This is a genomic window from Myxococcus sp. CA033, assembly GCF_013336625.1.
GTDB classification, from domain to species: Bacteria; Myxococcota; Myxococcia; order Myxococcales; family Myxococcaceae; genus Myxococcus; species Myxococcus llanfairpwllgwyngyllgogerychwyrndrobwllllantysiliogogogochensis.
This window is the reverse complement of record NZ_JABUMU010000031.1, coordinates 57,672-114,310: the sequence shown is the minus strand read 5'-3', so window position 1 is coordinate 114,310 and position 56,639 is coordinate 57,672. Positions and strand designations below refer to the sequence as shown.

Below are 56,639 nucleotides of genomic sequence, written 5' to 3'. Positions count from 1 at the left end.
GTCTCAAGCCCCTCACGTGTCCGATCAAGGGTCTTGATATACGCCATCCGCTCATCCAAGGTCGTCTGTTTGGGTGGGGGTGATTGACGCCCGAGGCGCTCAAGTTCGGCGACCTTCGTTGTGATTTCCTGGTGGACCTTGGCCCACTCGGTCTCGCGGACCTTGAGGTCCTTGAGAATCTTGTTGGCGACGTCGAGGCTTCCTTCTGGACGCTCAAGCACCGCATGGCTGTCCGCGTCCTTCTGGCAGATGATGCACAGCCCCTCGAAGTCGTCCCCGTACGCGAATCCCGTCCCACCATGTCCATTTGATATGAACGTGGTATTGAAGGAGTTGCCGTTGTGAAGGGTGACGTCGAGGTAGCGCACGACGCCCTTTCCCTCGATTTTCACGTCCACGCTGCCGCTTCCCCAAGCCATCTTCCCCTTGAGCTTGGAGGAGATGATGCCGCCCGCCGTGCCCGGCTCATCGCCCGAGCTGATGCTCAACTCGGAGTCGGTCAGTGCCACCGGGTGGCCATTGATGGTGACGCTCGTGCTTCCATGGATGAGCGTGGAGTCTTGAGCGGAGTTGACGAAGGGGGTGGGCACAGGGCCTCCCGGCGTCGGCACCTTGCAGACGTCGGGTGCGGCCGAGGTGTGCGTGTTACCGCTTCCCTTGTGCAGGATGGCGCGGCCGTTGGCGAAGACCTTGCTCATGCTTCCTCCTTGGCGTTTCGAATCATATCCATGACGCAGGCGCGAATGCGCCCACTGTCGGCACTGCCGTCGACGAGCGCCCTGAGCGCGTTGGTCTGACGCCTGTCAAGGACCGGAGAGGGTGTGAGCCATTCACATCCGAGGGAAGTTCACGGGTCCGATGATGACGGCCCGTGAATCGTTCCCGTCGCGCAGTTCGAGTGTGTAGGTGCCTTGCAGTTCGTCCGGGCTGGCCTCTGTCTCCAGGATGAGCAACACCTCGATGTCGCCAGCGGTCAGGGGCTTCGACTGCCAGGCCCGCAGCTCATGGGAGCGGCGACCCAGGGTGTCCCTGAGCGTGGCTCGGCTCGCGGTCCACGGGAGATGATGGCCGGCTGAAGCCAGCACGAGTGCCACCGCGACGCGGGAGATGCTCCTGAAGACCTGTGCCTCGGTTTCACGAGACAGAATGGACCGGGCCGTTGAGAGGTCCTGACCGAGTGTGTTTCCGAGAATGCCCTGCTCGTTCAGAAGCCCTGTGGCGAAAAGTCCTGTCAGGCCCGTTGGACCCTGCTCAGCTCGAAGCCTCGCGTTCTCCTCGCGCAGCCTCAGAAGCTCGCCCTCGAGCTGGGCGGTCTCGGTCCGGTTGTTGCGCGCTCTTGGTGGATCGCTCACGACCTCCACCTGGGCATCGAAGTGCCCCGGGGCCACGACGAGGAGAAAGTTCGCTTCCCTGGGAGTGGAGCCGTCCTCGAAGCGCAGGGTCAGACGCAGCCGCGTGCCTTCCTGGAGTTTGTCCGAGGGCAGGAGCATGAGGGTGTCCTCGCCCATCACCACCCGGTGAAAACGCTCCCGTCCCTCCAGCGTGACGGCGTCTCGTGCGAGAGAGGTGTCGAACAGGAGCGCGGTGGTGCCCCCGGGACGAATGAAGATCTCGGCAGGTGCTGGGCCCTGTCGTGTCCCCAGGTCGATGCGACGGACCTCCGAGGAAGACGATGACGTGTGAGACTGCGCCAGTGCGGGCCCGCTCCGCATGCTCATGGCGACGAGGCACATCATGAGCGGCAGGAGGCGTCGTGGACGGCTCGTGCTAATTCTTCTCGTCACCGGTCTCCTGGAAGCGACCCACGGCGCGCACGGCGAACTTGTTGGCCACGACGCCATGGTCATCGTCGCTGCCTGCCTTGGCGGGAATGCCATACACCCCCCTCTGATTGGGGTCGACATATGACATGCAGACAGGGTAGCTCTTGCCCTCGATTCGTGCCTCGACGACTCGGCCATAGACCCGGGTGGGGGTGACGTAGATGTTCGTGATGAGTTCCGCTCCTCGGCGGAGCGCTCCGAACGTCCGGTCCAGATGGGTCGAGATTCGAGACTCGCGGAGGGTGATGTCCGCATGGGCAAGTCCGGTGTGGTCCCTCTCCCCGATGGACGCGGAGACCTGAACGCCGATTCGGATGTTGAGCCGGGCCATGGCCTCCCGCGCTCCAGGAGGGCAGTCCTCGGCGGCAGGCACTGGCTGGTGTTTCACCACAGATGGCGAGCCGGCGCATGCGAGCCCCGTGCAAGCCAGGGCTACCTTGGACAGACGGGGCAGGGAGGGGGAGCGCTGCTTCACGGGAGCAGGGGGCGACGCGGACAGGGCGGGGGCCTTCTTCACGGGAGTGGGGTCCTGGAGTGACGGCGCCACGGGGGCGACGGTCGCGGGGGTGGGCTCCGCCATGGGCGAGATCGCGACTCCGCCACTGTGCGGCGACTCACGCGCGCTGGCCAGTTTCTGACCAGTGGGGGAGGTCATTTCATGGGTGACCTGTGGAGTTGTCTGTCTCCACCCGCCCATGAAACGGCTCCCAAACACGCCCAGGGCCACCACTCCCACCAGCGTCAACAGCAGGCGTCGATAGGGATGGGGATGCAGCCGCCGCGCCTGGCCCTCCACCGTGGCGTGTCTGGGCGAGGTCCATGGCGCGGGACTCGGTGGTGGCCGCAGGGTGCCCAGCACCGTGGCCCACAGTTGTTGCAACCGGGCCCGAGCCTTCGATGGAGGCTTGCGCAGATGTGAAGCCCACTCCGGACGGCGCACGCGGCGCAGCGCTTGCGACGGCTCGCCGTCCACCGCGACGAGCGGAGCCTCCGCCCAGTCGAAGAGGGGCTCATCCCAGGACTCGCCGGGTGTGCCTTCCAGGGTGGCGACCAGCGTCGATGCCAGCTCCGCGCCACTCTGGAAGCGGCGCGCGGGGTCCTTGTCCAGCATCCGCTGGAGGAGGGTGTCGAGCATGGGCGGCGCGCGGGGATTCACCGTGGAGGGCGCGGGCGGCTCCTGCGAGGTGATGGCGGCGCACAGCACGTCCGCCGGCCAGTCGGGGAGGAAGGGGTAGTGCCCCGTGGCGGCGCGGTACAGACAGACCCCCAACGCATAGAGGTCATCGGTGGCCACGGAGGTGTAGCGGGCATCCGGATGACGCCAGTGGCGCTGGTGGAAGCGGATGGCCTCCGGGCTGCGCAGGTAGAGCGTCCCCGGGGGCAGGGGACCCGTGGTCAACGTGGGCGCACCCGTGTACACGCCCGCGCCCAGGTCGATGAGCACGGGGTCTCCCTCGGGGGTCCGCAAGAGGATGTGCTCTGGCTTGAGGTCCCGGTGCAGCACGTCCCCCGCGTGCAGCGTGTCCAGCGCCAGGGCCACGCGACGGAGCGTCTCCAGGAGCTGTCGGAAGGTGGGGTTGTGGTGGTCCGCCCAGACGTGGAGCGGAGGCCCGGGCACCCAGTCCATGACGAAGTAGAAGTGGCCGGTGACGATGTCCGGCCAGCGGCCACAGGCATGGACCGCCACCACGTTCGGATGCACCGCGCGGTCCAGCAAGAGGGTGAGCTCGCGCAACGCACGGCCCTCGGACGCGTCGCGGGCCAGCTTGAGGGCGAAGTAGCGCCCCGGCGCGTCGGTGGGCTCCACGCGATAGACGACGCCATAGCCCCCCAAGCCCAGCCGCTCGATGACGCGCCATCCGCCCGTGATGACGAGGCCCGGAGGAAGGGCGTCCGGATTCATCGATGGGGTCCGCGTGCTCATGGTCGTCAGAGGTCTCCTGGAAGCCGCTGAACCTAGCAGGTCGAACCCTCCTCGTGTGACCCGCCATGGTGGGTGACCGGCGGACAACTCCCTGGGCAGGGCTCGACGTGCCCGCGCGACATGGGGCGGAAGCCTCCTGGAGCCCGGCACCAGGCGCTCGCCGACCCGCGGGCTCGCTCCCCTCCGGCCCTGGCGTCCCCGACCTCGGCCGGAGGGCCCCCAGGGGGCGTTGTTCTCCACTGGTCGCCCGGCCGCCCCTCACCCGGGGAGGCGGAAAGAAGCCGTGCGCCGAGCCGTGTCTAAGGGTATAGACAAGCCCTTCATGTGTCCCATGGTGAAGACCGAAGACCTCATCGACGCCCAGGGCGTGGCCGGGCTGCTCCAGCTGCGCCACTCCAACAGCGTCAGCACCTATCTGCGCCGCTACCCGGACATGCCCCGGCCCATCCTGGACCTGGGCACGGGACGTCCCCGGTTGTGGCTGCGTCCCCAGGTGATGCGCTGGCTGCGCGCCCGCAAGTCCGACACGGTCCACACCGGAGTTGAGTGATGACCACCGCCAGTCCCCGTACCCCTCCCGCCGTGCTGCCCGGTCCCAATGACGTCTGCTGGTGCGGCAGCGGCACCAAGTACAAGAAGTGTCACCGTGGCGCCGACGCCGTGGAGGCCCGCAAGAAGGGCCCCGAGGTGGCGCGCAATGGCATCCGGCCGGGCATCATCAGCCCCCGCCGCGATGTGCCCCTGAACATCCCTCGTCCGGACTACGCCGTGTCCGGGCGGCCGCTGCGTCGAGGCGGCGGGGACTCCGACATCAAGACGCCGGACGTCATCGCGCGCATGCGCCGCGCCTGCAAGGCCGCCGCGGAGGTGCTCCAGGAGGTGGCCAGCCACGTCCGCCCGGGCATCACCACCGACGAGCTGGATGCCATCACCCACGAGGCATACATCCGCCGGGGCGGCTATCCGAGCACGCTCAACTACCACGGCTTCCCCAAGTCGCTGTGCACCTCCGTCAACGAGGTCATCTGCCACGGCATCCCCGACAGCCGCGCGCTGGAGGACGGGGACATCGTCAACCTGGACATCACCATCTTCCTGGATGGGGTGCATGGGGACTGCTCGGCCACGTACTTCGTGGGCACTCCGCAGCCGGAGAGCGAGCGGCTGGTGCGCGTCACGCGCGAGTGCCTGGAGCTGGGCATCGCCGCCGTGAAGCCCGGCCGCCCCATCAGCGACATCGGCCGCGCGATTGAGACGCACGCCACGAAGAACGGCGTGAGCGTGGTGCGCGCCTACTGTGGCCACGGCATCGGCGAGACGTTCCACACGGCCCTCCAGATTCCGCACTACTACGAGCCGGAGGCCGACACCGTCATCCAGACGGGCATGATTTTCACCGTCGAGCCGATGATCAACCAGGGCGGCTGGGGCCACCGCACGTGGGACGACGGGTGGACCGCCGTCACCGCCGACGGCACCCGCAGCGCGCAGTTCGAGCACACGCTGCTCGTCACCGAGCAGGGCGCCGAAATCCTCACGGTGCCCTGAGCCGTCCTCCGCCGCACGAGGCCCCCTGCACGCCAGGGGGCCTCCTCGGGCACCTACGGTGTTCCCGCGTCGCCCCGCGGTCCGAGCCCGCCGTGTGAAGGCAGACAGTCTCCGGCTCGCGGACTTCCCGACACGAGGGCTTCATCCCTGTCGCGGAGTCGACGCCCCCGTCAAATGGCCTCCCAGCCTCGTCCGGACGGTGCGGTATCACCTGCGCCTGGCCGGGGCTCGACGTGTCTGGCTTTCGCGACGCGGAGCGCTCCGACGAGGGACTGTCCACGCGGTTGTGTCGCCGGAGGCGCGCCATGGCACTCGATATCGCTGTCGACCCCCAGTCGCTCAAGAGCGTCCAGGATGTCATCCAGACGCTGGAGGGGACCTTCCAGGTGGACTTCATCCCGGGCGTCCTGAAGAAGCTGGAGGAGAAGCTGCTCGTGGAGCGCGCGGCGTTCCGGGTGAATGAGTCGGCGCAGCGGTACGAGCTGGACCTCTACTTCGGACTGAAGGCCCCCGAGGTGGAGGACTCGCGGGAGCCTTTCTTGAAGGTGGGGATGAGCATCACCATCCAGCCGGAGGTCGTCTCCCGGGGGCGCAGGCCCGCGCGGTATGACGGCACGCTGGAGGTCCCGCTCTCCGGCGAGGCCGTCACCCACATGCCGTTCGCGCTCTATCTGAAGAGGAGCCTCCGATAGCGCTCCCGCTGTTTGAATAGCAACAGCAATCAGCCTGCCAGGGTGATTGTGAGTTTGATGCCACGCGGCAACAGTGCGCGTGGGCCCATCGTGGTGTGACTTCGCGTCATTCAGAGGGCCCATGAATCCCTTCAGTCCTGAAAGGAATCGTTCCCATGAAGAACTGGGTGACGTTGTGCCTTGTCTGCATCGCTTCCGGAGCCTTCGCCGCGGACAAGACTCCGCCGGCCAAGACGCCTCCTCCCTCCACCACGAAGCCGGCGCCGGAGTCCAAGGCCGCCGAGCCCAGGACGCTCACCATCGAGGAGGACAAGGCCGCGAAGCAGGAGCCGAAGAACAAGAAGGTGGACACCAAGGCCACCGAGACCGCCAGCAAGCCGCTGCTGTAGCCCTGACTCGAAACCCCACGGAGGGCAAACCCCATGAAGAAGATGATGGCGGGATTGTGTCTTGTCTGGCTGTGTCTGTCCCAGGGAACGGCGCAGGGTGCCGAGGACTGCATCAAGACGATGAATCAGGGCTCCGCCACGGTGAAGCTCGGATTGTATGAGCAGAGCTGTATGTCGATGTCCTGGACCGGAGGGGTGATTACGTCGGACGTCACCTACAACTGCTGTGGTCCCAGCGCGACCATTCGCATCAACGGGACGGACTGGAATCGGCTGCTCGCCGAGGGCAAGCTGGATGGCTTCCGCTACCAGAAGGCCGATACCAGCAGCAATGGCTCGACCACGCTCTACTTCCGGAAGGTCGTCGGGAAGGAACTCACGAACATCGCTCCCGAAGACTTCTTCAAGTAGCGGACGTGTGCCCACGGGTGGGGCGGCTCGCCCGCCCGTGGGACTTGCCGAGCGAGGCGTCGTGGACACCCACTTCCTGCACGGAATCAATCCCTTCCTGTTCCGCTTCTCGGAGACGCTCTCCCTTCGCTGGACGGGGGCGGCGTACCTCGTGGGCTTCCTGCTCGCGTTCGCGGTGCTCCGGCGTCAGGCGGCGCGAGGTGAAGGCCCTGTCGCGAAGCAGGAGGTGTCGGGCTTCGTGCTCTACGCCAGCCTCTTCGGGGTCATTCTGGGCGGACGGCTGGGGTACGTGCTGCTGCACCAGTGGGATGATTTCTCCCGCGACGGCTCCGTCTTCTTCCAGTTCCGACAGGGGGGCGCATCGGTGCTGGGGGCGGTGCTGGGAGTTGTCGCCTTTTCGGTGTACTTCGCGCGCCAGCAGCGACGCCCGTGGCTCCAGGTGACGGATGCGCTGGCGGTGCTCGCGCCGCTGGGGTTCTTGCTGGCGTACCTGGCGGTGTTCATGGAAGGCGCGCCGCTGGGGCAGGTGACCTCCGTGCCCTGGGCCGTGCGCTTTCCCGCCGAGGTGGGGATGCCGGGTTTCCAGCCCGTGGTGACGCCGTCGTTCGACGTGTCCACCCTGGCCTATGCCCCGGGGCATGAGGTGGCGGCGCTGGCGCGCGCGGATGCGACCTTCCTCGCGGAGCTGCACCGCATCCTCCCCGCGCGGCACCCCGTGTTGCTCTATCAGGCCCTGCTGGAGGGACTGCTGTTGGGCGGTGTCCTGCTGGCGGTGCGTGCGCTGTGGCGCTCGCGGCCCGTGGGGCTGCTGAGCGGGCTGTTCTTCGCGCTGCATGGAAGCCTGGCCCTGGTCGGTCTCCTGTTCCGCGAGGCCCAGCCGAACCTGTCCTTCGCCGCGCAGCTCGAGCAGGGGGTGCTCCCACCCGTGCTGATGCTGGGGGTGGGGGCGGCCTTCCTCCTGAGTGTGCTGGGCCAGCGTCCGGACGCGGTGGGTGTGCCCGCGCCCGTGAAGCTGGAGGGGTGAGGCTCACGAGGGACAGGGAGGCGGGTGCGCGCCCTTCGTCAGGCGGAAGCGCGCCGGCCTCAGGGCCTGCACCACGATGTGGCCTGCCTGCTCCAGGCGCAGCGTGGCGCCGGGCTCCAGCACGTAGTCCGTCGGGTCCGCGTCGAGCGTGAGCCAGAGCCGACCCTCGGTGCAGGTGAGCGTCAGGCCCTCGGTTCCTCGCACGCGCCGACTCCAGAGCGCGCCCTGGAACAGTCCGAAGCAGCCCGACTCCGCTTCCGGGTGTGCTTCCGGCTTCAAGTGACTCCACAGCGTGCTCCACCAGCTCCGCCGCGTCAGAGCGAACATCGACTCCATGGCTCCATGACCTCCTTGCGCGTCGCAACATGCGCCCTGTCGCGGGAACAGAACAGATGCAGCCGATTGTCATTGTGACCAGTACAGTCCCGGGGTGGGAAACTGTACCGGTCCGACATGCGGTCAGGTGTATCTGGGCAGCGGGCGTCGGGCCCGGTACCGATACAGGTCCCGGGACGGCATCTCGACGGAGGTGGCATGGGCGCGCTGGCACACAAACCGAAGCTGTACGAGCAGGTGGCCGAGCGACTGGAGGAGGCCATCGCCGCGGGGACGCTGCGAGCGGGGGACCGGCTTCCCTCGGTGCGCCAGCTCAGCCTGCGTGAGCGGGTGAGTGTCTCCACGGTGCTCCAGGCGTATCTGCACCTGGAGTCGGTGGGGCTCATCGAGACGCGGCCGCAGTCGGGCCACTACGTGCGTCGCCGCGAGCGCCCGCGTCTCGCCGAGCCGCAGGTGTCCCGGCCCGCGACGAGCGCCACGCCCGTCACCATCAGCGGGCTGGTGTCCCGCGTGTACCAGGCGATGAGGGACCCTCGCATCGTGCAGCTCGGTGGGGCGTGGCCCGCGCCGGAGCTGTTGCCCACGCGCAGGTTGTACCGGGAGCTGAACGCGCTCACGCGCGAGGCCGGTGACGTGGGGGTGCTGTACGACGCGCCGCCGGGGTGCCCGGAACTTCGGCAGCAGCTGGCGCGGCGCTCGCTCGACTGGGGTGGGGCGCTGGCACCCGAGGACTTCATCATCACCTGTGGCGCGGCGGAGGCGATTCACCTGTGCCTGCTCGCCGTGGCGCGCACGGGGGACACCATCGCGATTGAGTCTCCCGCGTACTACGGCACGTTGCAGGCCATCGAGTCGCTGGGGCTGAAGGCGCTGGAGATTCCGTGCTCGCCGCGACATGGGATGGAGCTGGATGCGTTGGAGGCGGCGCTGGAGCGGCGGCGCGTGGCGGCGGTGCTGGTGGTGCCGAGCTTCAGCAATCCGGTGGGCAGTTGCATGCCGGAGGCGCGGCGGCGTCGGTTGGTGGCGATGCTGGAGGCGCGGGGCGTTCCGCTCATCGAGGATGACTTGTATGGCGACCTGCACTTCGACGCGGAGCGCCCGCGCACGTGCAAGTCCTTCGACACGTCAGGGAACGTGCTGCTGTGTGGCTCGTTCTCGAAGACGCTCGCGCCGGGGTTCCGCGTCGGGTACGTGGCGCCGGGGCGGTTCCGCGAGCGGGTGGAGTTGCTGAAGTTCTCGCACACGATTGCCACGGCGTCGTTGCCTCCGCTCGCGATTGCGCGGTTCCTGGAAGAGGGCGGGTATGACCGGCACCTGCGCTCGCTGCGCCGCCATCTCATGTCCCAGGTGGAGAGCATGGCTGGGGGCGTGGCGGAGTATTTCCCGGAGGGGACGCGGGTGGCTCGGCCGTCGGGGGGCTCGTTGTTGTGGGTGGAGCTGCCGCCCAAGGTGGACTCACTGGCGTTGCATGAGCGCGCCATCGAGGCGGGCATCAGCATCGCGCCCGGGCCCATCTTCTCCGCGCGGCCGGACTCATATCGGAATTTCATCCGACTGAGCTGTGGTCAGCCGTGGACGCCGCGAGTCGAAGCGGCGGTGTCCACGCTGGGGAGCTTGGCGCGCAGCCTCGCGTGACGGGGCTTCAGCGAATGAAGAGGAGGCCCAGGCCCTGGCGGGAGGCCTTGTCCAGGGCGTGCGTGGCCGCGTCGAGCGCGCGCGCCGGGTCGCCGCGTCGCGCGAGGGACAGCTTGCGCTGAAACCAGGCGCGCAGGCGGGCGGAGCGGAGGAGGGGCTTGTAGTCGGGGGCACCGGCCAGGTGCTCGCGCAGGCCCTCGTGAAGCTGGCGGACCTCGGAGCCCGTCCAGAAGCCGAGGGCCGGGTACACGCGCTTGAAGCCACGGCCCATGGGGCCATCCTTTCCGGGCATACGGCCCGAGACGGTGAAGCGCCAGAGTCGCTGGATGGGCTCCGGACAGGATGTGCCGACGACGGCCTCCGCCGCCTGGAGGTCGTACTCGCTGGGATGGAGCTGCGTGGCCAGCTCCAGGGGCTCCCCTCGTGTGTCCTCGTCCAGGTGGACGAGTTCGTCGGCGAGCACGTCGAGCAGGTCCCAGACTCCGTCCTCGAGTCGCTCGGGAAGCCGGGTCACGGTGTCCGCGCCGTGCCGGGACAGGTGGTCCATCAGCTCCAGGAGCAGGACGTCGTCATCGTCCTCCTCGGGGTCCTCCAGGCCCTCGGCCACCGTGGCGCGCATGGCCGCGAGTCGCGTGGGAGTCAGCACACCGGCGAGTCCCTCGGGGGGAGTCAGGAAGAAGGAGACAGGGGCACGCATGGCCTCTGTGTACACCGCCTCACGGCGGGTCGCGCGGGGTTCAGTGGGAGGAGAGGGGCGCGGTGGCTGGGTCAATCCGCTTCAAGCGACGGTTCAAGCAGCGCGCGGACGAAGTGAAGACCGTCTGGGTGGACGCCGGCAAGGAGTACCAGAAGTTCCGTCGCAATCAGCAGCTACCGGCCGCATACCCTCCAGGACGCTGTGCTGCTCCTAAAGCGCTTCTGCTCGTGCTGGAGGACGAGGCCTTCCCTGCCGGCATCACCGAGCAGTGGTTCCATCCCGAAGGCAGACCGACCCGAGGGAAGATCAAGTTCCGGGACCGGGCGAGCGGTACGGTGGTCGCAGGTCCATTCGCGCATGGGAAGACGGTTCCGCCGTGCGGCACCTGTTGTGTCCTCCTCCCCATGATGATCTGCCCGGAAGTCCAGGAGAGGCAATGCCGACACACGAAGGAGTAGAGCCCCAACTGGAGAGCCTGCTGCTGCGGACCGTCCCTGGGCTCGCGGAGCAGTGGCGGGGCGCCAGTCCTTCCACGATTGAGAAGGTCGAGCGGATTGCCGGCCGTCCCCTGCCTCCGTTCTATCGCTGGTTCCTGGGTCACATGGGACAGAGCATGGGACCCCTGGCCTATCCCACCCTGGATTTCTCGGCCGAGCGCGTGCTGGCGTGCTACGCCCAGGCGCTGGTCAAGCCTGATCCCCGCTTTCTGCTCATCGCCTACGAGTCCGATGAGATGATGCCGCTGCATCTCTTCTACGACTTCAAGGCGCCTGTACGAAACGATGCCATGGTCACGTCGCGTCAAGCTCGCGGCAAGGAACTGACCGACGCATTCGAGACGCTGAGGGAGATGCTCGCGTGGGGAGCGCTCTCCTTGTTTCGCATCGACAGGGCACCGCACACCTGCAGCGGCAGCCTCAAGGGCGACACCCCAGACTTCTTGATGAACCTCGACCCCGTGATGAGCAGTCTTGGATTCGACCAACCAATTCCCACGGGCCCGTTCTGCAGGCTGTATGAGCGGCCTGACGCGGTCATGGTGTGCATGGGCACGCCGAGAGCAGGAACCGGGAACCGGCGGGCTTTCGACCTTGGCGGCAACAACCCCGGAAGCCTGCGGAGGATTCTGGGGGAGCTCGCATCAGCGCGCGTCGTGGAGATTCAGATGAAGAAACAGGCTTGAGGATTCCGCCTGGGTCGTGCCCGCGGAGGGTTGCTCCGCGGGCCGTCAGGTCTCCATCCGACTCACGGAGTTCAGCAGTTCAGGTTGATGCGGATGAAGTCCACCATGGACTCGTTCTGCATGCGGAACTGCAGCATGTCGCCCACCGAGGTGATGGGGAGCGGCATGCACAGGAAGGCGGTGTTGCCCGGGTTCCACGTCGGGGTCAGCGCGGGCGTCACGGCCGTGTTGGCGATGATGGGGAAGCTGTAGGTGCCAAAGTCCGTGTCGTGCACGGTGATGGTGTCGTTCTGAGGGGTCGTCGGAAGCGCCCGGGAATAGGCGCAGAGCGTCAGCGTGCAGAACGGTGTCTGGGTGAAACAGCTCCGAAGTCCGTGCCGCAGCGTGGCCACGGTATGACGGTTGGAGGTGGCGTCATCCAGCGTCTTGAGCTGGCTGGCCGGGATGCCGTTGGCCGCGAGGTAGGTGACGAACTCGGGCATCGCCGTGGGGGCGTAGGGCAACGGGTCCGGTCCTCCGCCGAAGTTGTCGGCCGTCCCGAAGGTGACGGACATGTTCGGGGTGCAGACGGTCTGCTCGGCCTCACCCAGGGCGTCGTCACCGAGGGTGGGCTCCTCGGCGGAACCACAGGCGGTCAGGGCGAAAGGCAGCAGTCCCAGGGCAAGCAGCGCGGAAGCGGAACGGGGCATGGAGGTCCTCCGGGTCGAGTGGGTACGGCGGTTGTGAAGCCGTGCAGGGCCGTCGGAGTGTCATATCCCGCACGGCCTGCGAGTGAAGCCTGCAATAACGCCAGGCGCGAGTCCACGACGTGGTGCATGGGCTGCTCTTCGGCTGCTCCATGCGGCAGGATGCCGACGTCGTCGCCATGTCCAAGGATTCCCGATGAAGCGTCTTCCCGTACGTCTCGCGCTGCTCCCTCTTCTGGCCACGCTGCTCGCGGGCGGTACCCAGGCGGCCGACCTGAAGGTGACGACGCTCACGGTCATCCCCAAGCCGGATGCGGAGCACCCCTATCCGCAGGACGTCATCCAGATGCCGTTCATCACCCACGACAAGCCGGAGGTGGCCTCCAATATCAATGACCGCCTGTTCATCGCCCGGTTCAAGGCGCTGGCGCCAGCCAAGGCGGAACCTCGACTGCCCGCTCAGGAACTCGACCTGGCGGGCCTGGCCGGTCAGGAGTTCGGAGTGAAGCGCAACGATGCGCGGCTGCTCACGATTGGATTCAAGGCCGAAGTCTGCGGCGCCTACTGCGAGACGGACCATGTCGCCTTCAGCTTCGACACACGGACCGGCCGCCTGCTCAATCCGCAGGAGTTGTTCACCCGTGCCGGAGTGCAGGCGCTGAGCAAACGCATGCAGAAAGAAAAACAGCGCGTCTACCGGGCGCAGATGGTGAAGCATGAGAAGGAGCTGAAGGCGTCACGCAAGCAGAAAGCTGATAGCGAGAAGCTTGACGACCTGGAGTCGCGCATCGCCCTCAATCGCGAGTGTCTGGCCAGCAATGCGCAGGATGCAGAGGAAGCGTCCGCCAGGACCTCCTTCGATGAGCGCTGGGAGTTCAAAGCGGAGGCAGCCGTTCTGACGGCGGAGCGCTGCAGCAACCACGCCTCGCGCGCGCTCGACGACGTAGGCGGTGTCAGCCTGTCACTGCCGTACGCCACCCTGCGTCCGCATCTGACGGCCTATGGCAAGAGCGTGCTGCTGGGTGAAGGCCAGGCGTTGTCAGGCGATGTCTTGGGTCAGGTGCTGCGCGGTCGTGTCGGCAAGCAGCCGATTGTCATGGTGCTGGAGAAGCAGTCCGCCGACTCGGTGTCCGGCGTGTACTTCTACGAGAAATATCGCAAGCGGATTGAGCTGAACGGCCAGGAAGAAGGCGGGAAGCTCGACCTGCAGGAGCAGGATGCGGACGGGACCCCGGTGGCGCAGCTGCGACTGGAGGTTGGCAACAACCACCTGCGAGGTGAATGGCTGGGGAAACAGTCCTCGCAGGTGGAGCTTCGCGCACCCTGAGTCGTGTGGAGTGGGGGACTCACGGGGGCGTGCGCCAGTCGAGGGCCGAGGGCCGGGGGCGCCGGGGACTGGCCAGCAGCCACTCCGGAATGTCCGGGGCAGTCAGGTGCTGGACTTGCATTCCCAATGAGCCTGCCAGCCGAAGGAGTGCGACTCCCTCGATGAAGACGTGAGCCTCCGTCCGGAGCATCTCTGGATCCGCGCGCGGGTTCCCACGCTCGCGCGCGAGTTCCCGCGAGCGCTCGTGCAGCAGGTCTGCCCAGGCCGTCTCGAGCTTTTGCTCGTCTCCGGTGAGCAGGGCCTCGCACAGCTTGAGTCGAGCGGGAGCTTGAGACCGGGCCAGCGCCTGCTCCAGCAGCCGGCCCAGGGTGAAGCGGATGTTCCTGTAATCATCTTCCAGGTCCGATGACATGCTCACCCCAGGGTGGATATTGGCTCAGAGCATGACGGGAGCGCCCAGTTCGAGCACATCCAGTCCCGTGACTCCCGCGGCAGTGAGCTTGTCGAGCAGATCCTCCCGGATGATGAAGGCCCGGGGGTATTCCTTGATGCGGAACAAGGAGCGCTGCTCGGGAATCTTGTCCTCGCGCAGGAGCAGGCGGCGGATGACGAGGAACTGCTCCGGCGAGAAGCTGGAGCGGTCGTACTCCGAGCGCTCGAGGTCCACGCAATCCACGGTTCCCAGCACGTGCGCGATGGAGTAGGGCGCGTCGACCACGCGGTCCTTCTTGTCGATGATGGAGATGGGAAGCCACTCGATATCGACCGGCGCGGTTTCCAGGAGCTTGCGCGCCTTCTCCGAGATGATGAGGCGCGAGAACTTGTTGGGGATGAAATCCGTGAGTTTCATCCCCCTGTGTTTCTTGGAGAGTGGATAGGAAGCCTGCTTGGGGAACTTGTCCCCCATGGGCTCGCCGTCTCCCAGTCGCCAGGCCTGGGCCACGCCCCGGGTCTCCTGCTCGAGGTAACCCAGTTCGTCGCGCGGAGGGACCCGCAGAATCTTGTAGTTCACTTGATGCGCCCCTGCTGTCGTCGAAGAACTCCTGGAAGAGCATGTCGTTGGCAATCAGGTGATGCCAATTGTGCTTGTATGGGTGATGGCCGCCCTCGCCATTGTCGTAGAGGGGGACGAAGTTGCCATGGTGGCCAATGTCCCAGATGTGAGGATCCACCGGCTGGTTGGCTTGTTGCTGCTTCGGAGTGATGAAGGCCCGGGTCGTCCCATCATGTCCCGGAGTATATGCAAAGCGGGAGTCGGCGAAGGGGGACGACGGAGAATCAATTCGCCCGCGGGAAAAGGACGCTCTGCCCGCTGTGATGATTGACTGGAAGCGAACGATGGGTGGTTGCCCGAACCTCACGAGCAGGTGCTCGCGAGGAAGGAGTTCTCCGCGCTTCGCAGTGCTGAATACGGCGGGCTGCCTGGAAGTCCTACCAGCGGGAGCTTGTTGAGCTGGGATTGGCGACGTGGGAGGCGGCGCGTGACGGCATTCGCCACCTGCGCATCTTTGATGGCTCCGCCTCCAGCGATGAAGGACTCCGAGGCGGAGGCCCCGCGCGAAGAGCGCCTTCTCGCGAGGTCCCCCGAGATGAGCCGCCCGGCTCAGAGGCTGGGATAGTCGATGTAGCCCTTGGCGCCGCCGCCGTAGAGCGTCGTCTTGTCGAGCCGGGCCAGGGGCGCGTTCTCACGCAACCGGCGCACGAGGTCCGGGTTGGAGATGTACAGGCGGCCGAAGGAGACGAGGTCCGCGCCCGCTTCGACGGCCTTGCTCGCGAGCTCCCCGTCGTAGCTGTTGTTGACCATCCACGCCGCCTTTCCGCCCGCGTCGCGATACGCCTTTTTCAGCGCTGCGTAGTCGAATGGACGGTCCGCCAGCTCACGCGCTCCCCCGGTGGCCCCCTCGATGATGTGGACGTAGGCGAGGCCGAGCTTCGCCAGCTCACGCACGACGGACTCGAAGAGCGGCTGCGGGTTGGCGTCGAACGCGTCGTTGGCGGTGGTGACGGGGGACAGGCGGATGCCCGTGCGTCCGGCCCCCACGGCGTCAATCACCGCGCGCGTGACCTCCAGCATCAGGCGGGCCCGGTTCTCGATGCTTCCGCCGTAGTCGTCCGTGCGCTGGTTGGAGCCCGTCTTGAGGAACTGGTCGAGCAGGTAGCCGTTGGCGCCATGAATCTCCACCCCATCGAAGCCCGCGACCTCCACGGCGTCGCGCGCGGCGCGCGCGTAATCACGAACGATGCCGGGGAGCTCCGCCACCTCCAGCGCGCGAGGAACGGAGGTCGGCTCGAACGTGGGGACTCCGTTCCTGAACAACACGGTCCGGGTGTTGGCGACGACGGCCGAGGGAGCCACGGGCGCTGCGTTGCCCGGCTGAAGCTCCGTGTGGGATACGCGCCCCACATGCCAGAGCTGGGTGACGATGCGGCCCCCGGCCTCGTGCACGGCGTGGGTGACTTTCTTCCACGCGGCGAGCTGCTCGGGGGCGTACAGGCCGGGCACGTCGGCGTAGCCCTGCGCCTGGTGGCTGATGGCGGTCGCCTCGCTGATGAGCAGCCCGGCGGAGGCGCGCTGGGCGTAGTAGGTGGCGGCGAGGTCCGGAGGGATGGCGCCGGGCGAGCGGTTGCGCGTCAGCGGCGCCATGACGATTCGGTTGGCGAGCCGCAGGTCGCCCACGGTGATGGGGTCGAAGAGAGTAGGCATGTTCGTGTCGTGAGGGGAGGAGGGGAGGCGCAGCGTAACGGCCTGCGTTTCCCGTCACCACACGAACCCCAACCTGGAGGTCTCCATTGACCTGGCGGTTGGATGCAACCGAGACACACGTGTCAGCCAGTCCCGAGACGTTTTTCACGCCCGTGAGGCCGTGAGAGACATTCGGGGTCTTGTTCTTTGTCCTCACGGGTGCTTGGTTCCCGAGCTGTTTTGAAAAGGGGGACTCACTCATGAATCGTGGCACGAGACGGATGTCTGGCATCGCGGCGTGGTGCGGGTTGCTGTGCGCGCTGTGGATGGGGGGATGCACAGGAAGTGCTCCGGAGGAGACGACACCCGAGCCCGCCTCCGCGCGCGCCGCGGAAGGCTTCTCTCGTCAGGGAACGGTGCTGGCGGGGCGCAACCACTCCCTGGCCCTGCGCTCGGATGGGACGGTGTGGTCCTGGGGTGGCAATACCTTCGGACAACTGGGCAATGGCACGACGCGCTCGCGTCCGTTCCCCGTGCGGGTGTGGCGCTTGTTCGACATCCGGGCGCTCGGCGCGGGTGAGCTGCATTCGCTGGCGCTGAAGTCGGATGGGACGGTGTGGGCGTGGGGCAACAACATGAGTGGACAGCTCGGGGATGGGAGTATGACTTCGCGGCACGTGCCCGTGCCCGTGCCTGGACTGACGAACGGCGTGGCCATCGCCGCGGGCTTCTCCCACTCCCTGGTCCTGAAGTCGGATGGAACGGTGTGGGCGTGGGGCAACAACGCGACAGGACAGCTGGGGGATGGGACGACGACGCGAAGGACGTCGCCCGTGCAGGTGCAGGGCCTGTCCGGGGTGATGGCCATCTCCGCGGGCAATGTCCATTCACTGGCGCTGACCGCGGATGGGCGCGTCTGGTCCTGGGGCGGCAACGCGGACGGACAGCTGGGAACCGGAGACCTCACGGGCCGCACCCTGCCCGCGGCGCTCCCGGGCCTGACGGGCCTGACGTCGGTATCGGGCGGAGGCTCGCACACGGTGGCGCTGAGAGTGGACGGCACGGTGTGGACCTGGGGCAAGAACGACGAAGGACAGCTCGGCCTGGGGTCGACTGGCGTGAGCCTCGTCCCCACGCAGGTTCCGGCGCTGAGCGGTGTCGAGGCGGTGGTGGGCGGCGGGCAGCACACCGTGGCGCTGAAGGGCGATGGGACGGTGTGGGCGTGGGGCAGCAACGCGAGGTCGCAGCTGGGTGATGGGACGATGCTCCAGCGGCTGTCGCCCGTGCAGGTGCCAGGCCTCACGCAGGTCCGGGGCGTGTCGGCGGGCGGCGGACAGCACTCGGTGGCGGTGAAGGCGAGCGGCGAAGTCTGGGCCTGGGGTTCGAACAGCGACGGGCAGGTGGGCGACGGGACGTATCTGATGAAGTCGGTGCCCATCGCGACGCGCGCGTGGCTGGAGCGAGTCGAGGCCTCGGGGGGGCAGAGTCATTCCCTGGCGTTGAAGGCGGACGGCACTGTCTGGTCCTGGGGCAGCAATCTGTATGGGCAGATGGGTGATGGGTCGACCGAGTCGCGCTGGGGGCCCATCAAGGTCACGCTCCCGGGGCTGCCCCTGGTGGGCTCGGTCGCCGCCGGAGGAGTGCATTCGGTGGTCCTCAGGGAAGACGGCACGGTGTGGTCCTGGGGTTACAACGGCTACGGCTCCGTCGGAGATGGGACGACGACCTGGCGAAAGCTCCCGGTCCAGGTCCCAGGCCCTCTGGTGGCCGTGGCCGTGGCCACCGGCATCCGTCATTCCCTGGCGTTGAAGGCGGACGGCACGGTGTGGTCCTGGGGTGCGAACTCCGCCGGACAGTTGGGCGATGGGACGGCACTCAACCGGACCCTGCCCACCTATGTCCCGGGGCTGTTGGGCATCGTTTCAATCGCCGCGGGTGAGGCGCATTCGTTGGCCGTGAAGTCCGACGGCACGGTCTGGACGTGGGGCTATAACAGCACGCTCCCGATGGAGCTGGACCCCGAGGAGCCGATTGGACCGGGTCTGGTGGCCCCGACGCAGGTGCAGGGGCTCGCGGACGTGGTGGCCGTGGGGGGCGGCAACAGCCACTCCGTGGCGCTGAAGGCGGATGGAACGGTCTGGGCCTGGGGCAACAACGATTCCGGGCAGCTGGGGGATGGCACCTTCGTGTCGCGGATGGCGCCGGCCCAGGTGGTGGGGCTGTCGGGGGTGGTCGCCGTGTCCGCGAATGGGGCGTTCTCCTCGGCGCTGAAGGCGGACGGGACGGTGTGGACGTGGGGCGGGAACTCGCTCGGGCAACTGGGCGGGGGCGTCTCCGCGTCGCGGCCGCTGCCCGCGCAGGTTCCGGGGGTGTCCAATGTCCGGTCCCTGATGGCGGGCGGGACGCATGCCCTGGTGATGAAGGACGACGGGACGCTGTGGTCCTGGGGGCACAACTATTACGGCCAGATTGGTGATGGGGTGACCGACAGGAAGGCGAGCCCTGTTCCCTCGTTGGTGCTTCGCTCGCGTGGGGTGGCCGCGGCCACTCAGGTCTCGATGGGATTGACTCCGGACGGCAAGGTCCAGACCTGGGGCGTGAACACGTGGGGGCAGTTGGGGGACGGAAGCAGATTCACCCGGCCGGAGCCCATCGAGGTGCCTGGGCTGACGGGGATGGTGGCTGTCTCCATGGCGTATTCCCATGCGCTGGCGTTGAAGTCAGACGGAACGGCGTGGGCCTGGGGGTCGAACTCGAGTGGAACCTTGGGAGACGGGACGCGGACCCAGCGCTTCAATCCCGTGCAGGTGATGCCCTCGACCCGGTTTCTGTCCATCTCCACGGGGTCCGCGCACAGCATGGCCCTGGCGGAAGATGGGACGGTGTGGGCCTGGGGGGGCAATGGATATGGAGAGCTGGGGGACGGGACGCAGACCCTGCGCTCCCAGCCGGTCCAGGTGCAGGGGCTGACGCAGGTGACTGCCATCGCGGCGGGGAACTCTTTTTCGGTGGCCTTGAGGGCGAACGGGACGGTGTGGACCTGGGGCGCCAACAGTCAGGGGCAGTTGGGGATCAACTCCACGGTGCCGCGTTCGCTGCCCGTCCAGGTGCCGGGGCTCACGGGCATCACCGCCGTGTCGGCGGGAAATAGCCATGTCCTGGCCTTGAAGTCCGACGGGACGGTGTGGGGGTGGGGCTCCAACTCCTACGGAGAGGTGGGGGAGGGCACCACGGTCGGCAAGCTCATCCCCGTCCAGACGAAGGTGCTGACTGGAGTGTTGTCCATCGCGGCGGGTGTGAATCACAACCTCGCCATCACGGTGGGAGGACTGGTCTGGTCCTGGGGACGCAATGAGCAGGGACAGCTGGGAGATGGCGTCCCGTCCACGTCGAAGCTCCTGCCCGCGCGAGTGAGCGCGCTCGGTACCGCCGTGGCGGTCGCCGCCGGAGGAGACCATTCCCACGCCATCCTCGCGGACCGGAGCCTCTGGTCCTGGGGCGGTAGCGCCAATGGACAGCTTGGCACCGGATTGTCACTCATCCGGGCCGCTCCCGTGCAGGTCTGGTGAGTCTTCACGCCGCGTCGCGCGTCATTGCAAGACGCGCGGCGCGGTGGTGCGGCTGGTGTGGCTCGCCGACTTGCTCTGGTCCCGATTGAAGCCTTGCTTGATTTCGCCTGGAGGGGACCTGGCTGCATTGCCCGTGGCGCGATGCCTTGCAAGGGAAGGTCGGAGGTCGTCTCGCTACTCCCGCAACACAGTGAGGCCCGCGTCGGTCAGGACGTAGAGCATGGCGGGTGCCACGGTGGGGTCGTACACGAGCTGGAGCACCTGCTTTCCATTCACGGAGTCCACGCGGGTGAGCGTCTCGCCGTCCTCTTCGATGCGCCACAGGCCCTCGTCATCGGTGCCCACGTAGACGATGCCCTCGTCGGTGGCCGCCAGCGCCGTCACGTTGTCGGAGGGCAGGGCGGTGATGCGCGTGTAGTTCGCACTGGAGCGGTCCGTCTGCTCCATGCGCCACAGGCCGAAGTCGCGACTGCCCACCCAGGTGGCACCCGCCTTCGTGCGAGCAACGGCGCGCCAGTGGTCGAACTCCTCCAGGCTGTTGAGCTGAGAGTTGTGTCCCTTGTAGCTCCAGGGCACCGGGCCCTCCCAGGTGCGCTCCTTGTCGAAGTCCTCCAGCACGCCATTGGGCTCGAGGATGCCCACCAGCCAGTCATTGGCCACCAGCACTTCACCGTCGGGGCCAAGTCCGAGCCCCCAGTTGAAGCCCGCCTGGAGCGACTGGGACACGCTGCCGTCCTCGCGCGGTGTCTCGCGATACCAGGCCGCGTGACGGTGGCTGTTGTAAGTGAGGCCGCGAATCAGCGTCACGCCGTGGTTGGTGCCGATGTAGACATCTCCCCGGTCCCTCCCGCGCATCACCCGCTGACAGGTGAGGACCGAGCGGTCCTCGTCGTAGTGGAAGTCATTGGTGTTGCGGAGGCCGAGCTGCTGCTTGCCGCCGGATACGCCCGCGCTGCGCCACAGGTGCTCCTCCAACTCCACCTTGCCGTCGGACCCCAGGCGCACCGCGTCCAGGTCACCCTTCTGGTACTCCGCGAAGCGCTCCGCGGAGTAGTGAGGCTCTCCCTCCAGGGGAATGTATGCGTGGGGCTTTTCCGGCACCTCGGGCTGAAGCTCGTAGGTGTGGTAGCCCACGTAGGCGCGCCCCGCCTCGCCACCGCAGATGACGGTGGCGCCGAGCGCCTTCTTGTCCCGACCGAAGCCCTCCGCTGCCTGTCCGACGCCGCGCGTCCACGTGGGGGCCGTGTCGCCGGGACGCAGCACGCCAATCTCCGCGCCCTTCAGCAGCCAGATGTTGTGCCCTTCGTCGACGCCGATGCTCTGGACACCGGCGCCAATGCCAAACGACGCCGCGTAGTCCTTCACCGCGTCCGTGGGCCAGGGGCCCGGGCCATCAGGCGAATCGATGTCGTCCGCGTCGGAGGAGTCACCGCATGCGCCGAGGAACACCGCCATGCCCACTGCCGTCGCCCATCGCCACCCACCGCGCATCCACCCTCCCAGGGCATCTCGCTGCCGCCAGATGCACAGCAAGGCGTATGCCCGACGGGGGTGGGAAAATGACTTCCCACCGTGGGGAATCCAGGAGGAGCCGGCGCAGTGCTGAGCGTGGCCGGACTGAAAGATGACAACCCGATGGTGAGCCGCTGTCGCCCGGGCTCGCACCTGATGGAACGATGTTTCCTCTCAGGTCGGCGCGGGGTCCACCTCGGCCCGCGGGGTGGAGAGCCTCGAGCCGTCAGGTCAGCGCCTCAGTCCGCGGACATCGCCACGCCGGGCGACACCTTCGAGGCCCGGCGCGCGGGCAGCCAACTGGCCAGCGCCACCACGGTGAGCAGGAGCACCGGCACCGCCAGGAAGGTCAGCGGGTCCGTCGCGCTCACGTCGTACAGCATGCCCTCCAGCACCTGGGACATCGCCAGCGCCAGCAGCAATCCCACACCCAGGCCCACCGCGCACATCCGCAGCGCCTGCTTCATCACCAGCCGCACCACGTCCGCCGGCATCGCTCCCAGCGCCAGCCGGATGCCCAGCTCCCGCCTGCGCTGCGCCACGCTGTACGCCATCAACCCGTAGATACCCAGCGACGCCAGCGCCACCGCCGACACCGCGAAGGCCAGGAGCAACACCCGCTGGAAGTTCCGGTCCGCCACCGAGCGCTCCAGGTTCGCCTCCAGCGTCGTGGGCTTGCGCATCGACAACTGCGAGTCGAGCTGCGCCATCTCCGCCTTCACCGCCGCCGCCACGCTCTCCATCGGCAGGCGGCTGCGCACCATCAGCGTCGTCCCCGGCCACGGCGTCTGCCCCAGCGGCGCGTAGAGCTCCGGCTCCGCCGGACTGTCCAGCGCCCGCCCTCGCACGTCTCCCACCACCCCCACCACCTCGCGCTCCACCTTGTCGCCGTAACCAATCATGACCCGCTTGCCGAGCACCTCCTCCCCAGGGAAGAAGCGCCGCGCGAAGGACTCGTTCACCACCACCACCGGCGGCGACGTCAACGTGTCCTGAGTCGTGAAGTCCCGGCCCCGCTTCAGCTGAATCCCCAGCGTCGCGAAGGCCCCGTCGCTCATCGCCCGGTAGCTCGTGTCCTGCTGCTCGCCCGGTGCCGTGGGCCGACCCGGGATGTCCATCGTCAGGCTGATGCCTCCGCCCGTCACCACGCCCGGCGTCACATGCGCCGCCGCCTCCACGCCCGCCTGCGCGCGCACCCGCTCCAGCAAGCGCGCGTAGAAGGTCGCCATCGTCTCGCCCGTGTAGCGCGCCGCCGGGAGGTTGTACCGCATCAGCGTCACGTTCTCGGACCGATAGCCCGGGTCCACCGCCGCCAGTCGCTGCGCGCTGCGCACCAACAACCCCGCCCCCACCAGCAACACCAACGCGAGCGCCACCTGCGTGGACACCAGCACGGCGCGCCAGCGCAACGCGGACTTGCTGGCGCTCGTGCCACGTGTGCTCTGGAGCAGACCGCCGAGGCTCGCCTTCACCGCCGTGCCCAGCGGCGCCAACCCGCACAACAACGCCACCGCGAGCACCAACCCCGCCGTATACACGAGCGCCAGTCCGTCCACGCTCACCGTCTGCACCTGCTGCACGGACTCGGGCAGGAGCGCGCTCAGCGCATCCGTGCCCCAGGTTCCCAACAGCAATCCCAACACTCCGCCCGTGACGGCCAGCAACGAGCCCTCCGCCAACAACTGCCGCGCCAACGCGAGCCGACCCGCTCCCAGCGCCGTGCGCACCGCGAACTCCTGCTGCCGAGCCAGCGCGCGCGCCAGCAGCAACTGCGCCACGTTGACGCAGGCGATGAGCAGCAACAACGACACCGCACCCAGAAGCAGCAGCGCGGGACGGCGCGTGTCCTGGGACAGCCGCGCCTGCAAGCCCATCACCGTCGCGCTCGTGCGCTGGTTGGAGTCCGGATACGCCTGCGTCAGCGCCGCCATCACCGAGCGAGCCTCCGCGTTCGCCTGCTCCACCGTCGCTCCGGGCGCCAGCCGCGCCATGCCCACGAGCAGGTGCGTGCCTCGGCTGTCCCAGTTGTCACGGATGAAGTCCTGCGAGGCCAGCGAGGCCCAGAGCCCCAGCGGCTCGCTGGCGCCCTCCCTCGGAAAGTCGAACCCCTGCGGCATCACCCCGACGACCTGGTAGGCGTTTCCCTCCATCTCCACCATGCGCTCCAGGACGCGCGGGTCCGCCCCGAAGCGGCGCTTCCACAGCCCGTGCGAAATCACCACCGCGCGTGCGCCGTTGGGCAGGAACTCCTCGTCGATGAGCACCCGACCGAGCAGGGGCTTCACCCCCGCCACGCGGAAGAAGTCCTCCGACACCGCCGCGGCCTCCACCCGCTCGGGCTCCAGGTTCGGACCGGTGAGCGTGACGCCATTGACGTCGAAGGCCACGAAGCCGTCGAAGGACTTCACCTTCTGCCGCAGGTCCTCCGCGTCGAGCCGCGACAGGCCCGTGTTCCGGTCCGTCCGCTGCGTATCCTGCCCCCACACCGACAGCAGCTTGTCCGCTCCAGGGAGGGGAAGCGGGCGCAGCAGGAGCGCGCTCACCACGCTGAAGAGCATGGTGTTCGCGCCGATGCCGAGCGCCAGCGCCAGCACCGTCGCCAGCGTGAAGCCGGGGCTGCGACGCAGTGAGCGGGCGCCGTGGCGCAGGTCCTGGATGAAAGAGGGCATGCCCCACCTCAAAGCCATTCGCGTGCCAACCCGACGCCCCGACTCAAGGGCGCGAAGTGACGACGTGCGTCGTCAGGGGAGCCTCATCCACTGTGCGCTTGTGGGACGGCCGCGTTCGGAGGTGGCACGTCCGCCTCCAGGGAAAACGGCCTAGACGCGCAGGGGTGGTTCGATGAGCGCGGGCGGCGTGGCCTTCGAGTCATCCGGCTCGTACGCGGGCGCATGGGGACCGGCGTGGACCTGCTTCCACTTGCGAGGCACCCGCTCGATTCCCACCGGGTACACCAGGAGGTGCCCCGCTTCGTTGATGTGCAGGCGCAGGAAGTTCTTCCAGTCCGGCAGCGCCAGCGAGATGAACGCCTCGTTCGAGTGCGCCCCGAAGACGTTGACGCTCAGCCACAGGTAGAGCCCCATGACGAAGGGGCCGACCAGGAAGCCGCCCAGGAACGTCAGCCCCGAGGACATCAGGAACTTGCCCGCCAGGTGTGCCCAGCCCGCCGTGCAGTTGAGTCCGTCGGGCGTCAGCTCCGGACAGATGCCCAGCCCGCTCACCGCGATGTACGTCCCACCCCAGGCCACGAAGAAGGCCGCGAGGATGTGCCCCAGTCCGTGCAGCGTGCCCGCCAACCACCGCCACTTCCCGAACGCCGCGTCGGCCAGCCCGATGAGCCCGCCGATGGTGCCCAGCCCCAGCACCATCGTCCAGGGACGGCTCACCATGCTGTTGGCCACCGCCATCACGACGTCGCCGAGCTGAGCCACGCCCAGCGAGCCCACCTCCGCGTACGCCGCCAGCGCGAGCAGCAGGTACAGCGCCCCGGTCATCAAGCCGAACAGCGGGCTGTAGCGGATGAGGAACAGATTCTTTCGCGCGAGCTTCCGCGAGGTGCGCTCGTCCGGGAAGCTCTTCTCCAGCTTGTACCCGTCGCGCAGCACGTGCGCCTTGGGCGCGTGCGTGGGGTGCAGGAACGCGCCGCCTCCGCCCGCCGTGATTTTCTGCCGGCCCGCGGCATCCTCGTGGCGCCGGTAGTGGTGCAGGTCTCCGGCGAGGAAGACGCTGATGCGCCGGCCGAGCACCTTCTCCTGGAGGTACTCCAGGTTGTTCTCCAGGTAGCTGCCCTTGCGTCGCTGCGTGGCCGCGAGAATCCACGCCGGCTCCGCGTTGCAGAGGATGACGCGGTCCTCCGGGCCCATGCTCTCCGCCACCTGCCGGAAGTACTCCACCTGCGGCACGTCGATGTCGCTGTTGAGCTGCACGTCCGTGCCGATGAGCCACCAGCGGTGCGGCAGCTTCAGCGCGAAGTAGCTGCGGCTCTGCCGCGTGCGCCGTCCGGCAATCCACCGGTTCGCGCAGAACAGCCGCATGAAGGAAGACAGGCCGTCGTACCAGTCGTGGTTGCCCGGGATGACGAACAGGTCCGGATTGGGTGCGACCGAGCGACGCATGGCCGCTTCGTACGGCTGTATCAGCCGCTCCTCGTAGGTCTCACGGCTGGCGCCGGGGTAGACGCCGTCGCCGCCAGAGACGAGCACGCGTCCACGCTTCGTGTCGTATTCGCCCGCCCTGGGTTGTCCTCGCACGGTCAGCTTCAGCTCCGGCAGGGCCAGCAGTCGCGCCACCGTGTACGTGGAGTCCCAGCCGTCTCCCGTGTCCGCGACGTAGTCGAGCCAGAAGTCGCCGTCGGGCAGCGTCTCCTGCGAGTAGTCGAAGTAGGGCTCCTGCGGACGCACCACCGCTTCGATGAGGCGATGGTCCGCGCGCGCGCCGAACACGGCCGCCACGAGCGCATCCAGGCCCGTGCGCAACAGCTGGGCCGGGTGCAGCCAACGCACCATGCCCGCGTGTCGCCGAGGCTTCGTCGCCGTGCCGCTGTCGGAGATGAGCGCGGCTTCGTTTCTCGACTCCACCAGGTGAGGACGCTCACCCGTCGTCACCTTCGCGGACTGTGTCGCGGGTGCCTCGCCGTCCTTGCGCGCCGCCGCCCCATCCCGCTCACTTGCCATGGGGGATGTTCTCCCTCGGGCCCTGGGTGAAGCGCTGCTCGGGTCCGGGGCCGGCGTAGACCTGCACGGCCTTGAAGGGCGCGCCTGGAGAGACGACGCGTGCCGAGTGCTTCGCTCCCGCGGGGATGTAGACCGCGTCGCCCTTGCTCACGCGCATCGTCTGCCCCGACACCGTCATGTCCGCGGCGCCTTCCTCGATGTAGAGAATCTCGACGCTCGTGTCGTGCGTGTGTTCGGGGACCTCGCCTCCGGGCTGGAGCTCCAGCAGCGTCAGCGAGGCGGCGGTGGCGCCCGTGCCCTCGTTGAGGAACAGCGTCGCGCGGCCCTTGCCTCCGGCGATGATGTGACGCGGGGCCTCGGCGGTGGTGACGCGGTGTCGCACGGGCTTCGCGCCCGGCGCGGCGGTGGGGCTCGAGGACTGAGCGCTTCGCGTGTCGGCGGGTGGCGTGGGCTTCGCGCCTGGCGCGGCGGTGGGGCTCGAGGCGTGAGCGCTTCGCGTGTCGGCGGGCGGCGTGGGCTTCGCGCCCGGCGCGGCGGTGGCTCGCGATGTGTCGACAGTCGGACGGGGCGAACTCACACCGGGCGATGTCTGGGGCGCGGGCTCGCCGGCCCAGGTTGGAGTGGCGATACCGAGCCCCATGAGGGCCAGCGCGGAGATCTGGAGTCGTGGACTCATCGTGTTGCTGGATTATCACGGCCACGGCCCCTGACTGGAGGGCAGGCAGGCGGTGTTCTTCGTTCCCTCATGGCCTCGACTGGGGCACCCTGCCCGACATGGCGGACCTCACCTCCCAGGACTTCCCCGTTGCCGTCCCCTTCACCCTGCACTGGAGTGAGATGGACGCGTTCGGCCACGCCAACAATGCTCGGACCTTCACGTGGTTCGAGTCCGCCCGCATCTCCTACCTGGTGCGCATCGGAATGACGGGCCCGTCGGGCACGGGAGAGACCCGGGCCCCGGGCGGCGTGGGCCCCATCCTCAAGGCCACCCAGGCCGAATACGTGCGCCCCGTCGTCTTCCCGGCGCGCCTCGTGGCCTGCGCGCGCGTCTCCCGCATCGGCACGACGTCCGTCACGCTGGAGCACGCCGTGTTCGGCGAGGAGGACGGTGTGCTCTACACGAAGGGCACCGCCGTCATCGTCACCCTGAATTACGTCACCAACGACACCGTGCCCGTGCCCTCGCACCTGCGCGCCGCCATCGAGGCCGTGGAGGGACGGTCGTTCGGGACATGAGACCTCCGGAGCGACTCACTCCAAGACGGGACTTGTGCTCACGGAGCCCGTGCGCATGAGTGACTCCGTGCTCGGGTTCTACGAGGGGCTGGCGGAGGAGTACCACCTGCTCTTCGTCAACTGGGCGCAGTCGGTGGAGCGGCAGGGCGCCGCGCTGGATGCGCTGCTGCGCCGCTGTGGAGAGCCTCCCCCTCGGCGCGTGCTGGACTGCGCGTGCGGCATCGGCACCCAGGCCCTGGGGCTCGCGGGCCGAGGCTACGTCGTCCATGCCACGGACTTGAGCCCCGCAGCCGTGGCTCGCGCCGAGCGCGAAGCGCGCGCCATGGGCATCACGCTGACCACGGGCGTCGCGGACATGCGGCATCTGGACACGCAGGTGTCAGGCACCTTCCACCTGGTGCTCGCCTTCGACAACGCCGTGCCGCACCTGCTCACCGACGAGGACCTGGATGCCGCGGCGCACGCGATGGCCTCCAAGCTGAAGCCGGGCGGCATGCTGGCGCTGAGCGTGCGCGACTACGACTTGTTGATGGCGCAGCAGCCGCGCTTCACCTCGGAGCGCGTGCTGGATGCCCCCGAGGGGCGCCGGATTCTGTTTCAGGTCTGGGACTGGGCCGCCGACGGCCGCACGTACAAGGTGCACCAGTTCATCCTCCGTCCCGAGGGCGCGGGCTGGCAGGCGACGGAGCACACCGGCGTCTACCGGGCCCTCCAGCGCGTGGAGGTGGAGCGCGCGCTGACCCGGGCGGGGTTGATGGATACACGCTGGTACTCGCCCGAGGAGACCGGCTTCCACCAGCCCATCCTCACCGCGCGCAGGCCGTGAGGTTCAGCCTCCGCCGCGCTTCACGTCCGCCGGAGCATTGGGGTGGCGCGTGAGCAACATGCGCAACTGAGGCTGGCGGCGCACCGCCTCCTGTTTCAACAGGTGCGCGATGAGGGGCGGTGGCGCCGCGCTCCAGCGGGCGATGTTCTGGATGAGCATCGGTGAGCGATACGTGCGCCCGCACAAGAGAGACGCCGTCTTGCCGTCCACGGACATGCCGATGAGCGACGCGAGTGCTCGGCCTTCCGTGTTGAGGATGAGCTCCACCTTCTCCTCGGCGGGGCCGGTGGTGAAGCGTTGACGGAGGACCTCGCGTGAAGAGCGCCGCGTTCCCTCTGGTACGTCGCGGTCGATGGTCACCTTGTACAGCTCCATCAGTCGCCGCGAGCTCCACAGGCGCCGGAAGAGTCCCGAGGGCAGCTGCGGATTGCGCACCAGCCACCGGCGCACGCCCGTGTCCCCCATGAAGGCCGCGCGGCCACAGAGCGCCTCCAGTCCCACGGGGTTGCGGTGGTTGCGCGCGATGAGCCGCGCATGCGCGAGCCCCACACGAGAGTTCTCCAGCACCGCCTTGACGACGGAAGGCAGCGGGTCGAAGCACAGCGCGGACAGCTCCGGGTCCTCACACGCGCGAGCCAGCGCCACGCGTTGATCCTCCGTTTGCGGATGCAACCGCGTCTCGAAGAGCTGGCGGAAGTTGCCCAGCGCGACTTCAGGCACGTCCTCCGTGTCCTCTTCCGGAGCCTCGCCGTCATGGGCTCCGGACTCCGAGGAGTCGGGCTCCTCCGCCTCCTGGGGCAGCAGGTCGAGCATCGGCAGCTCCTCGTCGTCCGGCGACGAGGCTTCCGTGGCGGGTGCGGCGAGCGGCTCGTAGCCCGGGCTCACCGTGGAGGGCGAGGCGGTGCGCGGTGCGGGCGCCGAGCCGCCGGAGGAGGCCGTGACAACAGGGCCTCCCGCAGAGGCTCCACCTGGGGGCATCGTGGTCAGGGGCCTCGAGGTGCCGGGGAGGGGCGGCGTGGGGCTCGCGGTGGGACTCCTCGCGGCGGCGGGCGCTGGTTGCTGCGCGGCGGGGAGCAGCGCGCCTTGCGAAACCAGTCGCGTGAGGATGCCCTGGAGTCGTTCGGGCGGCAGACCGGTGAGGGCGGGCAGATTCCGCGCGGCGGTCGCTCCATCCAGCCGCGAGAGCACGAAGCCTTCTTCCGCGCTGAGCACCAGGGAGCGCAGGTCCACCTGGGGGTTCGGCTTGGGAATCCAATCCGTCATCAGCTCCGAGTCTCCCACGACCCGTGTACGAGGTGGAGAGGGCCCGTCTCGCGATGCATGACGAGCGGAAAACTGTGGAGCGACGGCATGCGCCAGGGGCGACGAGGGGGGCGAGAAGCCGTCCCAAGAGGCCGCGAGCCCTCATACCAGAGGTACTGGTTTTCCTGCTTTTTCTAGTGCTGTCCCTGGCGCTAGAACTTCAGGAGAACGCCCGGACGTCCACGGCGGCACCCTCTGGTGGGCGGGGCACCAGGAGCACGACATGTCGAGATTCGCGGGAGTGCTGTTCGTCGCCGTCATCGCCATCTGTCCGTTGCGGGCACGGGCCCAGCAATGTCCCGAGGTGGCGGGGGCCACCATGTCCACCACGCTGGCGCTCTTCAAGACGATTCAAGAGGACCGGGCGAAGGTGTGCGCCGTCGTCGGTGAGAAGCCGCTCCCGGAGCGCTTCCTCAAGGAGGCGTCGGCCTGCTTCGACAAGCACCTGATGCCGTGTGCCCAGTCGACGGTGAAGGGGTTCCTGCCGCTCCTCGACAAGTGCATCCAGGGCCAGAACCTCTTCAGCGACACGGGCATGTGCTCGCGCTGGGACGCGGCGATGACGTGCATGGATACGGAGATCCGCGACAGGAGCAGCTCCGCCACGATGGCGATGATGAAGCACCTGGGCCTGGTCCAGAGCAAGACCCAGAAGTTCGAGGCGTGCTTCCGCGCCGCCGCGAAGAAGGTGAAGAAGTAGCCCCGGGCTCGGAGTCCGGTCGTCCCCGGCGGGGGAGGGGGCCCACCTGTCGGGAAATGCGCACCAGGGGGCCGCTTGCCCGCTCGCTGGCCATGCCCTCGGGGGCCGTCGAGGGCCCTGATTTCACGCTCCGACCTGGAGCGGGTTGACGGGATGCCCCTGCCTGGACACAACTTCACTCCATGCCCAAGCCCCTCCAGACCTATGGCGAGTTCTGGCCGTTCTACTTGCGCGAGCACTCACTGCCCGTGACTCGACGGTTCCACTTCGTGGGCACCAGTCTGGGACTGGCCACGGGCGTGGCGGCCATCGTCACCGGACGCGGGGCCCTGGTGCCGGCCGCCCTGGTCGCCGCCTACGGCTTCGCGTGGTTCAGCCACTTCTTCATCGAGCGCAACAAGCCCGCGAGCTTCAAGTACCCGCTCTGGTCCTTCATCTCCGACTTCCGGATGGCGGGGCTGATGGCGGTGGGGCAGCTCGACGCCCACATGGAGCGGGCCTTCGCCAACGGCGAGCAGGGGACGGGGGCCAACAGCCTCACGCCCGCGCAGCAGGCGCAGCCCCAGGCTCCCGCGCAGCAGGCGCGCTGAGTCATTCGCAGGGCCCTTGGGATGGGACTGGCGCGGTGGCCTGGAGGTCGCCGCCCGCCCGTTTCGTGGACCGAGCGCCGGGTAGGCCGCCGCCCCGCACACGAAGCGCGGGCGCCCCACCCGAGTTGCGCTAGATTGGCCGCACCGCTTCAACGCCCCCCTACCAAAGAGTCGCATCGACCCATGGGACGCATTTTCGAGACGCGCAAGGCCACGATGATGGCCCGCTGGAACAAGATGGCGAAGGTGTTCACGCGGATCAGCAAGGACATCGCCATCTCGGTGAAGTCCGGTGGGCCCAATCCGGACACGAACTCCACGCTGCGCCGGGTCCTCCAGAATGCCCGTGCGGCCAACATGCCGAAGGACAAGGTCGAGGCCGCCATCAAGCGCGCCAGCGGCCAGACGGCGACGCAGTACGAAATCGTCCTCTACGAGGGCTACGCGCCCCACGGCATCGCGCTGCTGGTGGAGACCGCCACGGACAACGTCGTGCGCACCGTGGCCAACGTGCGCATGCGCTTCAACAAGTACTCCGGGAACATGGGCAACGCGGGCAGCGTCGCGTTCATGTTCAAGCGGATGGGCGTCTTCCGCCTCAACCCGGAGGGGCTCAACCAGGACGAGCTGGAGCTGGAGCTCATCGACCACGGCCTCCAGGAGTTGGGCGAGGGCACGGGTGAGAAGGGCGAGAAGCAGCTCATCATCCGGTGCGACTTCTCCGACTTCGGCAAGCTGCAGACGGCGATTGAAGCCAAGGGCCTGACGCCCATCTCGGCGGACTCCGAGTACATCGCGGAGAACCTCATCGAGCTGCCCGAGGACAAGGCCAACGAGGTCCTCGAGTTGGTGGACTCGCTGGAGCAGGACGACGACGTGCAGCGCGTCTTCCACAACCTGGGTTGAGTGGTCCGTGGGCCCGGGAGGGAGTGGGCGCTCGTCACGAGCGTCCCCGTCTCCGGGCCTGTGTTGGGCCTGCTCCAGCAGTTCGTCCCAACTTCTGGAGGCGCCCGTGCTTGTTCCTCGGAACCCACATTGGAAACGGGCGCTCCTGCTCCTGGCCACAGCCTCGCTCCTGGCTTGTGCTGGGAGTGCACACCAGGCGGCGTCCAAGGACTTGCGGTTCGATACGGAGACCGCCGCGCGCATTCGCCATGCTTCCGCGGTGGCGAGACAGGGAGCGCGCGTGCTCGCTCCCACGGCCACGCACGCATCATCCTCCATCCTTGCTGGGCTGGTCCCGTTCCTGGTGACGCTGCTAGGAAATGACAACGCAGTGGACGAACTCGAGGAGCAACTTGTCGAATGTGCTCATCAGGCCGAGCGCCTGGTGAACCTGGAGTTCTTTGGTCATCGGGCTCCGACAAGGCAGGAGTGTGGTGAGGAAGTGGAAGTGGATGGCTGCGGCGAACGCATCACCCGGGCCATGCTCCTGGGGCAACGCAAGCATGCGCTGGCGCTTCGATGTGCGAAGCAGGTGCTGGAGCAGCGCTGGCCCGCGCCATTCAGCATCGAGCAGAGATATCGCTTCTATCCCCATGCCCGGCTGCTGGAGACCGTCAGCAAGGAGGAGGAGGCTCGGCTTGTCTCACAAGGGTGTACTCGCGAGCTGTGGCGCACCATCAAGCCGGACCTCGTCCTGCATTCCGACTCGAACCTGCTGCGGTCCGCGCTCACGTTGGACTTCAAGTTCCCTTGTCCCGACACGAATGAACCCCGATGGACACTCTATGGGGAGAAGAGCGCCTATGCCGGCTCCAACCAGGGACGCATCTACCAGGAAGCTCTGCAGGGAGAGGCGGTCATGGTCTCGCCTCGATGGGGTATGACTCGATGAGGGAAGCGCTTCCGGTCATCCGTGTGACGAATGCGAGCGGGGACCTGGTGGTTCGCGAGGGGCTCGTCCTCTGCTTCTTCATGCGCCATTCTCATCGGGACGTGGCCGCCGGGGTGTGGCGCGCGCTGGAGCACTATCGGCGAGCGATTCCTCCCCAGGCCTTGGGTTGGTATGGCGCGGATGATGGGGACACCCTGCCGCTGGATGAGGCGGGCTGGAAGCACATCCGCGAGCAGATGGTCGAGCGTGCCTGGGGAATCGAATGGCTCGTCGAACTGTCCGAGTTCGAAAGCGGTGCAGGGGGCTACCACTTCGAGTACGACGGCCGGAAGCTCGATGCGCCGCTCTTCGACCAGGATGACGGCGCCACGAGCGGCATCTGTTTCTCGTTCCCCACCGAGTACCTCCTGTCACATGGCCCAGGTCACTTCCGTGCCCTGGCCCTCGACATCGCGCGTGAGCTGCCATTCAGCTTTGGCTATGCCAGCCTCGCGCTCAACTGCCGCCCGGGAGCCTGGTTCTCCGTGCGGAGGCAGCTCCTGGACACCCTGAGTCGCTATCTCGGGCTGGACATCCATCACATGGGAGAGACGAGCAGGCACATTGGCACCAAGGCTCGTGGCGCCTACTGGCTGACGTTTCTGGGCGAGCCGTTGCTCGCGCAGCTCGGAGGGCTTGAGTCCCTCCAGCAGCGGCTCGGAATGCCAGAGCTGTCCTTCCAGAGGATGGCGTCCGAACGCGTGCTGCTGACCTTGGGCGAGTGGCCTGATGCCATCGATACGGAGACTCAGTCCGTCCCGGTCCAGTACCGGGAGCTGGCGCGTGTTCTCGAACCCTTCCTCGGCGAAGAGAAATCCAGTTGGCCCCCGTTCGATACGGCGATGTGGCACCGCTGGCTTCGCAGACTGTGCCCCTGACTCGCTCATCGTCGGGCCTTGGCGTGGCCGCTCACTTCACGTCGTAGACCTTGTGCAGCGGGGCTCCGTCGCGGTGCAGGTCCACCTCCAGCCGGCGGGCGGTCTTCAAGAGCGCGTACGTCTCCAGCGCCTTCTCTGGCGTGTCGAGTGAGATTCCATTGACGCGCTGGATGACGTCGCCGTTCTGGAAGCCAAGCTTGTCGTAGAGCGAGCCCTCGCGAATGGAGAAGAGCTTGAAGCCCTGCGCCTTGCCATCCTTGAAGGCGGGGACGATGCGGGCCTGCATCGCCATCTCCGAGTGCCGGGGCTGCAACGTGTCGACGAGCGGGTCCTTGCTGGTGATTTCGTAGGCGTTCTCGCCCACGCTTCGGATGTCCACGCTCGAGTCGGAATCGTCGAGCGGGGGCTTGGTGAAGAGATGGAACGTGCGTGCTGCGACCAGTGCTCCCGCGAGGATGAGCGCGCCAGAGAGGAACCACGCGTACCGCCGGAAAGTCTTGTGCTTCATCGTGTCCTGCCTCCTCCCCCGTGAAGGGTGAAGGAGACAAGAGCAAGCTCGATGCCAGGGACGTGCGCGTGTCTGTCTTCACTCGGGGCCGCGTCGCGCCGGGGCGGGCCCGCGTTGTCTTGCGGGCCTGGCGAAGACCCCTCCTGTCACGCGTCGCGGATTCACGGGTGACAGGGTGTCGTGACAGGTTGTCACGCGACGCGATGGGGACAGAGTGGCGTCGGTTGTACGACAGTTGACCGGGTGCTGCCGTGTCACATGCATCCGGAAGAAGCGCGGCTCGGAGAACCGGGCGCTCGCCATGAGCGAGCCCGTGCTGCTTCGTTGTGAGTATTGGCACCAGGGCTTGCCCCGACACGCGAAGGGAAGACGGCCGGGAGGTCAGCCGCCGTCTTCCCCTCGTCCCGGTGCGGGCCGACTACTTGGTGAAGGTGATGGGGCCGCTGGAGAGCGTGGTGTTGTTCGCTCCGTCGACCGCCCGCACCCGCCACGTGTGGCTGCCCGCCGCGAGGCCCGTCAGCGTCGTCTGCTCGGTCCCCACGCCGTACACCTCGAACTCCCACAGCGAGTACCCATAGCCCGTGGCGCGCTGGATGCCTCGCATGCGCACGTAACGGCCCACGCCGCTCAGGTTGAGCAGGTCATCCTGCGCGCCATTGCCGTTGGCCTCGGTGTACACGGCCCTCCACGTCGTGCCGTCCACGGAGGCCTCGATGGCGTACTGCTTGCCGTACGCCGCCTCCCAGAACAGGTTCACCCGCTTGATGGAATACACGCCGCCCAGATCCACGGTGATGGACTCCGTGTCAGGGCTGGCCACGTCGGTGCGGCTGGACCAGCGCGTGGCGGTGACGTTGCCGTCCACCGCGTCGTTGGGGCTGCCGAACTCCGACGACGTCGCGGAGACGTTCTTCGCCAGCGCCAGGTTCGTCGACGTGCCCACGTAGGCCTTCGGCGTCACGTCCGGCGCGCGGTCCGTGCCGTCCACCACGAGCACGTACCTGGACACGCCCGCGCCCACGTCCGTCGTCTGCTCCCAGATGAACGTCGTCGACGCACCCGGCACCGCCGCGCCCGCCGCGGGCAGCAGCGCCGCGAAGGCCGCCGGAGGCGCCGTGTCGTTCAACGTGAAGGTCGCCGTGGCGGACTGCGTGACACCGCCCGCCCAGTTGTAGGCCCTCACGAACCACGTGTGCGCGCCGTTGCCCAGCGCGGCGTTGATGACGGGCGCGGAGTTCGTGCGCGTCGTCGCGACAGGGAAGGGGCTGCCGTCCAGGAACACCTCGTAGCGTTGGATGCCCGTCTGCGGGTCGCTGCTCGCCGTCCACGTGAAGTTCGGCCGCGTGGTGATGGTGGAGCCCGGTGCCGGCGTCTGCAACGTGAACGCCGTGGGCGGCGTCGCATCCGTCAGCCCGAAGCCCTGGATGCCCGCGCCGTACTGGAACAGCGGGTTGCCATAGATGGGCAGGATGGGCAGGCCCTGGGCAATCCGAGACTTGATGGCCGCCCGCTCGGCGGCGGTGGCACCCAAGTCGAACGGGATGTCCCACTGCTCCAGTTGGTTGTTCTCCACGTCGGTGCCGACCTGGTCCATGCCCCTGGGCAACTGCCACGGCAATTTGCCGCGCGGGAACACGTCGCCGAAGAGGATGTCCGCCACGGCCGGGCCTCCCGAGTCTCCAGGCCGGTACGCCACCAGGAGCGCGTTGGTCTGCGGGACGACGTTCGTCAGCACGTACGGACGCGGCAGGATGAGCACCGTCGTCGTGGGGATGTTGCGCGCGCGGAAGCCGGTGATGAGGCCGTACTGGTTGCCCCACTTGGCATCATGCGCCGGGCCAATCGGGTCTCCGGGCAGGTAGGGCTTCTCCTTGTCCCACTCGGTGCCGTGGGTGAAGTAGCTCTCGCCCACCACGACGATGGCCGCGTTGGGCGTGACTCCCGCCGGAGCGTTGTCCTTGTAGACGGTGATGCCGGCCGCCTCGGCGCGCTGTTTGATGGCCTGGTAGATGGTCAGGTCCCCGAACTCCGTGCCGTGGAAGTCCGAGCGCCACGTCACCATGCAGGGGCCCGCATCCGCGCAAGGCCCCGCCACGACGATGCTCGAGCCCGCGCCCAGTCGCAGCGGCAGCGCGCCGTCGTTCTTCAAGAGCGTCATCGCGTTCTGCGCCGCGCGCCGCACCAGCGCCTTGTGGTCCGCCGTGTGCCACTCGGAGGTGCCCGCGAGGCCCCTGCGGTACGGGTCCTCGAAGATGCCCAGGCGGAACTTCAGGTCCAGAATCCGGCGCACGGAGTCGTTGATGCGCGCGATGGGCACCGCCGTCTCGAAGTCGCCCATCTGCGCGGGATTCGCCCCGCCCATGACGTCCGAGCCCGCCGTCGCCGAGCGCGTCCACGCACCCGACGGCAGCCAGTCCGAGCAGATGACGCCCTGGTACCCGAGATTCACACGCAGGTAGTTGAGGATGCCCACGCTGTCACCGGCGCCGTAGCCTTCCGGGCCCAACAGCCAGCTCCCCGCGTAGCCGGGCATGATGCCGCTGGTGCCCGCCTCCAGCGCCGCGTGCCACGGACGCATGTGGTAGTGGATGGTGGTGCCGTCATAGGTGATTCCGGCCTCGCCGCCCGCGCCCTGGCCGGGCCAGTGCTTGGTGGTCACCCAGATGGAGTGCGGGTTCACCTCGGGACCGCCCTGCAGGCCCGCGATGAGCGCGCGGGTGAGACCCGCCGACAGGTCCGCGTCCTCACCGTTGCCCTCCTGGATGCGCGGATAGAGGACCTTGGTGCCCACCTCCGCCAGCGGCGACAGGGTGCCTCGGCTGCCCACCGCGAGCTGCTCGCGGCGTTGCATGTCACCCAGCTCGTAGACGGTGTCCAAATCCCTGGAGGCGGCCAGCGCCGGCTGCGTGGGCCAGCTCGTCTTGTAGCCGTGGATGGAGTCACCCGCGTCGACGTTCGGGATTCCCAGCCGCGTGCCCGCGGAGGCGCGCTGGAAGCTGACGATGTCCTCCGGACTCAGCGGGCCCATGGTGAAGCCCGCCTCGGGGAAGGTCTTGGCCTCGTAGAACATCTGCAGCGCCTTCTCGCGCGTCGTCATCCGCGCCATCAAGTCGTTGACGCGGGTGGCGATGGGGTTGTGCCAGTCCTCGTACGGGTCGATGACGCCGTTCTTGTTCAAGTCGCGCATGCCGTTGATGAGCGCGACGCCGTCCGCCGCCGTCTCGACGACCGGCAGGTACAGGCTGAACTGGCGCAAGTCCGAGCGACTGGTGGCGCCGCTGGCCTGCGTGGCCACGACGTACCACTTGTATGTCCAGCGGTCCGGCAGGTCCTGCGTCAGCGTGAATGACGTGCCCGTCGTGGTGGTCATCAGCGTGTAGCGGTCCAGCAGGCTGCCGGCGGCCATCCAGTCGTAGTCGACGCGGCTGATGTTCAGATACAGCTTGTAGTTGGCCGCGCCCGCGACGGCGGCCCACTGGAACGTGGGACGGCGCGTGTTCGTCACCATGGCGTTGTTGGCCGGAGCGACGACGGCGAACGCACCCGCGATGGCGGGAGGCGCGGGTGCCTGGTACGGGTCCGGGATGATGGTGCGGTCTCTTCCGTCCGGAGGCCCGCCCGTGGTGAAGATTTCGACCTTCCACTCCGCGCCCTGCACCGCGAGCGAGGTGACGCTCTGCCCGCGCAGCACCGTGCCGGTGGACGTCGTCACCGCCAGCCGGATGTCCGTGTTGGGCGCGGTGGGCGAGAACTGATTCTTGGAGAGCGTAATCGTCGTATTGGGAGCGAAGGTCAGCTCGTAGGTGAAGGGCCCGGGCGGGTTGCGCACCGACGGCGTGGTGTTGCCTTCCTCCGGCGTGGGCGTGACGCTGATGGGCGCGGGCGAGACATTGATTTTCGCGTACGCCAGCTCCGGGAACATCAGCTTGATGGTCTGGTTCGTCGTCTGCGGCGGCGGCTCCTGCGGTCCGTCACCGGGCGCGTAGACCTCGAAGTCCCAGAGGGAGATGCCGTAGCCGGTGCCTCGGGTGATGCCGCGCACGCGTACGTAGCGGGCGGAGCCGGACACGGTGACTTCGCGGCGGCCCGGCGCGCCGTCGGTGATGTTCGTCGCGAGCGGTGACCAGGTGCTGTCATTCGTCGAGCCTTCAATCGCATACGTCGACGGATAGGCGCCCTCCCAGTTCAGCACCACCTTGCCGAGCGTCCTCGCCGAGCCCAGGTCCACGCGAATCCACTGGCCGTCCAGCGGGTCCGAGGACCAGCGCGTCGTCGTGTTGCCGTCCACCGCATAGCCCGGCGTGAGGTGGGCCGCGTTGCCCTCCACCGTCGATGCCGTGGCGGGACGGTTCTTCGCCAGGTCGCCCGTGGTGGCCGTGCCGCTGTAGACGGCGAACTCCCACAGCGAATAGCCGTAGTCCACCGCGCCGCGCACCGTGCCGAGGATGCGCACGTAGCGGCCCGTGCCTGACACCGTCAGGTCATCCGTCCCGCCGTCGCCGTCGGTGATGGTGCGGAGGTCCGTCCAGTTCGCCGCGTCCGGGGACGTCTGCACCTTGTAGCCGATGGCGTACGCCGTCTCCCACGTCAGCACCACGCGGCTGATGGTGGTGCTCGCTCCCAGGTCGACGTAGAGCCACTCGTTCGCGGTGAAGGTGCTGCCCCACCGCGTGCCTCCATCTCCATCCACCGCGTAGTTGCCCGTGAGTCCCGGCTCCGCGGACGACGTCACCGTCGGTCGGTTGAGCGCGAGGTTTCCGGCCTGGGCGCTCGCGTCCGCGCCGAACGCCATCACACCCACTGCTACCGCTGTCGCACACACCCGCGTCAGCAGACTCCTGACACGGTGCGTGGCCTGCACAAAAGGGGTTGGTAATCGCATGGGGACGAAAAGCGGGCCGCTGGAGAAAGTAGGGGAGGGGGTGAGCCAGCGCATACCGAGACGGTTCTGCGTCCGAGCGGTCCTTTCCTTTCAACCCACGATTCTATTTCTTCGGACGGCAAAGAAAGTCAAACGAAGACCCGCTAACGCGGCAAGTCGCGAAAGGTGTGACGGTGCTCCGCGTTGAAGTTTCATCAGGTTACGCGGGTGCCGCGTTGCGTTGTCGACAAGGGCGTCGGGTGCGGGCGCGCGGCGAGTGTTGTCGCGCGCCCACTTCGACCGATGCGGGTTCAGCGCGTCTCGTTCTGCTTCGCCCACGTGGCGACTTCGGGCGTGCGTGACTCCACCCAGGCGCGGAACTCATGGGCCTGGGAGAGGTACACCTCGCCGCCGCCCGCGCCACTGGAGGGCGGGTGTCCGAAGAAGCGCGTGTGCACCTCGCGGGCGAGGGTGCCCACGTCGACGCCGTGGGCCTTCGCGAGCCGCTCGAGGAACTCCTGGAAGTGCGCGCCGTCTATCTTCATGGCGTCGGCGGCCTGCACCAGGCTGTCCAGGTGGGTGGCGCTCTGCCCCAGCGACGGGTGGTCCGCGATGAGCTTCTGCACCTGCTCCGGCGACATGGCCAGGTCCTGGCACAGCCGTTGGTCGAGCAGCTCCGGCCCCAGCGTGATGAGGTTGCGCGCGAGCGTGGCGTCCATGCCGCTGGCCGTGAGCAGCTTCACCTGTTCCTCTCGGGTGCGCTCCTTCTCCGGGTCCAGGTACTTGGCGCCGAGTCCTCCGAGGAACAGGGCCGCGCCGAGCACCTGGAAGCCCGGTGCCCAGCTGAAGAGCGCCGCTCCCGCCATCAACGCGCCGCCCAGGGCCTGGGCTCCAGACGCGCTGGCCTTCCAGCCGTCGCCCTCGCGCAGATACTGGAAGCTCTGCAACGCGTCTCCCGCCGCGCCCAGCACCGCGCCGATGGCGGACGCCTTGCCGAGCGCCGCGACGGTAGAAGCAGCCGTCGCCGTCTTGCCGAGCACGCCAGCGAGGAACACTCCGCCATCCGCGGTGAAGCTGAGGCCGTCGCCGACAATCTTGAGCTTCGCGGCGAGGTCCGCCTGACTCCAGTTGCTGGCGTCTCCGGCGAACGCCGTGCCGACGACGAGCAGCCCCAGCCCGCGCAGCGCCTGTCCCCGAGGAGAGTTCGCGCTGTAGGGCAGGCCCGTCTCCTGTTCCGTCAGGAGGGCGTTCAGGGACTGCGTCGTCTTGCGCACGTCCGCTTCGGAGGTGCCTGGCTTGATGGTCCGCAGCAGGCGGACGTAGGCCTTCATGTCGTCCGGCTTCATGCCGAACACATCCGAGCAGCGCGCGAGCCCGTCGAAGATTTTCTGGGCGGTGCCCGGGGACTTGCCGCCGGCCGCGAGCAGGGCGCCGGTGCCCGCGCTCTTCACGAGCGCGAGGGCGAGCTTCTCGTCGAAGTCCTTGCCGTCCTTCAGCTTGCCCACGACGTCGAGGAAGAGCGGTGCGTCCTCCGCCTTGGCCGCGAGCTGTCCGGCGAGGTAGCTGGCTCCGCCCTGTGTCTCCGCCATGCGGGGCAGCTCGCGAGCGAGCGCGGCGACACGCGGGTCATCCGCGCCTTGAGGCACGCCGTCCGGCGCGGCGGTGGCGAGCAGCTTGCCCAGCCGCTCGAACTCCGCGAGGTCCTTCTGGATGCCGGCCTGCCCGACGTAGGTGGAGATGAAGTCCTTCTGCTGCTGGGGCGTGAGGATGGCGGAGGGGCCGCCGAGCAGCGCGGTGAGCTTCTTCTGGTGCAGCTCCGCCTTCTCCGCGGCCACGGCGAACTCACCGCGCACGCCGTCGATGGCGCTCCACAGCGTGCGGTGAAGCGCCGCCTGGTCCTTGCCGTAGGTGGGCGCGGTGCTGCCCGGCGCAATCACTTCCCTCCGATTCAGCGAGCGCTCGATGTCGAACGCGAGTCGGGTGCCGAGCCCGAAGTTGACGGCGGTGCGCACCGCGCTCGTCATCGACATGTTCACCAGACCCGGAGGCGCATCGCGCGTGAAGGCCTTGCCCACCATTCCCGCGGCGGGGTCCTTCAAGAGTTCCGTGGCGCGCGTCAGGGAGTAGAACGTCTGGTGCTCGATGCGGTTCTCCTGGTCCGCGAGCTTCTTGAGCACCTCCGGATTTTCCAGGTCGGGCTGGCGCAGCGGCGGACGGGGGTGGAGCTGGCGGTTCGTCTCCGGAGACACGCCGGCGAAGAGCTGGCCCATCTTCGCCAGGGACGGCTCGGCGGCGCGGACGAACGCCTCCTGGTAGACGGGGTCCGGGTTGCTGGCGATGAACTGCTCGAACTGACGCGCGCCCTGCTCCAGGCTGTTCTTGAGCGTGCCCTCCAGCGCCTTCGCGTCTTGCGCCGCACGCGTCTTCACGTCCGTGCCGGCGGAGACGCTGACGATGCCCACGCCCGACTTCGGAGTGGTGAGCTCGGGCTCAGGGACAGGGAGTCCCTGGGCAGCCTCGTCGAGCCTGCCCGCGATGGAGGCTCCAACGCTCTTGCCCGCGCTCACGCCTGCGTTGGCGGCTGGACTCGTGGCTCGCGAGGCGCCCTCCAGCGCGGTGAAGGACGGCTGTCCCCGAGTGGGAGAGAAGAAGACGCCGAGCTGCTCGCGCGTCATCGCCACGGGGCCACCGGTATGCAGTGGGTCCGCGACGAGGTACTTGCCGTCGGGTGTCTTGCCGAGGATGGCGTTGAGGTGGCCGATGTCTCCGGAGCCCATGCGCTCGGGGAACTGGTCGCGCCACTTCGCGTTCGTCTGGCCATTCGCGATGACAGGGTTTCCCGCCGCGAGCTGCTGGTCCAGCGCCTCCCAGCCCTGGCCGTAGCGAGAGCCGAGGCCCGCGGCCTTGATGCCATCACCCACCATGGTGCCGCCCGTCAGCTCGCGGTCCCTGTCCAACTGCGGCACGCGCGTGCCGTCGGACGCCTTCACGTGGGCGAACTCGCTCTCGCGACGTGGGCTCATCAGCGCGCGGGCGTAGTCCACCTGTTGCTCCTTGGAGAGCCCCGGGGGCATGTGGCCCGTGTATGCCAGTGACATCGCGAGGCTCGCGGGCCCGCAGTTGGTGCTGCCGCGCGGACCGGTCGGGTTGTACTCGGAGGTGAACTGGGTGATGAACGCGGCTTCGGCGGACATGGCCGGCCGTCGTGCGCCGCCCTGGTTCGTGAGGGCCTGGGTGAGTGCCTCGCGTGTCCCCGCCGCGTACTGGCCGGTGGCCGTCACGTCGTGTTCTGTCTGGAAGCGCTCCAGTGCCGCCGCTGTCTTCGGGCCGTACTGGCCCGGCCCCGTGGCGACCTGCTCCTCGGTGAGATAGCCCAGCGTCACCAGCGCGTCTTGCAGCGCCTTCACCTCGGGGCCGGAGTCGCCGCGCTTCAGGTCCTTCAGCGGAAGCGGGACGGGGGCTTCCTCTTCTTCTTCGGGAGGAGGCGGAGGCGGTGGTGGCTGGAGCCGCTCGCGGTGGACGGCGCCGCCGTCACCGTCCTCGAAGCGGGAGGTCGAGTCGAAGCCTTCCGTGCTGGAAGTGTCTTCCTGCTCGACGACGTGGTTCTGAGACGATGTCTCGTTCCGGGCTGTTTCAGTCGCGCCTTCGGATGAGATGGTTTGAGTCGGACGTGATGAGCCGTCGACACGCATGGTGTGTTGCTCCCCCTCTGATATCCAACGCACCTACGGCTCAGCGGCGGCTCGATTGCGTGGCCGTGTGTCGCTTCGGTGCGCTCGCGGGGGAGAGACAACGTTTCAGTCGCCACCTCGTCCATCCGGGGCGAGGGGCGGGCCCGCACCAGCATGGCCGGGGCCGCGTTGGAGAAGCCCAGACCTGAACCCTTCCTCAAACGCCGGCGCCCCGAATCGCCAGCTCTCGGGCGCAGCTAAGTCTCGGAGCATCTGTCAGCTCTATCTGGTATTTCACGATCTTCAGTCGACGACGGACTCCCGACGAATGGGGGCCATCGCCAGGAGGGCTTCGCATGTCGCCGCGATGGTCGATTCCGCTGCTGCTCGTGATGATGGCCGGATGCAGCGGCACCACGAAGCCCGTGCGCCTGCACACGGGCAACGGCGAGCCCATCGTCTTCACCCCACTCAGCGGCGATGCCGCGCCGGTGGAGTTGGACGAAGACGACTTCGTTGAAGCTGTAGAAGTGCTCGCCCAGAACGTGCGGCCGTCCACTCGTCCCCAGGAAATGGCCCGGCGGTTGTTCGAGGTGGGTTCGCGCAGTGGCTCGTACCTGTACGAGCCACGCGGCCACCGCGTCATCCCGTTGGGACCGGGCGAACACCTGGAGGGCGAACAACCCGCGACAGAGGTGGAGCTGACGCGCGCATACCTGCGCTGGTGCGAGCGCACGAACAAGCCCGGCGATTGCCTGCGCCTCCTCGTGGAGAGCCCCACGGTCACCGGGGATGGCCGTTACGCCCTGGCCATGGCCTTGGCACAGGGCGTCGTGTTGGACGAGATGCTGGACGCCTTCAAGGACATGACCGACCCCCAGGCCATGATGTCGGCGGTTCTTTGGACGTGGACCACGTACTGCATCTTGCTCGTGGTGCCCGAGCCTTTCTCGAAGGGCGTGGCCGCCGTGATGACCGCCTCCCTCATTGCCTACGTGGGGGTCGATACGTTCTGGACCCTCATCGTGGGCTTCAAGCAGTTGGTGGAGGAGGCGGAGCGGGCCACCTCGTTTGACGAACTCCGCGAGGCGGGCGAGCGCTACGGCCAGGTCATGGGCCGCAACGCGGCGCGCGCGTTCGCCATGTTGGCCGTGGCCGCCATTGGAAACACGGCGGCGGGGGTGGGGTCGAAGGTGCCAAGGCTCCCCGGCGCCGCGCAGGCAGCGGTGCAGGCCGAAGCGCAGGTGGGCCTCAGGCTCGCGGCGGTCGCGGACGTGGGAGCGGTGACAGTGAGCGCCGAGACCGTCACCATCGCCCTCGCCCCCGGTGCCGTGGCCATGGCGGCCAAAGACACGGGCGGCGGCGCCTCCGCCAAGGCGCGTCCCATGGGCTACAGGGCCTGGGGCTCGTTCAGTGGCTTCAAGAAGGCCATGGGCCCGGCGGGCAAGAACAAGGAGTGGCACCACATCGTCGAGCAGACCCCGGGCAACGTGAACCGCTTTGGCCCCCAGGCCCTCCACAACACCGAGAACATCATCCCTCTGGACAAGAGCCTGCACGCCGACGTCAGCGCTCTCTACTCGTCGATTCGCCATTCCATCACGCAGTCATATACACAGACCGTGAGGCAGTGGTTGAGCACGCAGCCCTACGCGGCTCAGCGCGAGTTTGGGCTGCTGGCCATGGAGAACGTGAGGAAGGGGCTCTGGTGATGACGTTGGAGAAACTGGTCGAGCAGTTCGCGCTGAACGTGGCGGCGCAGACCGATGCCATCCGGCGAGGAGATGCCAAGACGGGGAACCGCCACGCCAAGCAGTACATCGCGGCGCTTCAGCAGCTCCGTGCGCAGGGCGATGCGGGTCGGGAAGCCCTCACCGTGCTGCTAACGCATCCCCGCACGGACATTCGCGCCATGGCGGCTGGGTTCTTGCTCCGCTACCGGACGGCGGAAGCCAAGGCCGTGTTGGAAGCTGCGGCCAAGGAAGGAGGCGTCGGCGCCCTCGACGCAATCATGACCCTGAGACACTGGGAGAACGGAACCTGGGCACTCGATCCAGAGTAGCCGCATCGGTCGAACAGAAGGGCCACCGAGCCCCCAGGCTGCCCCCCGACGGGAGGCACCCAAAGGTGCCTCCCGGTGACTCCTGTCACGGACTTCGGCTCAGGCGCTGACGCCCACGCCGATGGGGCAGCTCACGCCGGTGCCGCCCAGGCCGCAGTACCCACCAGGATTCTTCTCCAGGTACTGCTGATGGTAGTCCTCGGCGAAGTAGTACTCGGGCGCCGGGATGATTTCGGTGGTGATGGTGTCCAGGCCCTTCGCGGTGAGCGCCTTCTGGTAGGCGTCCCGACTGGCCTCGGCGGTGCGCTTCTGGGACTCGCTGGTGGTGTAGATGCCGGAGCGGTACTGCGTGCCCTCGTCGTTGCCCTGCCGCATGCCCTGCGTCGGGTTGTGGCTCTCCCAGAAGACTCGCAGCAACTGCTCGTAGCTGAGCTTCTTCGGGTCGAACACCACGCGGACCACCTCGTTGTGGCCCGTCATGCCGCTGCACACCTCGCGATAGGTGGGGTTGGGCGTCAGGCCCCCCGCGTAGCCCACGGACGTGCTGTACACGCCGGGCGTCTGCCAGAACTTGCGCTCGGCGCCCCAGAAGCAGCCCAGGCCGAAGATGGCGACCTCGTGGCCCTCCGGAACAGGCCCCTTCAGCGGAGTGCCCAGCACCTCGTGCTTGGGGGGAACGGACATCTCCTCCGTACGGCCCGGCAGCGCCTCCGCCGGGGACGGCATCCGCAGCTTCTTGGTGGAGTTGAAGAACATGCCCTAGGAATAGCCTCCCGCCCGTCTGGTTTCACCCCTAGAAGGAGCAGACGGCCAGACAGGCGGTGTTGGGGCCACAGGCCCTCCTCCGCCAAGGTAGGCCGACCTGCCCCGCTGAAATAGGGTCTCCCACCGAATGCGCCTCCCCATCGCCACGGCCTTGTTGTGTCTCGTCCCCTCCCTCGCGCTCGCCGGTGCGGATTCCCGCTGCCGCGCCAGCCGCTTCTCCGCGCAGGAAATGAAGGGCGCCTCCGCCCAGCAGCGCCATGCCGCGTATGTGCAAACATGTGCGCTCGACGAGGTGGTGGAGCTGACGAAGCAGCTGGTGCGCTTCAAGACGGTCAGCAGCGAGGCGCCTCCCGCGAAGAGCCCCGACATCGCCGCCATGGGCCGCTTCCTCCAGAAGTGGGCCAAGGCCCATGGCATGGCGTACCGCGTCGTGGGCGACAACGACGTGTTCGAGATTGCCTGGGGCGAGGGCGCGCCGACGCTGGGCCTTGTCTTCCACGGTGACGTGGTCCCCGCCCCCGTGCACGAGTGGAAGCGCCCGCCCTTCGAACCCTATGTCCAGGAGGGCCGCCTGTTCGGCCGGGGCGTGGAGGATGACAAGGGGCCGCTCGCGTCGGCGCTGGTGGCGCTCGACCACGCGCGGAGGCTCGGGCTCAAGCCCCAGGGCAAGGTGCTCGTCATCGTCGGCAACGGCGAGGAGAGCGACTGGAACGGCATGGCGAAGTACGCGGCCACCGAGCCCAAGCCCACGCACGTCATCTCCGTGGACTCGGGCTACCCCGTCGTCGCCGCGCAGTCCGGCTTCGTCGCGTGGAACCTCGTCGCGCCCGTGGGGCCGGCTCTGAAGTCCTCCAAGGTCGCGCTGCGGCCGGTGGACGTGAAGGCCGGCGAGTTCCTCACGCAGGTGCCCGGCATGGCCACGCTGAAACTCCTGCCCGGTGAGGAGGGCTCGCTCGCCGTTGCCCTGGAGACCGTCAGGAGCGCCGTCACCGAGGAGCAGCGGGTGCGCCCCGGGCTGAAGGCGGACGTGAAGGAGGAGGGTGGGGCGGTGGTGCTCACCGTCCACGGCAAGGCGGTGCATGCCTCCATCGCCGACGAGGGAAACAACGCGCTGTGGGGCCTGTCCGGTGTCGCGGCGAGGCTGCTCATGGAGGACAACGGCATCGCCGCCATGCTGCACGTCCTGGCCACGCGCTTCGACCGCGACCACCACGGTGAGAAGCTGGGTCTCGTGTACTCGGACGGCGGGCTGATGGGGACGCTCATCGTCTCGCCCACCGTGCTGCGCGTGGCGGATGGCAAGGTGAGCCTGGGCGTCAACATGCGCCGTCCCCAGGGGAAGGATGCGGCGGCGTTCAATGCTTCGCTGGACCACGCCGCGGAGCGCGTGGGCCAGGACTCCGGAGGCCGCGTGAAGGAGGGTGGCGGGCGCTACGTGGGTGACGCGCACGTCGCGGACACGTCCGGGCCGCTCGTCACCACGCTGCTGGACATCTACAAGCGTCACAAGAATGCACCGGACGCGAAGGCGACGTCCGTGCGCGGCGGCACCTACGCGCGGCTGTTCCCCAAGGCGGTGGACTTCGGCCCTGGCTTCCCGGGCGAGGAATACACCGGCCACGCGCCCGACGAGTCCATCTCGCTGGAGAGCCTGGACCTGGGCACGCGCATGCTCGCGGAGGCCATCCACACGCTGGCCCTCACGCCCGCGCCCGTCTCCGCGCAGGAGAAGTAAGGGCTACACCCGCGCGGGTGGGCTCTTCGCGCGGGGCCAGTACACGCGGAAGGTGGTGCCCTCCTCCTCCGAGGAGCGCACCTCCACGCGGCCGCCATGCGCGCGGGCAATCTGGTGGACGATGTAGAGGCCCAATCCCAGGCTGCGCTGCTTCTGATACGTCGAGGCCGACTCGGACGTCGCCACCGGCGTCTTGAACGGGTCGAAGATGCGCGGCAGCAGCTCCGCGGGAATGGGCTCGCCGCGGTTGTGGACCTCCAGCACCACGTCGTGGGCCTCTCCACGCACGCGGGTGTGCACCGGCGTGTCGCCGCCTCCGTGCTGAAGTGCATTGGACACCAGGTTCCCCAGCACCTGCGCCACCCGGTCCGGGTCCCAGTCGCCCGACGTGTCTCCCGACGACTCGAACAGGAGCGGACGCCCCGGGTGGCTCACCTGGAGTTCTTCCAGCGTCGCCTGACACACGTCCGCCAGGTCCATCGGCTGGGGTGAGACGGGGATGCCCTCGCCCAGCTTGCTGCGCGCGAAGTCGAGGATGTCCGTAATCATGCGCCCCATGCGCCCGGCGGACTTGCGGATGCGCTCCACCGCGCGGCGCTCCGGTGCCTCCAGCTCCTCCGCTCGCGCCAACTGGAAGGCCGAGGCGCCAATGGCGTTGAGCGGGTTTCGCAGGTCATGCCCCAGGACGGCGAGGAGCTGTTCCCGGAAGTCCACCGCGCGCTGGAGCGAGGCCTCCGTCTGCTTGTGATGGGTGATGTCCACCAGGACGCAGCCCAGGCCCAGCAGCCCCGAGGCCTGGGGCTCGCGCACCGGATAGAAGGTCACCTGCCACATGCGCTTGCCGCGCGGCGGCATCAGCGAGGTCGGCGTGGCGAACTCGAAGGACTGCAGGGGCTCGCCCGTCTCCAGCACGCGCCGAAGCAAGGGCTCCATCAGGTCCGCCACCGCCTTCGGCTGCATCTCCCGCAGCGTCCGGCCCAGGTGCGCCTCGGGCGGGAAGCCGTTGATGTCCGCCAGCGTCTGGTTGATGCGCAGGTAGCGCAGCTCCGGGTCCAGGAAGGCCATGCCCAGGGGCGAGGCCGCCAGCAGCGCGTCGAGCAGCGCCAGCGAGCGCTGGGCCTCCACCCGCGCATCCCGCTCCATGTCCTGGAGCCGGGCCTGGAGGATGTACGCGGCGGCGCGCTGACACATGGTGCGAAACAGCAACAGGTCCGCGTCGGAGAAGCCAAAAGACGTACGCGAGCCCAGGTATGCCACGCCCAAAAGCCGCGTTCCTTCCACCAGGGGCACGCCGTAGACGGCGCGCAGCCCCACGTCGCGCAGCACCGGCAGCACGACGCGCGAGTCCGTGGAGGCCGAGCGCAGCGTCATGGGCTGGCGTGTCGCGGCGACCTCGCCGACGAAGCCCTCGCCCAGCGCCAGCGAGCTGCCCAGGGCCTTGTCTCCGCCCAGCCCCACCGCGGCGCGCACCACCAGGCGGTCCGCCTCCAACATCAACACCCCCGCCGAGTCCACGGTAAGGGTCGACTCCATCACCACGTTGAGCAGGCGCACGAGGAGCGTGTCCACCGCGGGGCCGTCCAGCGTGGCCTGTGCCATGCGGTCCAGCGCCTGGAGGCTGCGCTGTCGCTCCTCCGCGAAGCGCTGCACCGTCCGCACCACCGTCCGGTCCAGGGCGCCTTCCAGTCGCTCCAACTCCCCGGGTTCGAGGGGCCGGGCCTGGGCCTCCAGCCTCCGGAGGATGCACTTGCGAAGGAGCGCGTACTCGGCCACCACCTCGCCCAAGTCGAAGCCCTGGTCCAGTCTCACCACCGCGTGCTCGTCCGCCAGCGCGGTGTCGGGGCCCTGTTCGCCCTGGTCGAGCGCGTCCGCCAGCGACACGAGCAGCCCCGGCATGTGGTCCAGCAACCAGGAGGGCTTTTCGCGCAAGCCGGCGTGGAGCGCGTGCATCGCATGCTCCCACTCCGACAAGAGGGCCTCTCGATTCGCGCGCAGGAAGTCCGACGCCCTGAGCGGTGTTTCCCGCTCGGGCTCGCCGTGCTCCGTGGAGCGTGTTTCCGGCTCCAGCATCACCGACCTCCTGAGGCCCCGCCCCCTCGCGCCGCCCTGACCTGAATCTGGGCACCTGGGCAGTTGTATGTATGTCCGGCCCCTCCGTTTGGCGGGAGTCGCGCGTGCGAGGGCCACCCCGAACCCTCGTCATCCGAGGAGCCCGCGTGGCGCCCGCCGGAGTCGTCCGTCGCTCCCCGCTGGACGAGGCCTTCGTCCGTCCACCGGCAATCGGTTGACCCCGAAGGACGACGTCGGGGGCTGTCGGAGTGCACGCGCTCGGTTAGGGTGAGTGGCAGATGCGCACCCTCCTGCTGACCCGCTCCGATGTGTCTCGCAATCTCCAGGCGCTCACCCTGCTGGAGGATTTGCGAGAGTCCTTCCGCACCGATGCCCTGGCACGCACCGTGGCTCCCCAGCGCGTGCGCGCGTCGCTGCACGCCGAGGGCACCGTGATGGCGCTCCTCCCCGGCTGTCTGCCCGGCATCCCCGCGTACACGGTGAAGGTGCACGCGAAGTTCCCCTCGAGCACGCCGGCCATCCAGGGTGTGCTGCACCTGAATGACCTGGCCACCGGTGAGCTGCTCGCGGTGATGGACTCCGGACACCTGACGGCGGTGCGCACGGGGGTGATGGGCGCGCTGGCGGCGGACGTGCTGGCGAGGCCGGACGCGAGCCGGGTGGCCATCATCGGCGCGGGCGCGCAGGCGGTGATGCAACTCAAGTCGCTGCGCCTGGTGCGCTCGCTGTCCCACGTGCGGGTCTACGACACGGACCCCACGCGCGCCTTCGCCTTCGCCACGCGGATGTACAAGGAGCTGAACCTGCCGGTGCGGCCCGAGGACTCCGTGGCGGACGCGGTGGCGGACGCGGACATCGTCATCGCCGCGACGTGGAGCCGGCAGCCCTTCCTCCACCCCGGCATGGTGCGACCGGGCACGCACGTCACCACGCTGGGCGCGGACGAGCCGGGCAAGGCGGAGGTCTCCGCGGAGCTGCTGCGACAGGCGCGCTTCATCTGCGACCACCGGGGCCTGTCCGTCACCAGTGGGGCCGTGGGCAACGTGGGGCTGGGCGAGGACGCCATCCACGCGGAGCTGGGCGAGGTGATTGCCGGGCTGAAACCCGGCAGGACGTCTCCACAAGAGGTGACGGTGTTTGGCGCGGTGGGGCTGCCCTTCCAGGACCTGGCGGCCGCGTGGCACGTGTATCAAGCCGCGCGGGGGGATGACGCCATCCAGGGCCTGGACTTCAGCGCATGAGGGTCTGGGACTCGCTCATGTCGCGGTTGGGGCTCACGCGGCCGGAGCTGCGCGCGTGGGCGATGTACGACTGGGCGAACTCCGCCTACGTCACCACCGTCATCGCGGTGGTGTTTCCCATCTACTACGCCTCCGTCGCGTCGAAGGGGCTGGAGCGTGAGGTGGCCATGGGCCGCTTCGCCGCCGTCACCGCCGTGGCGCTGGGCACGGTGGCGGTGTTGTCGCCCGTCCTCGGCGCGCTGAGCGACAGGGCGGGCCGACTCAAGGCGCTCTTGGGCGGCTTCCTCGCCTTGGGGTTGCTGGCCACGGTGGGGTTGGCCGGCGTGGGGCCCGGTGACTGGGCCTGGGCGCTGGTGTGCTTCGGTCTGGGCAACGTGGGGGTGACGGGCAGCATCGTCTTCTCCGACGCGTTGCTGCGGCACATCGCCAGGGACGAGGAGCTGGACCGGGTGTCCACCGCGGGCTACGCGCTGGGCTATCTGGGGGGCGGGCTGCTGTTGGCCGCGCAGCTCGTGTTGCTGGTGAAGCCCGGCTGGTTCGGGCTGCCGGACGCGGCGGCGGCCTCGCGCGTGTCCTTCGTCACGGTGGCGCTGTGGTGGGGCGCGTTCTCGGTGCCGCTGTTCCTGCGCGTCCCCGAGCCTCGGCCTCCGAGCGGCGCGCCCCTGCCCCGGCTGTCGCTCACCGGCGTCTTCTCTCAGCTCGCGGAGACGCTGCGGGCACTGCGGCAGTACCGGCAGGCCCTGCTGCTGTTGGTGGCGTATCTGCTCTACAGCGATGGCATTGGCACCATCATCCGGCTGTCCACGCTGTATGGGACGGAGCTGGGCATTGGCCAGGGTGCGTTGATGGGGGCGCTCCTGATGACGCAGGCGGTGGGCGTGCCCTGCGCGGTGTTGTTCGGCAAGGCGGCGTCGCGGGTGGGCTCGAAGCCGGCGCTGATGTTCGCGCTGGCGGTGTACGTGGTGGTGACGTTCCTGGGCTACTTCATGAGCTCGCCCGTGCACTTCTTCGCGCTGGCGCTGCTGGTGGGCATGGTGCAGGGCGGGAGCCAGGCGCTGAGCCGCTCGCTGTTCGCGCAGATGATTCCGCGTCACCGCGCCGCGGAGATGTTCGGCCTGTTCAGCGTCTTCGAGAAGGTGACGGCGGTGGCGGGCCCGCTGGTGTTCGCGGCCACGGTGGAGCTGACGGGTTCCAGTCGCCTGGCGGTGCTGTCGCTGCTCGGCTTCTTCGGCGCGGGCGCGGCGGTGCTGTGGCGCGTGGACGTGGAGGCAGGCAAGCGCGCCGCGCGCGAGGACGACGCCCGCGCGGGGTGGAATGATGCTCCGCTGACGACCGCCGCTCCCGGGGCCGCCCGCGCGGACTAGCGCTCAGTGTTCGACAGGAGGCACCTCTCGGGGGGCGGAGAAGAGGCTGTCGCGTCCATGGCGCAGCACCACTTCTCCGTGGAGGACCTCTGTCACATCGTCGAAGGACACCGCGAAGTCATGGCGGCGCAGCAGGCCCTTCTCCACGATGAGCTCCTTCTCCGTGATGTCGATGATGCGGCCAATGGTGTGGCCATCATTGCCGCGGACCTTCATTCCCTTCTGAATCTCGGCTCGGCTGAACATGGGAGCTCCCTGGGGGCGTGGGAGAAGCCCCTCGTGGCCAAGCTGGAGAGGGACCTCGCCGGGTGCAACGCCCGCACGGTGAGACGGCCCCTCGGAGGCTTTGCGGGAGACGGCTACCCCCGCGACTCGGCGCCCGGGCGTGCGGGTGATGTTTCAGTCGACAGGGATGTTTCACAGGAGGCAGGCGACCGACGCGGTGAGTCCGGGAATGGGCTGAAGCCTGGTTGCACCCGCGCCCGCGCGTCCCCATCGGTGTGAGGAGGTCTGTCTCCAGGACTGAAACAAGCGAGCCTTCCCGGGAAGGAAGCGTGGATGCGACGCATCGCCGACTATGCCCTCCTGGGTGACTGTCATTCCGCGGCGCTGGTGGGACGGGACGGCTCCATCGACTGGGCCTGCTTCCCACGCTTCGATGCGCCCGCTGTCTTCTGCCGCATCCTGGACGCGCGGCGGGGCGGCAGCTTTGGCGTGTCACCCGAGGGCCCCTTCACCGCCACGCGCGCCTACGTGGAGGACACCAACGTCCTGGCCACCGTCTTCACCACGTCGCGTGGTGTGCTGGAGGTGGTGGACTGCATGCCGGTGTCGCCCGGCGCGTCGGGCGGAACGAGCGTGAGCACTCGTCACGCGCTGCTGCGGCGTGTGCGGTGTCTCGACGGAGAGGTCCGGGTGCGCGCGGTGGTGGCCCCGCGCTTCGAGTATGGCGCCTTCGTCCCTCGCGTGCGGCTGACGTCATCGCGCACCGCGGAGGTCGTTGGCGGCGCGGACGCGCTGTGGATTGCCGCCACGCATCCGCTCATGGCCCATGAGTCCTCCCTGCGCGCCCGCTGGACGCTGCGCGCGGGAGACGAGGCGTGGATTGAAGCCGCGTGGACGCCGTCCTTCGTCGAGCGGGTTCCCACGGACGCGCCGTCCCTCGACGACTTCCGTCGCCGCCTGGAGGACACGCTCACCTTCTGGCGGACGTGGATTGGCCGCTGCGAATACACGGGCGAGCACGCGAGGGCGGTGCGGCGCTCGGCGCTTACGCTGAAGGCCCTGACGTACGCGCCCACCGGGGCGCTCGTGGCCGCGCCCACCACGTCGCTGCCCGAGGAGCTCGGGGGCTCGCGCAACTGGGACTATCGCTTCACCTGGTTGCGGGACGCGTCGCTGACGCTCATCTCGCTCCTGGTGCTGGGCTACCGCGAAGAGGCGGATGCCTTCCGGTACTGGCTGCGGCGCACCAGCGCGGGGCGCGCGGAGGACGTGCAAATCATGTACGGCATCCAGGGCCATCGCCTGATGCCCGAGGTGGAGCTGAGCCACCTATCCGGACACGCGGGCTCGCGCCCGGTGCGCATCGGCAATGGCGCGGTGAAGCAGCTCCAGCTCGACGTCCCCGGAGAGCTGCTGGAGGCGACGTGGCTGTATGCGCGCGCGGGCGGGCCGGTGACGCCGAGCAACTGGGCCTTCCTCTCCGGACTCGTGGAAGAGGTGTGCCGACGCTGGCGACTGCCGGACCAGGGGCTGTGGGAGATGCGGGACGCGCCTCGACACTTCATCCACTCGAAGCTCTTGTGCTGGGTGGCGCTGGACAGGGGGTTGCGACTGGCGCGGGAGCGAGGACTGCCGGTGCCGCTGGTGCGCTGGGCTCGGGAGCGCGAGGCCTTGCGTCGCTACCTGATGGAGTGCGCGGCGGACGGCTGGTTTCCGCAGTCGCGGGGCTCGGACGTGGCGGATGCGTCCACGCTGCTGGTGCCGGCCCTGGGCTTCCTTCCCCTGGCGCATCCGCTGGTGCGCGGCACGGTGCGGCGGGTGCGCGAGCGGCTGGAGTCCGGTGGCCTGCTGTACCGCTACCTCGCGCCGGACGGACTGTCGGGCGGAGAGGGCGCCTTCCTGCTGTGCTCCTTCTGGTTGGTGGATGTGCTGGCCCATGAGGGACGGCGGGAGGACGCGGAGGTGCTGCTGTCGCGGCTCTTGGGACTGGCCAACGACGTGGGGCTGTACGCGGAGGAGGCCGTCCCGCTCACCGGCGAGGCGCTGGGAAACTTCCCCCAGGCCTTCACGCACATGGCGCTGGTGTCTTCCTGCGCGCAGCTCTCCGCGGTCCATGCGCTGGAGCAGCGGCGCCCGCCCGAGCAACCTCGGGACTTCGCGGCCGTGGCCCTGGAGCACCTCCTGGAGTCCCGGGGCAGGCTGGGGCGGCAGGCCGCCGCGGCGTTGCCCTGGCCGCTCGAGCCAGACGCGGTGGCCACCCACTGAAGAGGGCGCTTGTCCGGACGCCCGCATGGCATCCGAGCGGAGAGGTCAGGCCCGTGGTCGCTCGCCGGAGCGTGTCCATCTTCGCCCTGGGGAGGTGCGCATGGTCGTCGGCTTCATGGCATCGCGAACGGGGCGTTGGCTGCGAATCGTGACGGGCTCCTGTCTGGTGCTGGGCGGGTTGCGTACCGGGACGGCCCGGGGCGCCGCGGTGGCCCTGCTGGGCCTGGGACCCCTGGTCGCCGCATCACTGGACCTGGTGTTGCTGGGGCCCCTCTTCGGGCTTCCCATGCGCGGCTCGGACATCCGCCGCGAGCTGGGCGTCACGGGAGAGGCCTCGCTGCTCAACGGCCACCGGCGCGCGTCCTCGCGCTGCGTCTCGATGACGCTCCACTGACGATCGGCCCGCGCGCCGTCACGGTGACGGCGCGTGGGCGCTCAGCTCTCTCCCACCCGGAATGGGATGTTGAGCGTCCCCAACGACTCGCCGCTGTTCGCGTCCACGGGTCGCGCCTGGAGCACGACGCCGTTCTCCCGGCCGGTGACGACCTGGAAGTAGATGAAGCCCTGTACGGTGCCGCCGTCCGCCAGCGTGCCCTCGGGCAGGGACTTCTGGAGCATGTCCCGCGTGGGCAGGGGCTCCTCGCATTGATACGTCGTGTAGGGCCCCGGGTAGTACGGGCCATAATATGGGTAGAAGGGACTGCCCCACGCGCCTCGCGGTCCGTAGCTCCAGTTGCCGGTGCGCCATGCGGGCCCCGCGCCGATGTACACCGCGCCGCGCCCCGAGCCTCCCGTGCCCTCCAGCGTCCCCTCCATCGACGAGGACGACGCCACCGGCTGTCGCAGGGTGAAGGGTGGCAGCGCGGAGTAGCTGAAGCGCGACTCCGTGCCGACGAGCGAGAAGTCCTCGTAGCGGATGCGCAGCGTCCTGCCGCTCTGGTTCTCCAGTCGTACGTAGACGGGCGTGAGGGCGCGCTCCAGGTTGGAGGGGCTGCCCTTCCACGCGGCGCCATCCGCCACCAAGGTCACCCCCGAGGACTCCGCGACGGCGGTGTCCTTGTCTCCCTGGAGGACCTGGGCTTCCATCGAGGGTTTCAGATTCGATTCAGTGACACAGCCTGCCGCCAGCAACATCGCGGCGACGGGCACGAGCGAGCGCATGAGATGCCTCCTTCTGTTCGAAGGTAGGCAGCGGCAAGGCACGCCGAGCACGCGTGAGCGGCGCCACCCCGGCGCGTCGCCAGGGGGCGCGGGGCCTCACTGTTCGGCAGGCGGGGTGACCTCGGCGGCGGCGTGCGGCCAGGCGGGCGAGGTGAGCGCGCTCCAGTCCTGACGCCGCGCCCAGTCCTCGAAGGTGTGCCAGCGCAGGTCCGGATAGCTGTGGCGCAGCGTGAGGATGTCCGCGTGGTAGCCCACCCGGTCCAACCACTCGTACATGGTGGCCAGGTCCTCGCTGCGCTCGCGGATGAAGTCCAGCGGGAGTTGCTCGAAGTGGATGCGATGGCCGCTCACCATCGACAGGAGGCCCGCCGCCTGCTGGCCCGTCACCTCGTCCGACGCCACGTCGATGCGCTGGTCCGCGTGGCGCTCCGCGTCCTCCATCACCCGCGTCGCGAAGGCGGCCAGGTCGTCGGTCGTCACCATCTGCAACCCGCGTGAAGGGGGCAGCCCGAAGGCGAGCACTCCCGCCCTCAGTCCCTCCTCGAACATGGGGCTGGTGAAGTTCTCCATGAAGAACGTGGGCCCCAGGATGGTGAAGGGCAGGCCACTGCGGCGCACGTGCAGCTCCACCCGGTGCTTGCTGTCGAAGTGGGGGATGCCCGTCAGCCGGTCCGCTCCCGCCACCGACGCGTAGACCAGGTGCTTCACCTCGGCGAGCCGCGCGGCGTCCACCTGGTTCATGCCGTGGCGTATCTCCGCCTCGACACCTGATTCGAAGGGCGTGGCCATGGCGTAGAACGCATCCACGCCGCTGGCGGCCCGGGCGAGCGTGTCCACGTCGTCGAAGTCACCCACGGACAGCTCGGCACCCAGGGACTCCAACGCGCGCGCGGAAGGGGAGTCGGGTTGGCGGACGTAGGCCACGACGCGGTGTCCCCGGTGAAGGAGGTAGCGCGCCACGGCGCCGCCCTGCCGACCGGTGGCGCCTGTGACGAGCACGGAAAGGGAGTGAGCCCTGGGCATGTGTGAACCTCGCGACAGACAGGTCTGCTGGATGTCGGGAAGTTGGGGACGATGGGTGTGTCTGGCGAGCGTGGGAAAGGAGCCGCCCATGCCCACGGCCGGGCCCGCCGGGCAGGGGGGCAGGCGGGCCCTGGACGTATCCGCCGTGAAGTCCTCGCCCCGTGTGCC

At 68.4% G+C, this 56,639-nt stretch carries 47 protein-coding genes (1 of these 47 only partly in view); 25 read left to right on the top strand and 22 right to left on the bottom strand.

What is annotated here, in order from left to right; translation table 11 throughout:
- The 3 genes from HUA78_RS41465 to HUA78_RS41455 all read right to left on the bottom strand — a co-directional run.
- Window positions 1-698, bottom strand: partial view of a DUF4150 domain-containing protein gene (locus HUA78_RS41465; protein ID WP_174478723.1) — the 5' portion only. Its footprint begins 607 nt before the window's first position; only the first 698 of its 1,305 coding nucleotides appear in the window; the start codon lies at window positions 696-698; its stop codon lies off the left edge, out of view.
- Window positions 699-830: 132 nt separating this feature from the next.
- On the bottom strand, window positions 831-1,718 hold the full coding sequence (locus HUA78_RS41460; protein ID WP_174468863.1) for a DUF2381 family protein: 888 nt from the start codon (window positions 1,716-1,718) through the stop codon (window positions 831-833).
- Between the two features lie 49 nt (window positions 1,719-1,767).
- Window positions 1,768-3,747, bottom strand: a complete 1,980-nt coding sequence (locus HUA78_RS41455; protein ID WP_174478722.1) for a serine/threonine-protein kinase — start codon at window positions 3,745-3,747, stop codon at window positions 1,768-1,770.
- Window positions 3,748-4,078: 331 nt separating this feature from the next.
- Between HUA78_RS41455 and HUA78_RS41450 the strand changes: the two genes are divergently transcribed.
- The 6 genes from HUA78_RS41450 to HUA78_RS41425 all read left to right on the top strand — a co-directional run bounded on the left by HUA78_RS41450 (window position 4,079) and on the right by HUA78_RS41425 (window position 7,811).
- On the top strand, window positions 4,079-4,297 hold the full coding sequence (locus HUA78_RS41450) for a hypothetical protein (RefSeq protein ID WP_174454334.1): 219 nt from the start codon (window positions 4,079-4,081) through the stop codon (window positions 4,295-4,297).
- Window positions 4,297-5,295, top strand: coding sequence for a type I methionyl aminopeptidase (gene map, locus HUA78_RS41445; RefSeq protein WP_141640379.1), 999 nt, complete (start codon window positions 4,297-4,299; stop codon window positions 5,293-5,295). The genes HUA78_RS41450 and map overlap by 1 nt, the downstream gene beginning before the upstream one ends.
- 305 nt (window positions 5,296-5,600) lie before the next feature.
- Complete coding sequence (locus HUA78_RS41440; RefSeq protein WP_174453810.1) at window positions 5,601-5,987, top strand: hypothetical protein; 387 nt, start codon at window positions 5,601-5,603, stop codon at window positions 5,985-5,987.
- A gap of 155 nt (window positions 5,988-6,142) precedes the next feature.
- On the top strand, window positions 6,143-6,376 hold the full coding sequence (locus HUA78_RS41435; RefSeq protein ID WP_141640381.1) for a hypothetical protein: 234 nt from the start codon (window positions 6,143-6,145) through the stop codon (window positions 6,374-6,376).
- A gap of 33 nt (window positions 6,377-6,409) precedes the next feature.
- Window positions 6,410-6,787 carry a hypothetical protein gene (locus tag HUA78_RS41430; RefSeq protein ID WP_174467873.1) on the top strand — a complete coding sequence of 126 codons (378 nt, stop codon included), beginning with the start codon at window positions 6,410-6,412 and terminating at the stop codon, window positions 6,785-6,787.
- A 61-nt stretch (window positions 6,788-6,848) separates the two neighbouring features.
- Complete coding sequence (locus HUA78_RS41425) at window positions 6,849-7,811, top strand: prolipoprotein diacylglyceryl transferase family protein (protein ID WP_174453812.1); 963 nt, start codon at window positions 6,849-6,851, stop codon at window positions 7,809-7,811.
- A 3-nt stretch (window positions 7,812-7,814) separates the two neighbouring features.
- On the opposite strand, the gene HUA78_RS41420 is transcribed toward HUA78_RS41425, so the two are convergent.
- Window positions 7,815-8,147, bottom strand: a complete 333-nt coding sequence (locus HUA78_RS41420) for a DUF2917 domain-containing protein (protein WP_254624189.1) — start codon at window positions 8,145-8,147, stop codon at window positions 7,815-7,817.
- A gap of 198 nt (window positions 8,148-8,345) precedes the next feature.
- Between HUA78_RS41420 and HUA78_RS41415 the strand changes: the two genes are divergently transcribed.
- A complete protein-coding gene (locus HUA78_RS41415) occupies window positions 8,346-9,782 on the top strand; it encodes a PLP-dependent aminotransferase family protein (protein ID WP_141640384.1) in 1,437 nt (478 codons plus the stop codon).
- Between the two features lie 7 nt (window positions 9,783-9,789).
- Here the strand turns inward: HUA78_RS41415 and HUA78_RS41410 are convergent, their stop codons facing one another.
- Entirely contained in the window at window positions 9,790-10,479 is a 690-nt protein-coding gene (locus tag HUA78_RS41410) for a hypothetical protein (RefSeq protein WP_174478721.1), read from the bottom strand.
- A 62-nt stretch (window positions 10,480-10,541) separates the two neighbouring features.
- Here HUA78_RS41410 and HUA78_RS41405 point away from each other — a divergent pair, with 62 nt between their 5' ends.
- Window positions 10,542-10,937: a hypothetical protein gene (locus HUA78_RS41405; RefSeq protein ID WP_174478720.1), complete on the top strand. Its 396-nt coding sequence runs from the start codon at window positions 10,542-10,544 to the stop codon at window positions 10,935-10,937.
- Window positions 10,916-11,662 (top strand): SMI1/KNR4 family protein, encoded by a 747-nt coding sequence (locus tag HUA78_RS41400; protein ID WP_254624188.1) that lies wholly within the window; start codon window positions 10,916-10,918, stop codon window positions 11,660-11,662. Before HUA78_RS41405 ends, HUA78_RS41400 begins: the two co-directional genes overlap by 22 nt.
- Window positions 11,663-11,733: 71 nt before the next feature.
- Here HUA78_RS41400 and HUA78_RS41395 read toward each other — a convergent pair whose 3' ends face one another.
- Window positions 11,734-12,351 carry a hypothetical protein gene (locus HUA78_RS41395; RefSeq protein ID WP_174453817.1) on the bottom strand — a complete coding sequence of 206 codons (618 nt, stop codon included), beginning with the start codon at window positions 12,349-12,351 and terminating at the stop codon, window positions 11,734-11,736.
- A 193-nt stretch (window positions 12,352-12,544) separates the two neighbouring features.
- On the opposite strand from HUA78_RS41395, the gene HUA78_RS41390 reads away from it, so the two are divergent.
- Entirely contained in the window at window positions 12,545-13,675 is a 1,131-nt protein-coding gene (locus HUA78_RS41390) for a hypothetical protein (RefSeq protein WP_174478719.1), read from the top strand.
- A gap of 19 nt (window positions 13,676-13,694) precedes the next feature.
- On the opposite strand, the gene HUA78_RS41385 is transcribed toward HUA78_RS41390, so the two are convergent.
- From HUA78_RS41385 to HUA78_RS41375, 3 genes are all read right to left on the bottom strand, one after another.
- Window positions 13,695-14,093 carry an immunity 49 family protein gene (locus HUA78_RS41385; RefSeq protein ID WP_217442796.1) on the bottom strand — a complete coding sequence of 133 codons (399 nt, stop codon included), beginning with the start codon at window positions 14,091-14,093 and terminating at the stop codon, window positions 13,695-13,697.
- 18 nt (window positions 14,094-14,111) lie between these two features.
- Complete coding sequence (locus HUA78_RS41380) at window positions 14,112-14,687, bottom strand: imm11 family protein (protein ID WP_174478717.1); 576 nt, start codon at window positions 14,685-14,687, stop codon at window positions 14,112-14,114.
- A gap of 591 nt (window positions 14,688-15,278) precedes the next feature.
- Window positions 15,279-16,379 carry an alkene reductase gene (locus tag HUA78_RS41375; protein WP_174478716.1) on the bottom strand — a complete coding sequence of 367 codons (1,101 nt, stop codon included), beginning with the start codon at window positions 16,377-16,379 and terminating at the stop codon, window positions 15,279-15,281.
- Window positions 16,380-16,618: 239 nt separating this feature from the next.
- Between HUA78_RS41375 and HUA78_RS41370 the strand changes: the two genes are divergently transcribed.
- Complete coding sequence (locus tag HUA78_RS41370; protein ID WP_174453820.1) at window positions 16,619-19,927, top strand: RCC1 repeat-containing protein; 3,309 nt, start codon at window positions 16,619-16,621, stop codon at window positions 19,925-19,927.
- A gap of 174 nt (window positions 19,928-20,101) precedes the next feature.
- Here the strand turns inward: HUA78_RS41370 and HUA78_RS41365 are convergent, their stop codons facing one another.
- The 4 genes from HUA78_RS41365 to HUA78_RS41350 form a co-directional block, all read right to left on the bottom strand.
- Window positions 20,102-21,418 carry a hypothetical protein gene (locus tag HUA78_RS41365; protein ID WP_174453821.1) on the bottom strand — a complete coding sequence of 439 codons (1,317 nt, stop codon included), beginning with the start codon at window positions 21,416-21,418 and terminating at the stop codon, window positions 20,102-20,104.
- 260 nt (window positions 21,419-21,678) lie between these two features.
- Entirely contained in the window at window positions 21,679-24,108 is a 2,430-nt protein-coding gene (locus tag HUA78_RS41360) for an ABC transporter permease (RefSeq protein WP_174453822.1), read from the bottom strand.
- A 150-nt stretch (window positions 24,109-24,258) separates the two neighbouring features.
- Window positions 24,259-25,944 carry a metallophosphoesterase gene (locus HUA78_RS41355; protein WP_141640477.1) on the bottom strand — a complete coding sequence of 562 codons (1,686 nt, stop codon included), beginning with the start codon at window positions 25,942-25,944 and terminating at the stop codon, window positions 24,259-24,261.
- A 157-nt stretch (window positions 25,945-26,101) separates the two neighbouring features.
- Window positions 26,102-26,788: a cupin domain-containing protein gene (locus HUA78_RS41350; RefSeq protein ID WP_254624187.1), complete on the bottom strand. Its 687-nt coding sequence runs from the start codon at window positions 26,786-26,788 to the stop codon at window positions 26,102-26,104.
- Window positions 26,789-26,886: 98 nt separating this feature from the next.
- Between HUA78_RS41350 and HUA78_RS41345 the strand changes: the two genes are divergently transcribed.
- On the top strand, window positions 26,887-27,348 hold the full coding sequence (locus HUA78_RS41345; protein WP_174478714.1) for a thioesterase family protein: 462 nt from the start codon (window positions 26,887-26,889) through the stop codon (window positions 27,346-27,348).
- A gap of 55 nt (window positions 27,349-27,403) precedes the next feature.
- Entirely contained in the window at window positions 27,404-28,174 is a 771-nt protein-coding gene (locus HUA78_RS41340; protein ID WP_141640394.1) for a bifunctional 2-polyprenyl-6-hydroxyphenol methylase/3-demethylubiquinol 3-O-methyltransferase UbiG, read from the top strand.
- A gap of 3 nt (window positions 28,175-28,177) precedes the next feature.
- Here HUA78_RS41340 and HUA78_RS41335 read toward each other — a convergent pair whose 3' ends face one another.
- Window positions 28,178-29,437, bottom strand: coding sequence for a hypothetical protein (locus tag HUA78_RS41335; protein ID WP_174478713.1), 1,260 nt, complete (start codon window positions 29,435-29,437; stop codon window positions 28,178-28,180).
- Between the two features lie 262 nt (window positions 29,438-29,699).
- On the opposite strand from HUA78_RS41335, the gene HUA78_RS41330 reads away from it, so the two are divergent.
- The 5 genes from HUA78_RS41330 (at window position 29,700) to HUA78_RS41310 (ending at window position 33,520) form a co-directional block, all read left to right on the top strand.
- Window positions 29,700-30,176, top strand: a complete 477-nt coding sequence (locus HUA78_RS41330) for a hypothetical protein (protein WP_141640396.1) — start codon at window positions 29,700-29,702, stop codon at window positions 30,174-30,176.
- Window positions 30,177-30,358: 182 nt separating this feature from the next.
- On the top strand, window positions 30,359-30,766 hold the full coding sequence (locus HUA78_RS41325; RefSeq protein ID WP_141640397.1) for a DUF962 domain-containing protein: 408 nt from the start codon (window positions 30,359-30,361) through the stop codon (window positions 30,764-30,766).
- A 183-nt stretch (window positions 30,767-30,949) separates the two neighbouring features.
- On the top strand, window positions 30,950-31,672 hold the full coding sequence (locus HUA78_RS41320; RefSeq protein WP_174453827.1) for a YebC/PmpR family DNA-binding transcriptional regulator: 723 nt from the start codon (window positions 30,950-30,952) through the stop codon (window positions 31,670-31,672).
- 280 nt (window positions 31,673-31,952) lie between these two features.
- Complete coding sequence (locus tag HUA78_RS41315; RefSeq protein WP_371745787.1) at window positions 31,953-32,603, top strand: hypothetical protein; 651 nt, start codon at window positions 31,953-31,955, stop codon at window positions 32,601-32,603.
- Complete coding sequence (locus tag HUA78_RS41310) at window positions 32,600-33,520, top strand: type VI immunity family protein (RefSeq protein ID WP_254624185.1); 921 nt, start codon at window positions 32,600-32,602, stop codon at window positions 33,518-33,520. Before HUA78_RS41315 ends, HUA78_RS41310 begins: the two co-directional genes overlap by 4 nt.
- Window positions 33,521-33,551: 31 nt before the next feature.
- On the opposite strand, the gene HUA78_RS47590 is transcribed toward HUA78_RS41310, so the two are convergent.
- The 3 genes from HUA78_RS47590 to HUA78_RS41295 all read right to left on the bottom strand — a co-directional run bounded on the left by HUA78_RS47590 (window position 33,552) and on the right by HUA78_RS41295 (window position 42,581).
- Window positions 33,552-34,028, bottom strand: coding sequence for a hypothetical protein (locus HUA78_RS47590; RefSeq protein WP_174453829.1), 477 nt, complete (start codon window positions 34,026-34,028; stop codon window positions 33,552-33,554).
- 418 nt (window positions 34,029-34,446) lie between these two features.
- Window positions 34,447-38,820 carry a discoidin domain-containing protein gene (locus tag HUA78_RS41300; protein WP_174478711.1) on the bottom strand — a complete coding sequence of 1,458 codons (4,374 nt, stop codon included), beginning with the start codon at window positions 38,818-38,820 and terminating at the stop codon, window positions 34,447-34,449.
- A gap of 380 nt (window positions 38,821-39,200) precedes the next feature.
- Window positions 39,201-42,581, bottom strand: a complete 3,381-nt coding sequence (locus HUA78_RS41295; protein WP_174478710.1) for a peptidoglycan-binding protein — start codon at window positions 42,579-42,581, stop codon at window positions 39,201-39,203.
- Window positions 42,582-42,916: 335 nt separating this feature from the next.
- Here HUA78_RS41295 and HUA78_RS41290 point away from each other — a divergent pair, with 335 nt between their 5' ends.
- Entirely contained in the window at window positions 42,917-44,272 is a 1,356-nt protein-coding gene (locus tag HUA78_RS41290; RefSeq protein WP_174478709.1) for a hypothetical protein, read from the top strand.
- Complete coding sequence (locus tag HUA78_RS41285) at window positions 44,272-44,622, top strand: DUF2019 domain-containing protein (RefSeq protein ID WP_174478736.1); 351 nt, start codon at window positions 44,272-44,274, stop codon at window positions 44,620-44,622. The genes HUA78_RS41290 and HUA78_RS41285 overlap by 1 nt, the downstream gene beginning before the upstream one ends.
- Before the next feature lie 99 nt (window positions 44,623-44,721).
- Here HUA78_RS41285 and msrA read toward each other — a convergent pair whose 3' ends face one another.
- Window positions 44,722-45,378 (bottom strand): peptide-methionine (S)-S-oxide reductase MsrA, encoded by a 657-nt coding sequence (msrA, locus tag HUA78_RS41280; protein WP_141640403.1) that lies wholly within the window; start codon window positions 45,376-45,378, stop codon window positions 44,722-44,724.
- Window positions 45,379-45,514: 136 nt separating this feature from the next.
- Between msrA and HUA78_RS41275 the strand changes: the two genes are divergently transcribed.
- The gene (locus HUA78_RS41275; protein ID WP_174464918.1) at window positions 45,515-47,122 is read left to right on the top strand and encodes a Sapep family Mn(2+)-dependent dipeptidase; all 1,608 of its coding nucleotides are present in this window, start codon (window positions 45,515-45,517) and stop codon (window positions 47,120-47,122) included.
- A gap of 3 nt (window positions 47,123-47,125) precedes the next feature.
- On the opposite strand, the gene HUA78_RS41270 is transcribed toward HUA78_RS41275, so the two are convergent.
- Window positions 47,126-49,192, bottom strand: coding sequence for an ATP-binding protein (locus HUA78_RS41270; RefSeq protein WP_174453835.1), 2,067 nt, complete (start codon window positions 49,190-49,192; stop codon window positions 47,126-47,128).
- 278 nt (window positions 49,193-49,470) lie between these two features.
- Here HUA78_RS41270 and HUA78_RS41265 point away from each other — a divergent pair, with 278 nt between their 5' ends.
- Together HUA78_RS41265 and HUA78_RS41260 are read left to right on the top strand one after the other, a co-directional pair.
- Entirely contained in the window at window positions 49,471-50,433 is a 963-nt protein-coding gene (locus tag HUA78_RS41265) for an ornithine cyclodeaminase family protein (RefSeq protein ID WP_174453836.1), read from the top strand.
- Window positions 50,430-51,797 (top strand): MFS transporter, encoded by a 1,368-nt coding sequence (locus tag HUA78_RS41260; protein ID WP_174478708.1) that lies wholly within the window; start codon window positions 50,430-50,432, stop codon window positions 51,795-51,797. The genes HUA78_RS41265 and HUA78_RS41260 overlap by 4 nt, the downstream gene beginning before the upstream one ends.
- Before the next feature lie 3 nt (window positions 51,798-51,800).
- Here HUA78_RS41260 and HUA78_RS41255 read toward each other — a convergent pair whose 3' ends face one another.
- The gene (locus HUA78_RS41255; RefSeq protein ID WP_141640408.1) at window positions 51,801-52,043 is read right to left on the bottom strand and encodes a hypothetical protein; all 243 of its coding nucleotides are present in this window, start codon (window positions 52,041-52,043) and stop codon (window positions 51,801-51,803) included.
- Window positions 52,044-52,355: 312 nt separating this feature from the next.
- On the opposite strand from HUA78_RS41255, the gene HUA78_RS41250 reads away from it, so the two are divergent.
- Entirely contained in the window at window positions 52,356-54,287 is a 1,932-nt protein-coding gene (locus HUA78_RS41250; RefSeq protein WP_174478707.1) for a glycoside hydrolase family 15 protein, read from the top strand.
- Window positions 54,288-54,387: 100 nt separating this feature from the next.
- Window positions 54,388-54,681: a hypothetical protein gene (locus HUA78_RS41245; protein WP_174453839.1), complete on the top strand. Its 294-nt coding sequence runs from the start codon at window positions 54,388-54,390 to the stop codon at window positions 54,679-54,681.
- 41 nt (window positions 54,682-54,722) lie between these two features.
- Here HUA78_RS41245 and HUA78_RS41240 read toward each other — a convergent pair whose 3' ends face one another.
- Both HUA78_RS41240 and HUA78_RS41235 read right to left on the bottom strand, forming a co-directional pair.
- A complete protein-coding gene (locus tag HUA78_RS41240) occupies window positions 54,723-55,448 on the bottom strand; it encodes a hypothetical protein (protein ID WP_174453840.1) in 726 nt (241 codons plus the stop codon).
- Between the two features lie 96 nt (window positions 55,449-55,544).
- Window positions 55,545-56,471: an NmrA/HSCARG family protein gene (locus HUA78_RS41235; protein WP_174453841.1), complete on the bottom strand. Its 927-nt coding sequence runs from the start codon at window positions 56,469-56,471 to the stop codon at window positions 55,545-55,547.
- Window positions 56,472-56,639: the final 168 nt, after the last annotated feature.

Coding starts and splice junctions, on each gene's coding strand:
- HUA78_RS41460 (WP_174468863.1), bottom strand. CDS start 1,718: ATGAGCATGCGGAGCGGGCCCGCACTGGCGCAGTCTCACACGTCATCG.
- HUA78_RS41455 (WP_174478722.1), bottom strand. CDS start 3,747: ATGAGCACGCGGACCCCATCGATGAATCCGGACGCCCTTCCTCCGGGC.
- HUA78_RS41450 (WP_174454334.1), top strand. CDS start 4,079: ATGGTGAAGACCGAAGACCTCATCGACGCCCAGGGCGTGGCCGGGCTG.
- map (WP_141640379.1), top strand. CDS start 4,297: ATGACCACCGCCAGTCCCCGTACCCCTCCCGCCGTGCTGCCCGGTCCC.
- HUA78_RS41440 (WP_174453810.1), top strand. CDS start 5,601: ATGGCACTCGATATCGCTGTCGACCCCCAGTCGCTCAAGAGCGTCCAG.
- HUA78_RS41435 (WP_141640381.1), top strand. CDS start 6,143: ATGAAGAACTGGGTGACGTTGTGCCTTGTCTGCATCGCTTCCGGAGCC.
- HUA78_RS41430 (WP_174467873.1), top strand. CDS start 6,410: ATGAAGAAGATGATGGCGGGATTGTGTCTTGTCTGGCTGTGTCTGTCC.
- HUA78_RS41420 (WP_254624189.1), bottom strand. CDS start 8,147: ATGGAGTCGATGTTCGCTCTGACGCGGCGGAGCTGGTGGAGCACGCTG.
- HUA78_RS41415 (WP_141640384.1), top strand. CDS start 8,346: ATGGGCGCGCTGGCACACAAACCGAAGCTGTACGAGCAGGTGGCCGAG.
- HUA78_RS41410 (WP_174478721.1), bottom strand. CDS start 10,479: ATGCGTGCCCCTGTCTCCTTCTTCCTGACTCCCCCCGAGGGACTCGCC.
- HUA78_RS41400 (WP_254624188.1), top strand. CDS start 10,916: ATGCCGACACACGAAGGAGTAGAGCCCCAACTGGAGAGCCTGCTGCTG.
- HUA78_RS41395 (WP_174453817.1), bottom strand. CDS start 12,351: ATGCCCCGTTCCGCTTCCGCGCTGCTTGCCCTGGGACTGCTGCCTTTC.
- HUA78_RS41390 (WP_174478719.1), top strand. CDS start 12,545: ATGAAGCGTCTTCCCGTACGTCTCGCGCTGCTCCCTCTTCTGGCCACG.
- HUA78_RS41375 (WP_174478716.1), bottom strand. CDS start 16,379: ATGCCTACTCTCTTCGACCCCATCACCGTGGGCGACCTGCGGCTCGCC.
- HUA78_RS41370 (WP_174453820.1), top strand. CDS start 16,619: ATGAATCGTGGCACGAGACGGATGTCTGGCATCGCGGCGTGGTGCGGG.
- HUA78_RS41365 (WP_174453821.1), bottom strand. CDS start 21,418: ATGCGCGGTGGGTGGCGATGGGCGACGGCAGTGGGCATGGCGGTGTTC.
- HUA78_RS41360 (WP_174453822.1), bottom strand. CDS start 24,108: ATGCCCTCTTTCATCCAGGACCTGCGCCACGGCGCCCGCTCACTGCGT.
- HUA78_RS41355 (WP_141640477.1), bottom strand. CDS start 25,944: ATGGTGCGTTGGCTGCACCCGGCCCAGCTGTTGCGCACGGGCCTGGAT.
- HUA78_RS41350 (WP_254624187.1), bottom strand. CDS start 26,788: ATGAGTCCACGACTCCAGATCTCCGCGCTGGCCCTCATGGGGCTCGGT.
- HUA78_RS41345 (WP_174478714.1), top strand. CDS start 26,887: ATGGCGGACCTCACCTCCCAGGACTTCCCCGTTGCCGTCCCCTTCACC.
- HUA78_RS41340 (WP_141640394.1), top strand. CDS start 27,404: ATGAGTGACTCCGTGCTCGGGTTCTACGAGGGGCTGGCGGAGGAGTAC.
- HUA78_RS41335 (WP_174478713.1), bottom strand. CDS start 29,437: ATGACGGATTGGATTCCCAAGCCGAACCCCCAGGTGGACCTGCGCTCC.
- HUA78_RS41330 (WP_141640396.1), top strand. CDS start 29,700: ATGTCGAGATTCGCGGGAGTGCTGTTCGTCGCCGTCATCGCCATCTGT.
- HUA78_RS41325 (WP_141640397.1), top strand. CDS start 30,359: ATGCCCAAGCCCCTCCAGACCTATGGCGAGTTCTGGCCGTTCTACTTG.
- HUA78_RS41320 (WP_174453827.1), top strand. CDS start 30,950: ATGGGACGCATTTTCGAGACGCGCAAGGCCACGATGATGGCCCGCTGG.
- HUA78_RS41310 (WP_254624185.1), top strand. CDS start 32,600: ATGAGGGAAGCGCTTCCGGTCATCCGTGTGACGAATGCGAGCGGGGAC.
- HUA78_RS47590 (WP_174453829.1), bottom strand. CDS start 34,028: ATGAAGCACAAGACTTTCCGGCGGTACGCGTGGTTCCTCTCTGGCGCG.
- HUA78_RS41300 (WP_174478711.1), bottom strand. CDS start 38,820: ATGGCGTTCGGCGCGGACGCGAGCGCCCAGGCCGGAAACCTCGCGCTC.
- HUA78_RS41295 (WP_174478710.1), bottom strand. CDS start 42,581: ATGCGTGTCGACGGCTCATCACGTCCGACTCAAACCATCTCATCCGAA.
- HUA78_RS41290 (WP_174478709.1), top strand. CDS start 42,917: ATGTCGCCGCGATGGTCGATTCCGCTGCTGCTCGTGATGATGGCCGGA.
- HUA78_RS41285 (WP_174478736.1), top strand. CDS start 44,272: ATGACGTTGGAGAAACTGGTCGAGCAGTTCGCGCTGAACGTGGCGGCG.
- msrA (WP_141640403.1), bottom strand. CDS start 45,378: ATGTTCTTCAACTCCACCAAGAAGCTGCGGATGCCGTCCCCGGCGGAG.
- HUA78_RS41275 (WP_174464918.1), top strand. CDS start 45,515: ATGCGCCTCCCCATCGCCACGGCCTTGTTGTGTCTCGTCCCCTCCCTC.
- HUA78_RS41270 (WP_174453835.1), bottom strand. CDS start 49,192: ATGCTGGAGCCGGAAACACGCTCCACGGAGCACGGCGAGCCCGAGCGG.
- HUA78_RS41265 (WP_174453836.1), top strand. CDS start 49,471: ATGCGCACCCTCCTGCTGACCCGCTCCGATGTGTCTCGCAATCTCCAG.
- HUA78_RS41260 (WP_174478708.1), top strand. CDS start 50,430: ATGAGGGTCTGGGACTCGCTCATGTCGCGGTTGGGGCTCACGCGGCCG.
- HUA78_RS41255 (WP_141640408.1), bottom strand. CDS start 52,043: ATGTTCAGCCGAGCCGAGATTCAGAAGGGAATGAAGGTCCGCGGCAAT.
- HUA78_RS41250 (WP_174478707.1), top strand. CDS start 52,356: ATGCGACGCATCGCCGACTATGCCCTCCTGGGTGACTGTCATTCCGCG.
- HUA78_RS41245 (WP_174453839.1), top strand. CDS start 54,388: ATGGTCGTCGGCTTCATGGCATCGCGAACGGGGCGTTGGCTGCGAATC.
- HUA78_RS41240 (WP_174453840.1), bottom strand. CDS start 55,448: ATGCGCTCGCTCGTGCCCGTCGCCGCGATGTTGCTGGCGGCAGGCTGT.
- HUA78_RS41235 (WP_174453841.1), bottom strand. CDS start 56,471: ATGCCCAGGGCTCACTCCCTTTCCGTGCTCGTCACAGGCGCCACCGGT.